A 57,303-nucleotide genomic window follows, 5' to 3' on the forward strand; every position below is an offset into this window, starting at 1 on the left:
TTACAAGTTTTACATATGAGTCAAGACAGCAACGAAAACAAGAAAGAGGAAGAGAAGAAGACAGTCACAATCAGGGGAGTAGATCAAGAACTCTACAACAGGCTGAACGAGTTGGCCAAGAGGACAGGGAAGACCGTCGGAGAGCTCACCAATCAAGCATACAAGATTTTCTTAGGGGTCACAGATACGGCTAAAAAGGTCGCCATAACTGCTGTAGAGAGCGGCAAGAGCCTGGTTGAGGGATTCAAGGAGACTGCAGAAATAGTGACGGTCTCTGACGTGGACGAGATAGAGATAACCAAGGACGAGATAAGGGGCCTTGATAAACCAGTAGCATTCAGGAACGTAAAAAAGCTAGTATTTGTTGGGATAGACGACAGCGACCTAGAAAAAATAAAGGAGATTGTTGGGGTAGACGAAGTCGTAATACCCAAAGGAGTAAACAAAATAAAGCTACTGCAGAAGTGCAGAATGGTAAAGAGGGTTACTCAAGCTAGTTAATTTCAATCTATGAAATGATTTGGGGAAAAAAATTTTAAAAGTGAATTTAGCTTTTTTAATATGAAGTATAGTAAAAGTATCTTTATAATAGTAATGATAATTTTGATAATAATTGCAGGTATTTCGGGATTTTTAGCTGGGAAATATGCTTCTCCTAGTAAGAACTCTGCGACAACTACAGTAGAAAATGTTACCTACGTGAAGCAAGTCTCCTCTAGCGACTTCTTTCCTCCAGCTGGAGTGGGTAACACAGAGGACTACTTAATCAACCCTGTGTTTCCAGCCCACACAATAGCGGGGCAATACGCCTATGTCACTCAAGGTAACGGTAGGGTATTCATAGGCGGGCTCTACTACACAGGAAACGGCTACTTGGCTGGGGCTAAAGGGGCAGCCGTTGTGGCGTCAATGCTAGCCTATCAACCGTTAACCCAGTACGACTACTACTTGTACATAACCGCGCCTTCTACCATAAACGTAGGGGGAGCCGTGAAAACCGACTCTGCCACGGTGATGTACTTGGCATCAATGTTGGGACAAGTAGCTAACCTCAACAAGTCCATGTACTTCCTAGGAGACGTCGGACTAGAGGGTTATATGTACTCGACCGGGGTGGTGTACCAGAGGATAGTCCAGCTCTACCAAGGGGGTATATACTACCTAGTTGTCCCCCAGATGATGGCGTTAGCGGAGGGGCAGAACTTCCAGATGGCGGAGCATTTCGCTAAGGAGCACAACATAACCCTTCTCACAGCCGAGTCGATACCGCAGATGTACCAGCTGGAGACCTCCTATTCCCTGTCCCAACCAGTGGGCTACATGGACCTCCAGTACAACGCCTCTGTGGGATATCAGTACTTGTCCGCGATATACCACACTCTATTGAACGAGAGTGCTAACCAGACTGCCAAGGAAATGGCGAAGAAGTACTGGGCTCAGGCAGAGAGTTTGGCAAACGAGGGCAATTACACCGCCTTTTATTTCCTCCCAAACCCCGCAGTGTCAGCGATACAAGTACTATACAACAACAACTACAACCTGTCGATGGAGGTACAGAGGGCAGTTGGCTCTGCCATTTCCTCAATGGATTTGTGGAAGATAGAGACTGCGGCCGAGGCCGATTACTTGTTTGGCTCTGGCAACTTGTCAGAGGAAATCTTGGCAGAAGCGTGGGCATCCCTTAGCCTGTCGATAAACGTAGGTCCAACCATAACTCCCTATGGTCTTTACCAAGGTCTTTACAACGAGTACGTTACTGACGTGTACGCAGCAGAGTACTACGACGCAGTTACTGGTTCCAACTACGGTAACGTCACTTTGCTTAACGACGTGTTGAAGGACCCCAACGTGGTTTATGACTACGGCTTCTTCTCTAATTACTACTCCCAGCTGGCGCTGAACTTCAGCTACTACTTCCTAAAGCAGCTCAACTCCACGTCTCAAAGCGTGGTTAAGTCCTCCATCTATAGCTACATGGTAAACGAGGACAAGGCCTTACAGGACGCTGCAGCCTACTACGATGCCCCTTCAATAGTAGGAGAGATAGCGATAGAGTACGGGACCTCCGCACATAACTTAGCCTACCTTTACCTTGCGATGCCCTTCGTTAGGTTCACCATGAACACCGAACAGCTAACGTGGTACGCCTCTGTTTAGGAAAAACCTTTTAAATCTTTTTTCTGTATGAATGTAATGAATAAAACGATAATTGCACTGGTTATAGTATTAATAGTAGTGTTAGGAGTGGGGCTTTACCTTATTCAGTCCCGCGCCAACTCCCCTAGGATCAACCAGACCCTTATGGGCAAAACTGAAATCCCCTTCGGGAAGTTCGTCAAGGTGAGCAACCAAGACTATGCTCCTCTAGGGAAGGTGGAGATATTTGAACAGTCGTGGATTGGGTGCCCCGTGGGGGCTGTAGCGTCTTGGGCGATATTCATAATAATCTCCCATTACGGCAACGTCACCTATTACACCCACTACTCCGACCCCTACGACAAGGTTGCGCCAAACGTTCCAGGGATAATATTCGAGGGGTTCAAGCCAAACTCCTCCTTGCTGTTTGACGTGGTGTACACTTACAATGAGTACTTGAACGCGACCCCCAATGGCGTCCCAATTCCTGAGAGCCAACTTGTGCAGGTTGGGGAACAGGAGCTGGTACAACAGTTACCTCCCAACATCTCAAGCCTCATAATAAAGTACGAGACTCAAGTGCCCGTTCAGGGCTACAACAACGCCTCTGTTTACATAGTCTCTCCTCCACACCTAAACTTCGCCCTAGTAGTCACGGGACCTAACGGCACATACATTTTGACGACGCCCCTCATAAGCCCCAAGGCCCTTGAGGGCTACAACGTATCCTACGTCATGAGCCACATGTACAATATAACCGCCCTCGTCCAAGGGGCCCAGTACCTGCAAGAGGTGATAAACGAGGCGTTCGGTAGCTCAACCCCTGTGGTAAATTGCGTGTCCTGAGATCTGCATAGACCACTATATTTAACTGGGATTAAGCAAATAAGGCAATCTTTTTTCTTCCTAAAGTATAAATTGTATTCATGGTTTCGTAAACTAGGAATACCATCAGAGGTACTTGGAGGGGGCAGAAAGGAGGATTTCCAACAGGGAGTATGAGAGGTCATTGGAGAGGGTAAGGGAGCAGCTGGGGAAGTAGTACCTCCTTTTGATTGGCGGGGAGGAGGTTAAAGTAAACGACAGGTTTGAGGTCAAGTCTCCTTTCGACGTGACAGCCTTGGTGGGGAAGTTCAGAGGGCGGGAACAGGGGAAATAAGGAGTATAATAGGGGTAGCCAAGGATAGTTTCAAGCCTTGGGGGAACACGGAGTGGCAGGAGATGGTGGAGCTGGCGTGTAGGGTAGCGGAGCTCATGAGAAGGCAAAAGTTCGAGCTAACCGTTCTCATTACCTGGGAAACGGGAAGAACAGGCTGAATAGCGTGGCGGAGGTGGCCGAGGACATATACTACTTCTACTACTATGCCTACCTGCCGAGGAGAATAGAGGATATGTGAGGTCTATGGAGTCCAAGATGTACAAGTGGGAAATGGCCTACAACGTCATGAGGCCCTACGGTGTATGGACAGCAATCTCGCAGTTAAACTTCCCCTTAGCCATAACCACTTCCATGATCCTGGGCGTAGTCATCACGGGTAACACCGTTGTGCTCAAAGCCCTCTTCTGACGCTGTGTTATCTTCCTTCAAGCTAGTAGAGGTCATGAGGAGGGCAGGGTTCCCCAAGGAGGCGGTAAATTACGTTACTTGCCAGGGGAAGTCTTCGGCAAGGAGACTGCGGAGAACAAGGACGACTTACCACCAGCTCGCTTCCTGCGAGGTTATGACACAAGTTATAAGCTTTTTGGAAGGGGATGAAAGGAAAAGTCCACAGAGGAAGCGACAAGGACTTCGTCAACTTTCGGCGTTTATGAAAGAAATTTTTTATTTTTGAACATCTTCTTTTGTACATAATTTTAGAAAAGAGACAGAAATATTTAAATTTCCATAAAGAGAGACAATATTAGTGACAATTCTTGTACAGGAGGATATTGGTGGGATACGATGGATCTAAGCAGGCCCACAAGGCCCTCGAGACTGCGTTGGCGTTGGCCAAGTATTTTGGAGCGAAGGTGACCGTAGTGGAGGCTGTCCCACATCCTTTGGACTCCCCAGAGACGTACGTGAAAGAAGACGTTAAGACCAAGGAGAAGATAATAAGGCATAAGGAGGAAGTGGAGTTGCTTGGCAGGACTCGCGGAGTTAAAGTAGAGTACAAGGTAATCAGGGGTAGCCCTACGCTCGCCTTGTCCAAGGTAGCCGAGGAAGAGAACGCCGACTTAATAGTAGTAGGGAACAGGGGGATCAAGGGAATAAAGAAGCTCTTCGTGGAGAGCGTGTCATCAAAAGTAATGGAGAGCTCGAGGAGGTCAGTGCTAGTAGTGAAGGACTAGGCTCTCCTGTACACCAAGTGGATCTCGTTCTTGCACTCGCAAAGCTTAAAGTCGACTAGTTTTAGCCTTGGGGCTTCTTCCCCGTTGAACCCCTCCCCTTGTGCAAGGCTTACGCCGTTTCCAAAGACCCTTGGGGAGACCGTCACCCTAATCTCGTGGTAAAGCCCCTCCTTAACGAGGCTCCATATGAGTTTACCTCCCCCCTCCACCATGACCTTCCTTGCTCCAAGTGCATAGAGGTCCTCAAACACGTCCTTGAGCTGGGAGAACCGCCTAACCTCAACTCCCCTCTTCACGAACTCCTCTTGGGACTTGTCGGACTTAGTGTATACGACTGTCCTAGGTGGAGTGGAGAAGACCTTGTATGATGGGTCTAGGTTCAATGACTCGCTCACCACTACTCTTATTGGGTCTTTTTCCTTCTTGGCGTACTTTACAGTCAAGGAGGGATTGTCGACCCTCACCGTGTTCCCCCCAACCACGATGGCGTCTGCTTCTGCCCTCAACTGGTGTTGCCTCTGCTTGTCGAAGGGACAACTCAACTCGCTGTACCCAGTCCTTGTGGCGAGCCTGCCGTCGATGCTCACTGTGGAAAATATTATAATATACGGTAGCACTTGAGAGAGGTGGAAGGGAGGGAAAAAAGTTCATCTGTAGCAGTTTCTGAAGAAGCTGTACAAGTAGCCGACTAGTACAGAGGAGAGGCCGAAGCTCACCTCAAAGGAGGAGAGCATTAGGTACGTCAAAAACTGAACCCTAAAGAACAGGAAGAGGAGTCCAGAGGCCCCAGCTAAGGCCACCGCAGATAGGTTCGCTGTGGCCAATGCTTCAGGGAATATGAGGCCTGTCTTCTTGCTTAAGTGGAATAAGTAGAGGGAAAGTAGCCCCGTCACTAGGGCTAACGCTATATGCATGACGAGGAGTGGAGTGCTCATTTGAGCGTCTATCTTCCCGTCGTCTGCCAACGCCCTCAAGAGGCCCAGCACGAAAGTCCCGGCTAATGCTACTAGCCCAAAGAAGGAGAGCCTATAGGCCTTGCTTAGCCCATTCAAGCTCCATCACCTTGCTCTCCGCGGTTAGGTCTATTCTCGCCCTCATGAACGTTATCCTCGACACAACAAGCCTCCTGACCTCTTCCAAGACGCTGTTCCACGCCCTGTCTAAACACTCGTTCCTCAACTTAATCCCCGCCTCCCTAGCAAGGGACTTAATACTCTTTAAACACGTCTCAACCACTGGGCAACTACTACAATTATACACGTCGAACTTGGGGTTGTAGTACACGAGCCTCCTGTCCTCAGTCAAGTAGAGCAGGCCCTCGCTTACGTGAAACCCTCCCTCGTCTACAGTGAAGGGCAATACGGCCTTAAACGATATGGCGTTGTCCAAGAGGAGCCCGAGCTCCCTCAGCTTTCCCACAATGTAGTAGAAGTAGCTCTTGCTTATTTCCTCCCACTTCTTGTCCGTAGCTAAGACCCTAAAGTAGTTCTCGTCGCTTAACTTCTCGAAGTCTTTCTCGTTAACTAGCAGGACATCTCGGAAGAGCACTGGTCTACTTACTTCAGCAGTCCTTATTATGCACATGGATATATTCTCTTTATTCCCAGTTTTTTACTGTTATCAATAATTGGGTTTCTAGCTTGACATTAACTTGGTTTAATTTTTATTATCTTATTTTTTTATTTAGTTTTTATAACTAGATTAACTTAAGTATTTTGCTGAAATGCCTAGCTTTATTGTCCTCCAAGTGAAGTTGTCCTTCACTAGGTAGACGAAGTAGAGGACTGCAAACGCCGTAAACGCCGAGGAGAGCTCTAGGTTCAAGAACCTGGTAAAGTAGGACGTGGCCAAGAGGAGGGGGATCGGGAACGCCTTTTGGTAGTTATACCTTGAAGTGGAGTAAGTTATACAATTGAAGAAGTAGGGCATCATGACGCCCAGGACGAAGGCGTGCAACCCTTGGCCTAGGAAAAGGGAGGCGGAAGTGGTGGAGATTGAGGCTGAAAGCGTAGCCATTGCTGTGGCGTTCGCCCTTGGCCTACTGTCGTACAAGAGCCACGCAACGTAGCCCAATACCGGCACAACGGGGTACTTCACCACTAGGACTGAGAGTAGGAGGAGGGAGACCTGCTTTGCCCCAAACTTTGGTTTAAAGCCCATAGTTGCTGAGAAGACCCCCACGTTGACCCCGAGGAGGTACAAGGTCAGGGGAAAGAGCAGTACCTCGTAGTTAGTGGGGAACAGCAACCACGCCACAAAGGACGCAAACGGGGAAGAGAGCACCAGTACGTTGACGGGAAACTTGGTGCCGTACGACTTCGTGTCCTTAAACCCCCAAAGCTCTGTGACCCCCAAGGAGGCAGAGGCGAGGGCTTGGAAAGGATAGAGGGGGACTGACAGCAACGCCAGGGTGATGACGTGGCCCAAGATGTACTTCCTCGCGGGAAAGAAGAGCCTGGAGATCATGCCGAAGAATACCGCGTAGCTCCCAACCATCATGAAGTACGGATGCAGGCCCAAAGATATGGTGGCGCCACCTAGTGCCCAGTACGCTAGCCCGAGCGCCAAGTAAGGGACGTTAACACCCCAGGGTTCTATTGCTTTTTTCACGGTTGAAAGTACCAGAGAGACTTTAAAAGCTAGATACCTAAACTTTTTGCCTCCTTAGCCGCGGTGGGTTGCTCGCTGGTGGCTACCACACTCTGCCCCATGGTCACTCCAGTAGGGCAGAGAGCTTCTTGAACTTTGAGGGGTCTCCTAGGACGAACAACGTCTCCCCAGTATCTACCTCGGTGTCCCTGTCGAAGTAGGGGTCCAGCTTCTCGTTCCTCAGTATAGCTATTGGTATAACGCCGTCTGGGAGGTCCCTCAGCTTGAACTTGCTCTTTGCCTTAAACACTGCAATGGCGAACTCCCTGTCCTTGCTGGAGAAGATCATCCCAGCCAACTGCTTTGATACTGAAGCCGAGGCCATCATCCTCCCAACCACCTCCTCAAACGGGATGATGATGTCAGCGCCAGCAGTCTTCATGACGTCGACCATTGAGGAGTCGTTTACCACGGTCACCACGGTGAGGGGCGGGTTGAGCTTCTGCACCTTTAGCGTTACGAGGAGGGTCTCCGCGTCATCGTCCATGGCTATAATTGCGGACTCCGCCCCCATTATCCCCGCGGTGAGGATGTTCTGGTCTTCCTTAGGGTCACCGAGGATGACCTTGTCGTTCTTTATTTGGTTGTAGATGTCCTTATTTCCCGTCACTACGATGTAATCCTTTCCCAGTTCTTCGAGCTTCTTAACAGCAGAGAGCACGCTCTTGGAGTTTCCCAAGACGACTACGTGTCCCTTCATCAGCTTTCCTCTCCACCTGGCCCTAGCGTCTATCCAATTGTTTCTATTTAGCAATGTCGAGATTAAAGTTTGCGCCATGCTGGCGAAGAGCCCTACGCTGAAGATAATGGTTATGGTGAGGAGGAGCTTCTCCTGTGAGGGCATTTCGTTTATGTTTGGTGCGTAAAGGCCAACAGTGGTTATGACGTTAATTGCGGCGTAGATTGCTGATACCCAGTCGAGGCCTTGGTAGTAGACGAAAATTAAGGCAATGGAGTAGACGACTACGGAGAGTATGATTAGCTGAGGGTAGATCTTCCTTATCACGGAGTAGGGAGCGGCAAAGGTCTCGACAACGGGTATAAACAGCTTATTCCAGAGCTTTTCCTTCATTAAGTAAAGCTCTCCCTTAGCTTTTTAAACCTTCTTCGTCTACGCTCATAATTTGTGGAGTTCAAGTAGCGAATCCCCCTCTACATAGAGGTCACGTAAGGGTTGCTCATGGCTTTGTCGGTACTACTTTAGGTATTAAGTGATGGGTGCTATTGAATCAAACCCTAGGTTCCACTAGCATTACAACAGTTAAGGGCTTAGCACTCCCTAGTATCGCATGAGGACTGTGTGTACTACAAAACCCGTGTTAGGTTAACCAGGACAGCCAAGAGGCCCTGACTGTTGTAGTACGTGTTTGCAAGAGAGCTGTGGACTACGTAAATAGTTTTAAAAATCATAGTACATATTACTCACCCATGCTACTATCAATAGAGTTTTTTATACTAATAATACTAATAAGTGCGTTAAGTGGGGTTCTAGGTGCCTTAACGGGTTTGGGGGGCGCCACTTTCCTTGTACCCATCTACTCACTCTACTTGGGGATCCCCATAGTGTACGCCTCGGGCGCGAGCCTGATCTCCACTATAGCCACATCTAGCGGAGCCGCAAGCGCCTACATAAAGGACAGGATAACCAACGTCAGGATAGGCATGGGGCTAGAGATAGCGACTACTACAGGGTCAATTGTTGGCGCGCTTACAGTAGCCTTCATTTACTCACACCACCTTGAGTATATCATCTACATAGTTTTTGGAGCAGTCCTCCTGTCCCAAGTCTACGTGCAGCTCCAAAGGTCCAAGTTCGAGCTACCCAGAGGATTCAAGCCGGATTGGACGACAAGGGTCTTCCAGCTCTACGGCAAGTACTACGACATAGTCCTTGGTCAAGAGGTCGAGTATTTTGGGGTGAGGTGGTGGCTCGGGGAGATAATCATGTTCTTTGCTGGATACATCTCGGGCCTCCTTGGTATAGGGTCTGGGGCATTAAAGGTCTTAGGCATGGACTGGGCGATGAACCTGCCAATGAAGGTAAGCACCACCACCAGTAACTTCATGATAGGTGTTACTGCGGCTACGGGAAGTTCCATATACTGGATCTTCGGGTACATCCAGCCGTTCCTGGCTGCGGGCACTGCAATAGGGGTGTTAATAGGGGCCTTTATTGGCACCAAGATCTTGGTGAGGGTGAGGAACAAAACCATTAGGTACGTGTTCACTCTCATATTGGTCTTCTTGGGAATCCAGATGATTCTCAGGGGGTTAGGCTATGGATTTTAACGACTTAATTGGTAACGCCTTAAGGATAGGAGTGATAATTAGTAGCGCGTTCATTATATTGGGTTCGGTGTTGCTCTTTGTCATGGGCCACTCCAACAGTTACACGCTCTCCCAGATATCGTCTCCTGAGTCCGTAGTCAACACGTCCGAGTTTCCACCAACCCAAGTTATCAAGGGGGTAGAAGACCTCCAGCCCCTGGACGTAATTTTCCTAGGCCTAATGATCTTGATAGCAACCCCAGTAATCAGAGTGGCCTTAGGGATAGCTCAGTTTGCGTCTGAGAGGAACAAGCTCTACACTGTCATTACGGCAATAGTGTTCTTCAACTTGATGTTTGCCATATTCATTTTACCACTCCTTATAGGGAAGTGAAAAGAAAGGCACAATAAAGCCCTCTTTCTTCTAGTCTCTTTCACGGCATAATCTCAAAAAAGTTGAGCTCGCGTGGTTGTGGGCAGTCGCAGTAAATCTTCAAGTTTTCTAAGATATACTTGATGAATATCTATCTCAAAGATTTTAAATGAGTATTTACTCATCACTTTACGCTCATAATATTATATATCATATTAGATTACTTATCTCCACCTTTACATGCTAAAACACATTTTGAAGATTTAAATCTTTTACCTGACAATTTTAACATGGTGCTTAAAAGTGTCGCAGTCCGCCCTTCAAACCATCCTAGACCAAATAGACACTAGGAAGGTAACAAGGTTCTACTGGATAATTACTGTCCTGGCGGCAATAGGTGGGTTCCTGTTCGGCTACGACACCGCGGTAATCGCGGTAGCCTCAGTGTTCGCCCCTTACCATCTGACGGGCTTTGCCTACGGCTACGAGATAGCCAGCACCTCACTAGGAGCGGCAATAGGTGCCATTATAGCTTATTTCTACACAGACAAGTACGGCAGGAAGTCGCTTCTGATAGCTGACGCGGGGATATACACGGCAGCAGCTATCTTGGCTGCCCTATCCATTAACGGCGTTATGCTCTTAGTAATGAGGACCGTAATAGGTATCGCGATCGGAGCAGACTCGGCAGTTGCCACTGCCTACATCACAGAGTACGCACCAAAGAACAGGAGAGGAGCCTTAGCTATAATGCAGCAGTGGATGATCACTATAGGCATCCTCGGCTCGTACATGGTGGGATCTGCAATCCTACTTATTGTCCCATCGTTGGCTTTCACCGTGGACTGGAGGCTCATGCTAGGCCTCGCTGCAGTCCCGTCAATAATAGGCTTGGTCTTCAGGTTCATGATGCCCGAGTCCCCAAGGTGGCTACTAGTCTCTGGTCAGACGGGGAGGCTCAAGAAGGATCTGAGCAGGTTTGGCGTCACGGTGGACGACTCACTCTTACAAAGGGCATTCCAAGAGGCTAGAGCTGAGGTATCTACGAAGTTGGACACTCCCACAAAGAGGGCGTTACTCGTGGTAGGGCTCTGGATAGTCTTCCAGCAGATCACAGGGATAAACGTGCCTTTCTACTACGGTCCAACTATTATCCTAAACCTCCACTTGTTCGGTAGTTCCTCTAGCCCAGTGTATAGCGAGATAGACTCGGTGTTGGCGGCGTCTATCCTTGCCGTGATTAACGTAATAGCGACTTACATAGCCTTTAGCTACATTGATAGGATAGGCAGGAGGAACCTAGGACTCTCTGCATTCGCGGGGATGTTCCTCTTCGACCTGCTAGGAGGAATACTAGTGATGAAGGGAATACTTATAGGCGCGTTAATAGCCTTCGCAGGTTTCATAATATTCTTCGCGTATGGAGTTGGAGGTACTGGTTGGCTGATACAGGCCGAGTTCTTCAAGACTGAAGTAAGGGGTAGGATGGCGGCGATCATAGCGTTAATCGATTGGCTAGCCAACTTCGCAATTATAGAGGTATTCCCAGTCATGTTGTCAAGCATTGGACTAGCTGGTTCAATGTTCGTGTTTACGGCGCTTGACGCCATAGCTCTAGTGATTGTCTACTTACTATTGCCGGAGACCAAGGGCTTGTCCCTAGAACAAGTTGTCAAGATGTTTAACGACACCCCTCTCCTAAGCCTCAGGAAGGGTAGGCAAGTAGTCTTGAAGAGACAAGAGGCGGAGACAAGGTAAAAACCTTTTTCCTTTTTTCCTAGGAAAAAGAGGACACTATCTTAGTTATTAGGTGCAACCATCTTTTTTTATCTCCACGAAAGTGTACTTATACCTCGGTGCCTTCGACTCATCTAACTCATCGCACACTAAATAGTTGACCCTTTTATCGTGCATATACATTACCACCGTGGAGTTCAGCACCTCTGGAGACACCCTGACTTTAGCCCTTATGCTTCCGCACTCAGAGGACAACACCACCTCGTCCCCATCCCTTAGCTCCAGTCCTTTCGCATCTGAGGGGTTGATAAGCAGGGGGCTCTCGTATGTTCCAAACCCGGGGATCCTGCCGGTCACTACGTCTGTGTTGTACCTAGTCACGTTCCTCACCGTGAGCAACACGTATCCCTTCTTAACCTCCCTTTGTTCCCTAAACTCGAACTTCCCCTTTCCCGAGGGGGTGTAAAACTTCTCCTCGTAGAGGTAGAGCTCCCCGTTGGGGTAGCGAGAGTTAGCGGAGTAGTCCATAACAGAGTCAAGGGTTAGGTTGGAGTAGATTGGGGATACCTTCTTCATCTCCTCAAAGAGGAGCTTGGGGTCGGTAACGAAGTTAAATCCCAGCTCCCTGGCCAACATCCCGAGGATTTCGTAGTCTGGCTTTACCTCTCCCGGCGGGTCTACTGCCTTAAACCTCCACTTAACCAGTCTGTCCAGGCTGGTAACTGACCCCTCCTTCTCGGTCCACACTGCTGAGGGCAGAACGTAGTGGGCTAGAGAGGCCGTATCGGTCATAAATGCGTCCATTACTACTAGGAGGTCAAGCTTCCTGAGCCTCTCCTCGACCTTCCTCCTGTTGGGCATGCTGGCGAGGGGGTTAAAGCCCATGAAGACCATTGCCCTTATCCCGTTGTCCCTCAGGAGGGCCTCGGATACGGTGAGCCCCGGCTTCGTTGGGGGCTTAAAGCCCCACACCTTTGCCAGCTTCTCGGCATTCTCCTCGTCCATTGGGCCTATTGGGAAAACGTTAGGCTTCACGAGGTCTCCAGATCCTTGGACGTTTGTCTGTCCCCTGTAAACTATCACTCCACCGTACTTCCCGAAGTTCCCAGTTAAGAGGGCTAGGTCTATTAATGCTCTAACTCCATCAACACCGGATGACTGGGTAAGCCCAAGGCCCCAAGAGAATATGACTCCCTTCACGCTGATGAGTTTGGCGAACTCCTCTATCTTTTCCCTCTCTACGCCGGTTACCTCCTCAGCGTAGTCGAGCGTGTACTTGGACACGCCTTTAGCGTACTCAGTGAAGCCCTCAGTCCTCCTTTCAACGAATTCCTTGTCGTAGAGCGAATTCTCTATCAAGTAGTTGGCCACTGCGTTGAATAGCGTCACGTCAGTCCCCGGCCTCACACGTAGGTGTAGATCTGCAAACTTAGCCGTTCCTGTCGCCCTTGGGTCAACAACGACTATCTTTATCCCCCTCTGCTTGGCTTCGGTCAAGTACTGCGAGAGGACTGGGTGGCTCTCCGTCACGGACTCTCCTACAATCACTAACGTCTTCATGAGGGGAATCATCTCAACCGATATCGAGGAAGCCCCAATGCCCAGCATCTCCTTTAAGGCTATCGCCGAGGGCTCGTGACAAACCCTGGCGCAGGAGTCCACGTTGTTTGTACCTAATGCCCTGGCTACCTTCTGCATTAAGTATGTTTCCTCCAAGGTGTTTTGGCAACCGCCGTAGAACGCTACGGCTTCCGGCCCGTAAGTCTTCGTTATTTCCTTCAGCTTTTCAGCTATTTCCCTAATTGCCTCCTCCCAGCTTGTCCTCACGAATGTGTCCTTTACCCTCTTGAGGGGGTAGGTGAGCCTGTCCCAGGAGTACGTGGCTTCATAGGAGAGAGTTCCCTTACCGCACAAGTGTCCCCTGCTCACTGGGTGTTCCCTAGCAGGGGAAAGTCTCAGCACTCTCGAGTTTACGTAGAGCTCAACTCCGCAGCCCACTCCGCAGAATGGACAAACGCTTTTCACGATCTGCATAAAAAATTATTGTTCCATAGCGTAAAATAGGCGAGGTAGAAAGGCCTTAGGAGAGATAGTTTAACTGGGTTAAAGCCTATTTCACTAGCCTTAACCTCTGCATTATCGCCCTAACGCTAGAGTACCCGACTTCGCCCCAAGTTATCTCCCTGCTCAACGTTGCCTCCCACAAGGGCTTCCCCACTTCCTCTACAAACACTCTTAGCCCCGCTCTCTTGAACATGGCGTAGGAGGGATAGCAAGCAGACCCGTGGGGGGCGACAACAACCTCAGGTTTCATTGAGATGCATTGCCTTGCCACCTTAGGCCTCTCGTGGTACTTGTTCTCCGTTTTCTCTAAGATCTCCTTCCTTTGATCGTAGAAGAGTACTATGAACTTGGCTTTAGGGAACTCTTGTAGCCTCAAGTTCTCGTCCACTGTGGTGCAGACCTTCATGTCTACAAATTTATCACGAGAGTTTATAAGAAAACGTTAATTTTCTCTTGAACCCATGTGTACGTATGGCTGAAGAGGAGAGGAAGATAAGCGTAGCCTACGCCACTGCCGTGAGCCTAGGGGCAATAATAGGCTCGGGGATATTCGTGTTGAGCGGGACAGTGATCTCCCTCGCCGGGGCCCTTTCCTTGGTGGCCTTTGCCTTCGTTGGCTTCATCTCCCTTATCCTAGCCTTCGAGTTAGGGGAGCTCACGAGCGTGTACCCACAACTGAGGGGCTCTTCGTACTCCTTTGCGTATGAGGCCTTTGGGAGCAACTTGGGCTTTGTCACTGGGGTCTTGATGTACGTCAGCTACGCAACCAGCGTACCGGCAATAGCCTTGGGCTTCGGCTCCTACTTGAGTGCGTTGCTCGGCTTCGGCTCCCCCTTGGTCTACGCCATAGCCCTCATAGTCGTCCTCCACGTGGTCAACCTCCTGGGCGTGCAGAAGGCGGCAGAGACGGACTTTTACCTAGTCGCGATAAAGGTGGCGGTACTGGTGTACTTCGTGGTGTTTGCCTTGATAGTGAGCGAGTTCAACCCCTCCCACTTTACGACACCTCCCAACGTAGGTTACGGCTTCTTTGAGTCCATGCAGGGGATAATATTTGCCTACTCAGGCTTCCAGAGCGTCTCGACTATTGCCCCGGACGTCAAGGGAGGGGGAAACGGGGCAGCTAAGGCCATAGTGTACTCCGTGCTAATAAGCTTCGTCCTCTACGTCCTGGTCACGGTCTCCCTAATGTCCCTAGCCCCTGCGTCCTCCTTTAAGATAGCGGCAGATCCCCTTTCCTTTGCCCTAAACTACGTCCACGCGCCGGACTACGTCTACTTGGTGGTAGACGTTGGGGCGCTTATGGCCACAACCTCCGCCACCTTAGCCACCATCTTGACCTCGGCAAACGTCATCTACCAAGTTAGCGCAGACGGGCTACTGCCAAAGTTCTTCTCCAACTACGACAAGAAGAGGGACGTCCCAGTTAACGGGGTTTTGCTCACGTTGGCGATCTCAATAGTGACCTTGTTTGCCGGGAACGTGTACGTCATAGCTTCAATAAGCAACTTCGGCCTCCTCTTTACTTACTTGATGACTACGCTTGCAATCTTCAAGTTTAGGAGACAGGGGGTGGTTGGGAGCTTCAAGACCCCTGGATATCCTTATCTGCCAACGGTTTCATTGGTGGGTCTGCTGGTGGTATTTGTTGGGATGCCAAAGGAGGCCCTGCTGATAGGAGTCATCACTACTTTGGTACTCCTTATGTTTTACGCCATACTAAGGGAAGGGAAGAGGACCTCTCCAGAGAAGGTGAGGCTCTTTGAGGAGGTCGAAAAATTCTTCGAAGGTCATAAAAGTTAATTTAATTTCTAAATTAACAAAATTAAAGATAACATATTAACTTTCTTAAACTAATGTCGTGATGAAGTCCATCAGTCCAACGTCTCACGCTTAATACTCAGTCGACGTAGAAATGTAATGTGAGAATAATGAGCCTGAGTCTGAGCTCAAAGGCAACAATAGGAATAATAGTGGTAGCCTTAATGTCTTTCTCCGTAGTAATGGCGTTTGAAAACGTTACGTTAGCCCAGACCTCTCCACAGATCCCGGTGTACAAGGTAGTTGGGTCAGCTGACCTCTCAAACCCCGGTAGCGCTAGCTACTGGAACAACATACCTTGGATCAACATCTCCCTGACTGCCAACATCCCTAACGCCCCGACCTCTGGGCTGACCCACTACTTATTGGTAAAGGCTGCGTGGAACGGCTCGTGGATATTCGTCTTAGAGGAGTGGCCCTCGTCTAACCCAGCGTACAACGCGTGGTCTGCCGCAGCGAGTGCTCTATATCCAAATGCCTCTGGTCCAGGACTGTTTAGGATAATCGAGCTGACTCCGGGCACGACCTACACAGTAGAGAGCAATTACACCAATTACGTCTCAATAGTGAACGGCAAACAGCTCACAGGGAGGATAGTGCTCAACTACTCTGGGATAACCTTACCCGCTCCAAACGGCACGCAAATATACGTAATGCCAAATGGCACCATCCTGCTTTACCACTCCCTGAGGCCCATGGAGGATCTCTTGTACAGCGACGGGATGTTCTACGGCTATTACACAAACTCGACCTGGTACTACCCAGACAGGGCTGCCATTATGTGGTACCTAGGAAGCGGCACCCCCACTAAGGACGGGATGAACATAGGCGCTAAGTACCCTGGACAGCAGTTTGACGGGGTTACCTTTAAGGTCGCCGGCGGTTCCTTGGCACAACAGGGAGGTTCGGCAAACATATGGATGTGGGTATCTGGAGCCACGTGGAACAACGCTACCTACGACCCCGCATTTAAGGCCAACTTGTGGGAGAGCGAGTCGCTGACTGGTCTCCCTTACGTTGATCCTGGCGACCACGGTTTCGCGGTCCCGCTTTACACCAATAACACTAACATGTACGAGGTGGACACGGCAGGCATCTGGTACACACCCGTAGCTTCAAGTGGGCTAAACGGCTCCTTGTTCTTCATATGGACTGGGGCAAAGTACGTGGACGGAAACTGGGTCGTAGAGTTCGCGAGACCTTTGGCGGTACCACCAGCTTACGAGCCCTACATGCCTAACATAACCGTAGGGAAGACGTACTACGTTGCGTTTGCTGTATGGCAAGGACCCTTAGGCGAGACGCTCTTCGACAAGTCCATCACGCCGAGCTTCCTGACTTTACAGCTGGTAACTACCCCTCCCACTACCATGACCTCCACTTCAACCACCAGCTCCACTACAGCGCCCTCCGTGTCCTCCTCCATACCCTCGACCACCGTTGACGTTACTCTGGTAGGGGTAGTGATAGCCATAGTGGCCTTGATCGCTCTATACGTGGTGTACAGAAGATGAGTTTGTTCAAGGAGATCAAAGGTAATTTCAACGTTTTTTTGGCTATCCTAGGTATCTCGTCTTTTTTCCAGTTTGCCTTTAAGGAGGCGTTCATGTACCCCTCAGTTCTTCCACTTAACGTGCCGTATGAGTCCCAGCTTGAGGAGATAGGAAACGTGTTCTTCTACCTCTACTTTCTCTCAATGACTTTCGTTTCGTTCATCCTTGGTAACAAGTACAGGGTAATGTACCTTGTAGGCTTCTCCCTGGTGGCCTCGTTCTTGGCCTCCGTCGTGCCTGGGTACAACTTGTCCCCGCTTTGGTATTACTTCGAGGTATTCATAGGGGTAATAGGGATAGCGCTAGTCTTAGAGAGCCTCCTCAAGTCGTCTATCCGTTCCCTCCTCTTAGTCCCCTCTGCTCTGCTGGTTGTCGCGGGGGTTGTTGCGTCCATCTCGTTGAACGTCTACCACCAGGCACTCTTCGCCAACTACCTTGCCCTCTACCTCGCGTCCCTAGCGGGGTTTCTCCTGTACGTCGTAATTTGGAGGAAGATAAAGTCTGTCAGGACTTACGCGGGATTAGGCGTCTTCCTCCTGATCCTAGTCCCTTTTCTTTTCCTGGAGAAACAAGTCGCAGAAAACAGATACATGGAGATGCTAATGAACATGATCCTCCCCTCAGTCCTCGGTATAGACCTCTACAACCCCTTCCAAATAGTCTACCTTGTGTTTGCCATGGGCATGTCGTTTGCCCTTGTGTTTATGGCGTTGATCAAGGGTAACTACTCTGCAGGCATAGGCTACCTAATGCTCTTCAGCACCGTCTTCTTGGGCATTGAAGGCTACTTACTCCTTGTGTACATGTTATCCCCTGTTGTGGGCTTTAGCCTTATGACCTACGCCGACGATGGCGAGCCTTTATGGTACTTAGCCAGGGGAAAATTAGTCCAACGGGTAAAGGATAAATCAAGCCAATGAGATTTTTCTGTTTAGTGGTGCGAGTTGATAAAGTTCAAGATAGGAAAAGACGAAAGGGAAGTACTAGACTACTCCAACTTGACGTTCTTTAGGAAGCTGGCCAGCAAGATAAGGGATCCAAGGACCAAGTTCGACGTTAAGGAGTTCGCAAAGAGGGGAGACGACTACTTGTTCAACTACGTTAACAAGAACGTGGGCAGCGTGGACGAGAAGAGGAGGAAGTTCCTCAAGTCGCTGGTATTTGGGATCGCAGCCGCTGCTGTGGTAGGGATAATCCCAGGGGTCAGGGTCCTAGTACCGCCAACAATTACCGCCACTTCCGGGTTCCCGAAGTCGCTCTTGGTGGACTCCTCTGGGAACCCCATAAAGGCATCTTCCTTACCGGTCAACAGCCCCGTGATCGTCCTGTTTGAGTACCCAATGACAGGCGAGCCCAACTTCCTGCTTAATCTGGGGGACTCTAAAGGGAACCCCGTGGAGATACCCCCGACGACAGTTACCATACCTCAGACGGGCAAGACGTACCAGTTCCCTGGGGGAGTAGGGCCCAACAAGTCCATAGTGGCCTACTCTGCCATCTGTCAGCACTTGGGGTGTACTCCGCCGTATATCCACTTCTACCCTCCACAGTACGTCAGCCCAGCCCAACTTACAGCCTCTGAGCCCGACCAGCTGAGTGCTGAAGCGTTGCTGGCGGCAAAGCAGAACCACGTCGCCGCCCTAATTCACTGCGACTGTCACGGCTCGACTTACGACCCATACAAGGGGGCAGCAGTATTAACGGGACCTACGGTTAGACCCCTTCCCTCCGTGCTGTTAGAGTGGGACTCCACAAGTGACTACTTATACGCAATAGGCGCAATAGGCGTCGCCACCTACCCCAATGGAGCAAACGGCGTCCCCTCTAAGGATCCAACGGACGACTTGAGCAATAGCTACGGGAGGCCAGTAGGGGACAAGAGTACAGTCTCGGAGACTGAGAACCCGTTCTCCTCATGAGTCTAACGTTTTACCCTTTTATCTGTCCTTGAAGAGGTGATCTTATGGGAGTATCAGAATGGTTTAAGGAGAGGTTAGGTCTAGATGACCTACCGTTCTTCAGAACGCCGGACTACATGTACAAAGTAGAGTACTGGCTAGGGGCTTTAGTGGCAGCCTCGTTCATCTACACTGTGATATCCGGGTTGATCCTCCTCCTATATTATAACCCCGAGGCTGGATACAGTTCTACTGAGACCCTCATACAGAAGGTCCCTTACGGCTCCGTGGTATTGTACAGCCACCTGTACGGCGCCTACGCCATGATAATCCTCGCGTACGTCCACATGTTCAGGAACTACTTCGACGGAGCGTACAAGAAGCCCAGGGAACTGCTCTGGATCCTTGGAGTCCTCATGTTGGTGTTGACGCTTGGGACTGCGTTCCTCGGGTACAGCTTGATAGGTGACGCTCTGGCGACTAGCGCAGTGGACGTGGGAGAGGGGATAATAACCAGCATACCAAGTTTGTCCTTCCTCATACCGATACTCTTCGGCAACTACGACGCTGGAGACTACGGTAGGGTGCTCGCATGGCACATAATCCTAGCAGCGCTGATAGGGGTGCTCTTCATGCTCCACTTCTTCATGGCAGAGCACTACGGTATGATGCCCTCAAAGAAGGAAAAGAACAAGGCTCCAGCGGTCTACACTAAGGAGGAGTGGCAGAAGTTCAACCCTTGGTGGCCGAGGAACTTCGTGTACATGACGTCCCTTGTTTTCATGACCTGGGGCTTCATACTGCTCATACCAAACGCCTTGGCATACTTGAACGGACTACCACAAGAGCTTAACCCCTTCCTCAACCCGAAGCCAGCTCCACCGCCCAACAGCCCAGCTGCGGCCCACATAACCACTTACCCGCCGTGGTTCTTCCTATTCCTCTACAAGATTGCCGACTTCACCAGCGACGTGGTCATATTCCTGCTAATAGGCGTCATAATACCCCTAGTTTACCTATTGTTAGTGCCATTCATAGACAAGTCGCCTTACTTGGACCTCAAGAAGAGGAGGCTGTTCACTGCCTTTGGGATCTTAATGATAACCTACTTGATACAGACAACGGTCTGGGGAGATCTCACCCCTGGCATCGAGATACCAGTATATCAGCAGGTAATAGTGTACTTACCGCCCGCAGCAATAACGTTGGCCGGAGTGTTCCTCATACCGACCTCTAGGAAGGCTGTGGCATCGCCTTACGGTACGCTGGGTTTCCTAGTAGCTTCCTTGCTGTTCTCCGGATCCTTAGTGACGCTCGTCGTAAGCCCCTCTGCGTTGACGGCAACGGTCTTCGCGTTGTTCACGGTGTTGTTCCTGCTAGCTGCAAGGAGCTTAACCCCTGCGGTGATAAGAGTGGAGAAACAGAGCCAGCAACCGGAGCCGCAGCCCGTCGTCTCGGAGAGTCCGAGGAACTTGGAGGTAAAGAAGAGGCTCGCTGAAATCCTCATCAGTTTGTTGTTTATAGTGTCAGTGGTGCTGGCGGCTCAGCTATGGACCATCCCTGCCACTGGCTACGCGTCCAACATGTTCGGAATAGACTTAGGCCTAATATTCGTCATGCTGGGCGAGGCAATATCTTTATACCACTACGTTGTATATAGAAAGTGAAAGGAAATGATCAACGTCGGTTTTTACTACAAGGTCAGAAAGGGGCACGAGAAGGAGTTCGAGGAGAAGTTCTCGGAAGTACTTAAGCTACTAAAGGGCAGCGAATCTGGGCTACTGGACGCAAAGCTGTACAAGGCAGTGGACGACCCGTCAGAGTACTTGATATATACCGTGTGGAAAGACCTAGACTCCTTCAGGAAGTTCACTACTAGCAACGCCTATAGGAGCACCGTGGAATACGGTAAGACGATATTAGAGGGCAGACCTTCCCACAAGGTACTGCAGGAGCTCAACTCGTAATTTTTTCCTACCCTTGTTTTTCCCCGCACGCTTTTTCCTTCACACCACTGAAAACATGACTTCGTGCGAGATTTGAACGGTTACTAGTGGTCTACGAGTTAGAAGGTTTTCCTCCTGAGTCGATATTATCCCATGAAGAAAGTCCTGTTCTTAGTCGGAGAGGCGTTCGAAGACATAGAGCTCCTCTACCCGTTTTACAAGGTCATTGACTTTCAATCCCTTTCGGGATGCATCATGCACGCGTAAACAGAATGACCCCAGTCGCATTTAAATCTTTCAATCCCTTTCGGGATGCATCTCAACGGAGCGTTAAACATTATGAAACTTGGCGTGAAGAAGATTGTTAATGCGTTGAAGAAGCCTTTTTCCTTTCTCGTCACATCACGGAGTAACTCCCATAAAGGGGAGTAACGCCTTAGACCTTAGCGGAACCCTCGCAGGGCGGGGAGGGGTCAGTATAAGCCTTTTGCCTAGTATTAATTCAGTTGTGCACAAATACAGATTAAATAGATTTGTAGTACTGAAGTGCTCCTATCATAAAATTTTTTAGTGGGTTCAAGAATGTATTGACGGATAAGAATGGCAGGAAGGTTCAGAGGTGTATTAGTCCTCCTTTTAATGCTAGCTGGATTTGTAGTAAGTCCTATGTTCTTGATAACTGTCAACTCGTCAGCTGGGACTACAGTAACCCCAAGTAACCCTTCCACGCTTGTAGACGTTTCCCAGGTTAGCCCGCCAGACGCACTAGATCCGGCTACTGGCTTTTACGTACAGGATGGACCCCTATTCACTGCGGTTTTCCAGGAACTTGTAGAGTACAACGGCTCGAACTACCTGCAGGTGGTCCCAGTGATAGCCCAAAACTGGACAACTAGCAACTACGAGAACTGGACCTTCTACATAAGGCACGGCGTCTATTTCCCAGACGGCGTTCAAGTCAACGCCACCACAGTGTGGTTCTCCTTCTACAGGACAATACTAATGGGTCAAGGTCCAGGAGTGGCGAACTACATAGAGCTCCTCTTTAGCGCCTCTGAGTACAGCCAGACGGGTTACGCTCTACCTTGGGGAGTTGCTGCCGCGATACAAAACGTCACTGGGCTCCCAACTACTACCAACGCTACGTTAGCAGCGGAAGTCCTAGCTTCCATACTCTCCCACTTCAACGTTAATAACGAGACAATAATGAAGATAATGGAGTACCCATACCAAGCAGTCGTTGTCAAAGGGCCTTACGAGGTAGAGATCAACACGCTCGAGCCCTACTCTGACTTCTTGCTGGACATAGCTAGCTGGTGGGGAGCCATAGTGAACCCGGTTTTCGTTGACGAGCACGGAGGAGTCCAGCCTAACACTCCTAACTCCTACATAGACACCAACGGAATGAACGGTACCGGACCATACGTCATAAAGAGTGTGGGACCAAGCCTATCCGAAGTAGTACTAGAGAAGAACCCCAACTACTGGGCCCAAAACGTCACTGGGATCCCATCTGTGGCTGAGCCAGCCCACATACAGTACATAGAGATTGAGTACGGCCTCTCCCACACAGCCAGAGTAGAGGACTTCGACACGAACAAGGCTCAGATCTCCTACGTCTCCATACCTTACTTAGACCAAATATACAACGGCTACCAGTACAGGTCAGAGGTGAGCTTCAACCAGGTATTCCTCAACTTAGGATATCAGCCAGCAGTATTCTACTTGTCGCTAAACATGCAGGTGTTTCCCACCAACATAACTGCCTTCAGGGAGGCCATCGCTTACGCGATAAACTACAGCCAGCTACTCCAGATCTTCAACTACCACGGACAGACGCTAGCAATTGAGTACCTAGGACCTATATCTCCGGTCTTCCCAATTTACAACCAGACCATGAAGATGGACCACTTAACGCCGTTTACCTACAACTACACGATGGCTCTGCATTACCTGCAGGAGGCTGGAGAGGAGGGGCACTTCTACGTGGTTTTGCCTAACGGCACCGCCATAGGCGACACCAGCGGTACCCAGCTGCCAACCTTAACTATATATGCACTGGCACCCGTAAACGAGCTTGAGGAGGAGGAGTTGAGCGTCGTTCAGCACTCCCTACAGCAGGTAGGGATAGCCACTTCCATCCAGTTGGTGTTGCCCTCCGTGACGGACAACTGGATTACCCCAAGCGCTACCCCAGCCATAGTAGACCTAGGGTGGTTCCCAGACTGGCCAGACCCAGTGTTCCAGGAGTTAATACCTCAGACTGACGTGTTGTATGGAGGCATTTCCGGAGACTTAGCGTGGGTGAATATATCTACTCTCCAGCAGATATACAAGACCTTGCCCTTCTTGACTAACGAGACGCAGAAGGTTGACGAGGTAGCTCAAGTATACAACATACTGCATCAAGAGGTTCCATACGTGTATCTGCCCAACCCAATAGCCTACTTATTCGTACAGCCTTACGTCAAAGGCTTTGTCTACAACCCGTTTGTAGGCTACTTCTACAACATGATGTACTACCAGCAGTACAGTCCCTCTGTTACTACCACTACCAGCACCACCCCTACCACAACAATGTCCACCCCCACGCCCAGCACCACCCCTACCACTTCGTCCCTTACTATTGACGCCATAATCGGCGTAGTAGTCGTAGTAATCATTATCGTTGTGGCAGTAGTGGCGTTAAGGAGGCGTTAAAAGTTTTTTTATTTCTTAGTATAATTTTTGAATAAAGTTTTATCATGAGCTATTCTTCTGCGAGAAAAAGATTTATTAGCAGTATAAATCTTATTGAACAGGAAAGGGAATGTCGATAAACATTATTTTCTTTATAATTAGAAGAGTTGCAAACGCTTTAATTACTCTCCTCTTGCTGATTGTACTTGTATTTGTAATTATCCATCTCATAGCTCCAAGCCCTTTAGCGTTAGCCAGGCTCTATACTGGACCCCACGCCACCACGTCGGAGCTTGAGACAGTAGCAAAGGAATACGGGCTAGACCAACCTCTGTACGTACAGATAGTTAACTACATCTTGAACGTCCTTCACGGGAATTTGGGACTCGACCCGTTTTACAAGGTACCAGTGACAACCCTAATAGGGAAGTACTTACCTAGGACTCTTGAGCTGGTAATACCCGCAACAATACTCTCCGTGGTGATAGGCCTAGTCACCGGAGCCATAGCTGCATCAAATAGGAACAAGCCTACAGACTACTTTGTCAGGGGGGTTTACCTAGTGACATGGGCGTCTCCACCTTTCTTCGTTGCGACAGTTCTGCAGTTGGTCGTCGCCTACTACTTGGGACTCTTGCCTCCCACTGGCACCGTTAACCCGCTCTTGCCTGTGCCCAAGGACATCACTCCTTTCCCTATCCTCAACGCCATGTTCACGGGCGACTGGTCGTACTTCTGGAGCCTCGTCCACCACATGGTCCTACCAACAATTTCGATAGCCCTAGTATCCTTTGGCATAGTGACTAGGATAGCCAGGGCATCGATGCTGGACTACATGGACTCTGACTTCGCAAGGCTCTCCCTAATGAAGGGGCTGAGCAGGAGGAAGGTTGTATATGGGGTAGTGTTGAGGAACGCATCAATCCCAATAGTCACTCTAGTGGCCTTACTCTTCGGCTATTCCGTAGCTGGGGCTGTAGTAATAGAGGACGTATACGATTACCACGGCATGGGCTACTTCATAACCCAGGCCATCGAGAACCTGGACTACACCTCCGTATTGGGGACTACGATAGTTGTGGGAATATCGATAATAATAGCAAACCTTGTGGCCGACATTTTGTACGGTATCCTTGACCCCAGGGTGAGGGTAGTTGAGTGAGAGCCAAGGCCTCAGGTTCATGTTAAAGGCGATAAGGAGAGACAAGGGAGGGTTAGTTGGCCTCGTTATTGTGATCGCTTTCCTCCTTTGGTCCTTGATCCAAGGCACTCTTGAGGTGCTAGCAGGATACTTGAAGAGGCCCTCCCTTGGATACATGCTACTCCCGCATAACCCCTTCGCCCTGAACTTCCAGTACTCCCTTTTACCTCCCTCTCCCCAGTTCCCCTTTGGCACAAACGCCAACGGTGAGGACATACTTTCGCGTATACTCTACGCCATGCCCAGGGACGCTTTCGTGGCGATAGTGGTGGTGCTCTCTGCAATCGCAATAGGCGCAGTCCTAGGTATAATCTCGGGTTACTTCGGCGGGATAGTGGACGAGGCTATAATGAGGATTACCGACGCCTTCCTTTCCCTCCCAGCGCTTATCCTGGTCATAGCAATTACCCTACCCCTTAAGGCCACCTACCTAGGTGCAATACTGGGCCTAATGGTGGTGTGGTGGCCCACCTACGCTAGGTTCTTTAGGGCCCAGACGCTGAAGGTTAAGAACATGGACTTTATCTCTGCAGCAATGCTGGGTAACGTCTCGCACGTAAAGCTCTTCTACAGCTACATTTTCTTGAACTCAATAGACCCCATAATAGCCTACGCAACATTGGACTTCGGAAACGTTATCTTGACCTACTCGACGCTCGCCTTTCTCGGAATTGGCATAAGCCCTCCAATCCCCGAACTTGGGGAAATGGCAGCAAACGGTCTCTCTGGTCTGCCCCAAGCATGGTGGTGGTCGGTCTTCCCCGGGATGGCGATACTCATGATAGTGGTGGGCTTCGTCCTCCTTGGGGACAGACTCCAGGACATAGTGGCGGGGAGGATAACGTACTAAGGTGAACAAATTGCTCCTTGAGCTAAAGGACCTCACAATCTTCTACAAGACGCTGATAGGCTGGGTAAAAGTGGTAGATGGTGTGAACTTAAGCGTAGATAAGGGAGAAATAGTGAGCGTTGTTGGTGAGAGCGGCTCTGGAAAGACCACGTTAGGTAACGCAATAGCCAGGCTACTTCCACCAAACTCGAAGATACAAGGCGACATCATGTTGGATAACGTGAACTTAGTGAAGCTAAAGGAGAGCCAATTGCAGAAGTACAGGGGAACGTCCGTCTTCATGATATTTCAAAATCCTCTCAACAGCCTCAACCCAGTCAAGAAGGTTGGCCCACAGCTCCTAGAAGCAGCTAAGATAAGGTACAACAGGGAGGGAAAGGAGGTAGAGGAAAAGGAGCTATTCGAGGAGACGCTGAAAGTCCTCAAGGAACTGAGGCTACCAGACCCCCAGTCCATAATGGAGAGATACCCCCACCAGCTCTCAGGGGGACAAGTACAGAGGGTAGTAATTGGGATGGCCCTCCTCTTGAGGCCAAAGCTCTTGATCGCTGACGAACCAACTTCAGCCCTAGACGTTACAATACAAGCTCAAGTGGTGAACTTGTTTAGGCAGTTGAACAAGGAGCTTGGCACTAGCATAATATTCATAACCCACGACATATCGCTCGCATACGTTTTATCCAACAGGATAGTGGTCATGTACGCCGGGAGGATAATGGAGGGCGGTGACGTGGACGAGGTGCTGAAGAAACCTCTCCATCCCTACACGCAGGGCTTAGTGTCGAGCATACCGAAGGGTAACAAGAGCCAAAACAGACTGAACGCGATCCCGGGAAACCCGCCGTCCTTCTTCGTGTTGCCCAGAGGGTGCAAGTTCCACCCTAGGTGTAATAAGGCAATGGAGATGTGCAAGCAAAAGGAGCCCTCACTCGTGGAGAAGGAGGGCAGGAGGGTAAGGTGTTGGCTATATGAGTGACGGAGTGGTGTACAAGGTTATAGGGCTAAAGAGGTACTTCCTAGCCAATAAGAGGGGGATAATGGAGACGATAACAAGGAGGCCGGCAATATACGTAAAGGCCCTCGACGGTGTCACCATGGACATCTCAAGGGGGCAGACAATGGGAGTAGTGGGCGAGAGCGGGTCTGGAAAGACAACCTTGGGCAGGATACTCGCAACGTTAGACTTCCCCACGAAAGGTAAGCTTATCTTCAACGGCATCGAGGTCAACGGGAAGAACGTCGGAGAAGTGAGGAGGAGGGTGCACATGGTGTTCCAGAACCCAGCCACTTCCGTCAATCCTAGGATGAGGGTAAAGGACATAGTGATGGAGGGCATGAGGGAAAGGGACCATAACAGGGTTAAAGAGCTACTTGAGGCAGTTGGGTTAGACTACGGTAACGTAAAGGACAAGTACCCAAGGGAGCTCTCGGGAGGGCAGTTGCAGAGGGTGGCAATAGCGAGGGCCTTGGCAAAGGAGCCAGAGTTCTTAGTATTAGACGAGGCCACCTCAGCCCTCGATGCCTCCGTCCAAGCGCAGATCTTGAACTTGTTGGCTGACCTCCAGAAAGAGAGGGGGATATCTTACTTGTTCATTACCCACAACATATCGGTTGCAGGCTTCATATCTGACAAGCTGGCAGTGATGTACGCCGGGAAAGTAGTAGAAGAGGGCAAGGTCGACGATGTGATCTCCGAGCCAATGCATCCCTACACTAAGGCGTTGCTTAGCTCGGTGCCAGACCTCGGAAAGAAGGAACTTTCGCCACCCTCTGGCGAGACCCCGAGCTTGATCAACCCCCCAAGTGGGTGTAGGTTCCACCCTAGATGTCCCTTGGCCTTGGAGGTGTGTAGAACTAAAGAACCTCCGGTGGTAGATGTAAATGGGAGGAAAGTCGCCTGCTGGCTGTACGAGACCGACAGGGGTAAGGCTACTAGTTGAGGGGACCATAGCCCTGGTTGTTTTTTCTCTCTTCTTGGAGATAAAGGCACTGCTGAATTACGTTATTTTTGTGTTAGTCTGGTACGCCCTTCTAGGGTTGATAATATTGTGGCAGACCAGCCGCTTGTACTGCTTTGACGGAGGAGAGCTGGAAATAAGGTCGTTTATCTCCACGAAGAGGGTGAGGTTGGAAAACTTAAGAGAGGCTTTCATTTCCCAAGGTCCCATTGCGAAGAGATTGGGAGTGGGGTCTGTTTACATAATCATAGAGACTGGGAAGGTAATAGCAATTATGGACGTAAAGGATCCGGAGAAGGTATTGGAGAAGGTGAATTCAGGAACAGGTTAGAGGTAAAACGCCCCAACGTGGGGAAAGATCTCCCGTATGCTAGGAACGCGTCTTGTTTTAAAGAAGAATCCTGTAGCTGAAGACGTTAAGGGGGGACTTCAATCTAAAAACCTTGGCAAAAGCTTTAATCTTAAAGTAAATTGAGCACTGGAAGTCTAATAAAAAACGCATTGTCTTTATTAGCGCATGATATTTGTTGCTTTATCTTCTTCTTAACAACACAACCGCTGCTGCAACAATTATTATCACAATTACTACTCCGGCAACAATTGTCAGGGTTGGAATCGTAGGTGGAGTGGTCGTTGTCGGTGGAGTGGTCGTTGTCGGTGGAGTGGTCGTTGTCACTGGCTTAGTGACGTTAATTGATCCGTAGTAGTAGAGCTCCCTCGCACCGTTGTCCCACGTAACCTTGCTCACTACCTCATACACTCCAGGGGCTAAGTTTGCAGTATTAACGGTACCTTGGTACACACCAGGTGCTATCATCTTCATGGGCACAGGAGCAGTAGCGTTGCCGTAACTGTGGCCAGGTACGTCAAGATACTTGAGCCACATAACAGCAGTTCCATTTGTCACTTGGTGGGGCACCAAGGAGGAGGTTGCGTTGTCCCAAGTGTAGTAGGTGAAGTTAGCAGTGAACGTATAGGTCTGTCCCTGGGTCACGTTATTCAGGAAGATCAACGGGTTTATCCTGAAGTAGTATGGGTTGTATGTAACGGTTACAGTCTTCGCCTCAGTGTTAAAGGAGACAAACCTGTATGGTCCTGACGAAATCTCTGGAGCTAGCGTAGAGTGGTACAAGGTTACTACGTTGACTGGCCCTATGGCGTGAAGTGGCATTATTGGGTACTCAGATAGGGTCTCGAAGACGTTAACGTAAGAGGAGGAGTTCAAGTAGAACACTATTTGGTAAGGCCCTGTCACATTAGTCCACACCAGAGCTGGAATGGTGCCGAACAAGTCGGTATTTATAAATCCCTCCTGTGCTAAGTACGTGTAGTTCAAGTGGACTCCGTCAAACGTGTTGGTGCCCATTATTCCAGGGATGTCGTAGTACCAAACTGTGAAGTTAACGTCGTAGGCAGTAAGCGGGTAGCCGTCTATCCAAGTGTCGTTGTGGACTAAGTTCACCGTGAGAATAGTTCCGTTAACTATTTTCTCACCGTTAGGCAAGGTCATGGTCACTGGAGACTTTATAGTCCAGGAGGAAGCTACCCACGGAAGTAGTTGGGTCTCGTTAGCGAAGTTGGTTATTGCCAGAGAGTCATACATCTCGTCTAACGTGTTGAAGGCGTACACTGATTCGCTGGCGTATATGTTAATATGCCTTGGCTCGTCACTAGATATGGAGGAGAATACGAAAGTTCCGTTGAGCGCCTGGTTGGTGGGGTGTACGTCCATTATGTTTATTGCATATGTGGGAGTACCGGAGCTTAGGTAGATGTAGTTGGCCCAGCCCGGTAAGTATACAGCGTTTATTGCGTTGGACCATACGTATATTACGTACGGGAGTTGCTGTTGTAGTAGCAGCTCTGCCTCCTTGGTATAGTTTATCTCTTGTGCGAGTGTAGGTGCGTTGAGGGCATTCTGTAATACTGCATCAATGGTAGAGTTGGAGAAGCCACCCGTGTTACCTGGACTAGTGTATATACCGTTCATCCAAGAGTTTGGGAAAGGCCCTAAGTCTATCCAGCCGAAAGTAGTCAAGTTAAAGTCGTTGTAAGGTGGAGTGGTCGCTTGAGTTATCAGCGTGCCAAAAGTCTCTGATACGGGCACGATGGTTAAGTTAATCGCTGCCGCGGCTGCTTTCAGGAGGTTGGCGAACTTCAGCGAGGTCTCTGGTGGGTAAGTGTAGTAGAAGGTTAGCTTTAGTGGTTTCCCGTCGTAGTACCACTGGCCTTTGACGTGAGTTATCCCTGGAACTTTCTCTAAGTACATAACTGCCCTCGTCAAGTTGTAGGACTGGTACTGCTCGTAGTAGGACTCTACCTGTGGGTTGAACCACTGCTTGTATACCGCTAGGTTCGGGTTAACGAAGAACGGCTCATCAACTCCTAATACGCCGTTATCTAGGACGTAAGAGGTCACGTTCTGCGGGTTTATGAGGGACGCTATTGCGTACCTAAAGTACAAGTTGGCGGTCAAGTTATTTCCAAACGCGAAGACTATTTGCCCAAAGCTCTCTGCAGGGGCTATTGCAAGGAACGCTGTGGTGTTATAAGGTGCCTTCTCGAGTTCTTGGATCTCCGAGACATGTGTGAGGGTAATGAAGTCCACCTTACCGTCCAAGAGGGCGTTGAACTCGTCTGTGTGCGTGCTGTAGGCGTAAGTGAAGACGATTGTGCCGACCCAAGGCTCGTTGTATATCACTTGTGATGGGGTAAGAATCGGGGCGTTAAAGTTGGCTATAGCAAAACCTGATGTTTGAATTGGTATGGCTACTAGAAATCCCAGGACTAGTGAAATACCTAATATTAAGGTTAGTTTTCTCATTACCTATCACTTATGTATAACAACTTTTCGTAATCTATTTAAACTTTTTTATAAGTCAAATGTCATGCGATGAAGTTCTTTTAATTGAATTAAAACAAACTATTCCAATTAGACCATTAATTGACACATAATAATATTTAGTTGACTCTAACTTCCTCCCCGCCCTAAAGGGAGAGGTTTGTCGTTCTTTTGTAAGGCGCCTTGCGGTCCTTCAAGTCGCCCTGAGGACTATTATGATCCCCTCTCTCACTTGGTTGCTAACCTTATATCCTACTCCTATGATGTGGTCTCCGGCAAAGGCCAACGAGTTTACGCTGACGTTAATCCCAGAGTAGACCTCAGAAAGAGAGGTAGGAGTCTTCCCCATAAGCACTATTCCCTCCTCTGAAACGGTTCCAGACTCCTCATTTATTAAGGGTATCCTAAGGGAGACCACGTACTCGCCGTCGCCGTAGCCTACAGCTACCACAACTCCCACGGCGTATTTCAAGTCAATGAAGTGTACGCCGCTTCCGTTTACTAAGCCTAGCAACGTTAACGTCACATCAGGTTTAGAGCTGTAGTTGAAACCCCCTACTAGCCAGCCCTCAGGGGAGTTGGCAACTGTCAGAATTGAGCCAGCTCCATCCAGGAAGTCCACAAAAGACGTGCCGTTAAAGACAGCGAAAGTGTAGTTGAAAAGATGGCTTCCGCCCACTGCAAACTGATCTCCATGGGAGGACAGGGCGTATACTCCTGTACCTACGCTGAGCGGAGTGTAAAAGAAGGCAGGCAACCTCGAGGTGAGATCAACGGAGGTCAAGTTGGGGAATACTTTTACTAGGAAAGGCACATTATATTCAGCTGTGCCCTCTATAACGAGCGCGCTACCTCCTACTAGCCAGTACTTCCCAGTCCACGCTGCCACGTACGCCTGACCGGGGGTATAGAAGCTAGGTATCAATTGTGAGACGTTGATGGCCTTTTCATCTGCGTAGAGCACTACTTCAGGCTGAAGGACGCTTACGTTTCCTTCCCTTATGTACTGGGCCCCGGCAAGGAGTAAAGCTGAACCGTTGTACGCAATCGAGTATATCGTCCCATTCTGGAAGTAGGCCCCTAAGTTAAAGAAGGAGTAAGAGGAATTCTGGATGAAGAACTCTCCCGCTACCCCGTAGGAGATGTTGTTGGACTGGGAGGATCCAGCGAAGGCCACAACGTTCCCGTTTACCTCTATTACATCGTTCAGCGTGTACGTGCCGGGGATCGCCTTAATAACAGGGACGTTAAAGAGAGACGTTGAACTGTAGTATAAATAAAAGGCAATGGCCACTGCTATTAGGGCTGCTACGACAAAGTACTCCTTATGTTTACGCGATTTCCTTTGTCTTTTTTCCGGTTTAGGCATTATAATAAACCTTGCATGAAGAGTAGTTTGTTGGGTATTAATTGTTTGTCCGAAGTGTGTTGTTGCCTTACAGTCGCTTTGAGGCTCGGCGTTCTAATTACGGGGTTCTACTGCTTAGCTAACCCACTCTCCTCCCTGCGAGGGTTCTGCTAAGTCGTAGTCGTTATTCCTCTTCTTTATAGAGAGACACACAGTTTGACGTGACAAAAAGGAAAAGAGGTTTTTCAAGGTGCCAACAATTTTCTTCACGCTTAATTTCATGATGTAATCATATGTAATGTTTACATGAAGATCTCCTTTGGTATTGAAATATATTACACAGACACAATACCAAAATGACAAAGTTTTTTAAGAACGACGAGAGCTACTTTATTAGGAATAGGAATGAGCTCAACGGCTACCTCTGAGAAAAGCGTAATCAGGGGCAGGTTCCACATAACCGGTCTAAAGAGGTACCTATTGAAGAGAATAGCCGAAAGGTCAGTCTTGTTGTTTGGGATCCTCGTGTTCAACTTCTTTGTCTTTCAAGTCTTACCCACCCTTTACCATATAAACGTAGCCGAGCTTTACGTCCCACTTTCCTATAAGGGACTGCCCAGGAGCGAGCTCGTGCAGGCCATTGACAGACAGTTCGGGCTAAACCTACCTCTACAGGAGAGGTTCTTCGTTTACATTGAGTCCCTTTTGACCTTTCACTTAGGTATATCGATGCACTACGACGAACCAGTGCTAACCTTAATAGAGCAGAGGTTTCCTGTTACCGCCCTTCTTGTCATCCCCAGTCTGTTCTTGAGCACCGTTCTGGCGGTGGTACTGGGCCTATATTCCATATCAAGACAAGGCAAGATAGGCGACAACATCGTGAGTTTTACGGCGATAATGACTTACTTTATTCCATCTTTCTGGCTAGGGGAGATCGTGCTTTACGTGTTCGGTTTCTACCTAAACGTATTTCCGACGAACATAGCCGAGGCGATAACCAGGAACGGAGTGACGTTACAGGGTTTCGCTTACTGGGCTAGTCTGTTAAAGTTCCTCACTCTCCCTATCCTATTCCTCACGGTAGTAAGCTATGGGGTCAGGAATATCCTCTTCAGGAACAACGGGATAGAGCTCATGGGTAGCAACTTCGTCAACTACTTGAGAGCAAGGGGGATTAGCGACAGAAAGATATTTTACAAACACGTGACGAGGAACGCTATAATACCCGTCTTTACGAGGGTGGGAATAGATCTAGCCTTCCTATTTGCAGGAGTAGTGTTCATTGAAGACGTGTTCAACATCCCAGGGTTGGGAAGGCTTTTGGTGTCAGCCGCAGAGAACTTAGACATTCCCCTCCTAGAGGGCGACTTCTACGTTATAAGCTTGTTTGCAGTAGTTATCCTACTGGCGTTAGACCTTATATACCCTCTAATAGATCCTAGGGTGAAGTACGAATGAACAAAGTCATTAAGGACCTGCTATCAAGGAAGTCCTTCGTGTTCTCAATCATAATAATTGGATTATTCTCAATTTTGGCAGTAGCCGCTCCAGCGCTGACCCCTTATAGCAACCCGTATTTGCCCTCCCAACAGTATGTGGCGGCCCCATATGCCGTCCCTTCATGGGCAACGATCTTCCCGCAGTATAGGGAACTCCCTCCAGATGTGTCCTTCACCTTTACGAGGTACGTCTCCTCTGAAAGCTCTTATGTAACGGCAATAAACGCGTCCTACATTAAGGTTGTAGTCCCACCAGGGCAAACAGTTAACGTATCGTTTCCTTTTAAGTGGAACTGGAGCGATCCGTACAATGTGGTTGTATCGTTTAAGCTCTTAACGCCTAGCACAACCAGCTTTGTCGTAAACTTGTACTTCAACGGCTTGTACGCAATGGAACTTTCCCCCGAACCCTTCCCCGTGGAGCCAGCAGTTTCGATATCCCCCGGCAAGGTAAACAGCGTGGTATTCAACTCAAAGTATATATCCTCAGTGAACTCCCCCTTTGCCTCTGAGCTACCGCTATCCAAACAAGCTCTAGCTGCCTACGAGTTTCCATCTTACGCACTTCCGAAGCCTGGAACCTACAACGTCACGGTTTCCTTTGAGAACACTGGAAGCTCTAAGGAAGTATTCGTCATGTCATTGCCTTCCTATAGTTCCTTGGGATACGTATACGGTAAGCTAGGCACGGACGACAACGGAGCTAGCGTATTCGCGGAGTTCGTCTATGGAGCTAGGTTTGACCTATACCTCTCTATCCTGGCATCAGTATTAATAATAGGAATAGGTCTATTCATAGGATTGCTGGCAGGCTACATTGGAGGGTTTACTGACCTTTCCCTAAACGCTCTGACCGACTTCTTCCTCTTGATTCCTGGGCTACCATTACTTGTGGTGCTAATAAGCATATTTGACGTAACTGGAACCATAGTTAACGTGAATAAGCCTACACTTATACTACTAATAATATCCTTGCTATCGTGGCCTGGCACAGCCAAGATTATAAGGGGACAGACGCTCTCTTTAAAGAGCAGGACTTTTGTGGAGGCCGCGAAGGCCCTAGGAGAGGGAAACTCGAGAATATTGTTCAGGCATATCCTTCCTAACTTGATGGGCATACTCTTCGCCCAGTTAGCCTACGACGTTCCCGGAGTAATTTTAGCGGAGTCTGGTCTAGACTTCCTGGGCTTGGGAATAACGGAATTTCCCACGTGGGGAAACATGTTGGGCTTTGCCACGTATAACGTGTCCTTTATTAACGGTTTCGCGTGGTGGTGGGTACTTCCGCCTGGGCTAGGAATAGTCCTGTTGAGCACGGCGTTTTACTTCTTCGGCTCTGCCATGCTCGATGTACTAAGTCCCTATAAGTTGAGGGGCGAGTGAAGTGATCTTTGAGGAATCCACGGACGCAATCCTAAAGGTGGACTCCCTAAGGACGTACTACAAGACCAAGAAAGACAGCGTCAAAGCAGTGGACGACGTATCTCTCTTCGTGGACAGGGCAAAGGTTCTTGGGGTAGCAGGGGAGTCCGGATGCGGTAAGTCAACGCTTGTCTCCACAATATTCAGGGTGCTTCCGAGGAACGCACAAGTAGTATCTGGGGAAGTAAAATTCAAGGGACAGGACATACTTTCCATGGATCTTAAGACCTTTAGGAAGACCATTGTATGGAGGGACATAGCCTACATACCCCAAGCCTCCATGGACGTACTTGACCCCGTGTACAAGGTAAAGGACCAGATGATGGAAACTATAATGGAGCACGAGGATGTCTCAAAGGCGGAGGCCATGGAGAGAATATATAAGGCGCTGGAGAGCGTCGGCGTGCCTCCGGAAAAGGCAGAGATGTTCCCCCACGAACTCTCCGGGGGACAGAGGCAGAGGGTAGTAATTGCGATGGCTCTGCTGTTGAACCCGTCTATGGTGATCTCTGACGAGGCCACCACTGCCCTCGACGTCATAACCCAAGCTAGAATACTGAAGATGATGAAAGACCTCCAGGAGAGTAGGAAGTTTAGCATGATGTTTGTGACCCACGACCTAGCGCTCCTAGCTAACATAAGCGACAGCGTCCTCGTTATGTACGCAGGAAAGGTAGTGGAGTTCGGGGACGTGGAAAGGATTTTCAGGAACCCCCTCCACCCCTATACAAAAGCCTTGATTGAGGCAATTCCGGACTTGAGGTTGAGGAAAAAGAAGAAGCTCGTCTCGATTCCGGGCTACCCTCCGGACCTAGAGAACCCGCCGAAAGGCTGTAGGTTTGCCCCTAGGTGCCCAATAGCCATGCCCATCTGCAGGGAGAAGGAACCTGAGCTGACAAAGGTAGAGAGGTTCCATTACGTAGCTTGTCACGCGGTGAGCAAGAAATGATAGAGACGCAGAACCTCAAGGTTTACTTCAAGTCAAGGAACGTGGTAGTTAAGGCAGTAGATGGGGTTAACATCAGCATCAAAGAGAAGGAGATAGTTGGGTTGGTGGGAGAATCTGGAAGCGGGAAGACTACGCTGGGGAGGACGATTTTGAACTTGCAGAGGCCCACTGCAGGAAAGGTGCTGTGGAACGGGAAAGACGTTTCAAAGCTAAGGGGGAAAGAGGAGAAGGAGTTCAGAAGGCAGAATCAAATAATATTCCAGAACCCCTACGAGGCCGTGGATATAAGGATGAAGGTATACGACATAGTCGCTGAAGGGATAAGGGTGCATAAGCTGGCAAAGAACGAACAGGAAGAGAGGGAAATGGTAATGAACGCCTTAAGGGAAGTGGGACTCACGCCAGAGGAAGAGTACGCTAACTCCCTACCAAACCAGCTCTCCGGTGGGCAACTACAGAGGGTAGCCATTGCCAGGGCGCTTGTGCTCGACCCAAGTTTTATAGTAGCTGACGAACCGGTCTCCATGTTGGACATGTCAATTAGGGCTGGGATTCTGGATATTTTCCAGAAGTTGAAAGAGGAGAAGGGAAAAAGCGTCTTGATGATTACCCACGACATTTCCACAATAGGCTATATTGCAAACAGGATATACGTAATGTACCAAGGGAAAGTAATAGAGAGCGGACCCACAGACGAAGTCCTTGACCACCCATTACATCCTTACACCAAGGTCCTCATATCTGCAGTGCCCTTGCCAGACCCGTCTGCGAGGAGTACACTGTCCTTTATTGAGATAAAGGAAGAGACGGAACCCTATAACGGCAAGGGTTGTAGGTACTATCCTAGGTGTCCCTTCGCCATGGAAGTCTGCAAGGAAAAGGAGCCAGAGCTAACCGGTGGATCCAATGACCACTACGTCGCGTGTTTCCTATATTGAAGAAAGACCGCTGGCATCTCTCAAAGAGGTTATCCTCTCGGCGATATTTGTGTTCTCGGGCTTCTTGCTCTCATTATACACTTACGTGCCTGCGTTTCTGCTAATAATCCCTTTGTCCTTCTTTATGCTCTTCTTTCGAGAGTGGAAGATGATTAAAAACCTCAAGGAACTTAAGAATAAGGGAGTGCTAAGCTACGAGCCAAAGTACAGAAAAAACAAGGCAGAGGCCAACAGAGTTCTGACAGTTGTCCTCCTTGTCATAGTGGGACCTATGGTGCTCTCCGCGTTCCTTCCGCCACTTCCGTGGATCAGCTCCACAATGGCGTTCGTTATGGCGTGGCCTCTCTCAAACGTCTTGGAGTTTGCACTTCAGAAGTGGACAGAGAGGAAGGCTGGCGGGAGGGTAGTAAAGTACTACAAATGGGTTGAGTACGGCGAAGAAGTTTTGCTTAAGGAATATGGGTGGAAGATAAAGAAGGAAAAGTAAAGAGTACATTCTCGCGTGGATCACGTCCTCTTAAAAGCTTTTATACGTATACACGTGTATGAAAGCCAAAGTGACCTCGTCAACAGACTACGACGCTGTCTCAGCCATTCTGGATACAATGAAGAAACTAGGCCTGTCGCCTAAGCCAACGTCCTTCGAGGAGATAACAAGAGAAAAGGTTGAGGTAAAGGCAAGCTACCTTGTCAGGGAAATGAGGGATGAACGTCTATCTAAACACTAGCGCGATAATCAAGAGGTACTTTAAGGAGGAGAACAGTGACAAGGTTGACGAGGTATACAGTGAGGTGTGGCAGGGCAAAAGCGAAAAAATCTCCTTTTCCGCTTTCAACGTGAGTGAAGTTGTAGGAGTTCTTTACCGGTTTAGGGGAATTTTTTAACGAAACGCTACAGCTACTAAGGCCCAAGACGTTGACGATAGTACCTGTCGACACTGAGGTCGTTTTCAAGTCAATACCAATAACTGTGGTCCACCACGTCTACGTGGTAGATGCCCTCCAAGTTGTTAGTTGCATTGACGTGAATTGTAAAAAGATCTATATACTGCTGACAAAAAATTGGGAGAGTCAGCTAAGAAGATGGGCGTAGACGTAAAAATAGTATAACCGTCTACGTCCTCTAAAAAGAAACCTCCCTTTACTCTGGAGGTATCTCCTTGAACGTATAGGCTATGTCTATTCCCTCCTTCCTCAGCCTATACCACCTTATTACATAATAGATTGCTATTCCAGCTATGAACGGCGAGGCTACAATTGTCCAGGTCAGCGGGTTCATCTGTATGCCTAAGTACACCGTGGAGTTACCGAACCAGTAGTAGGCGTACAGGCTAAGTACGGCTAAGTCCACTACGGACATACCGAGTATGAAAATCCTGTTCCCCAGCAGTTCCTTCCCCTCAGCCTTCACCGACGCTACGATGGAGGCTATTACAACTATTATGAAGCCGAAGAGCAACGCCATGGCATCCGCTGTGTCCATGCCGTAGAAGAACGCAGAACTCAAGGGGGTCACAGTTATGGCTACAAGACTACCTATGGTTATGATCTCGTCTACCAAGTGGGCCACCACTGGCGAGTGGAACCTCTCGCTCACGTAGGATACTACTGTGGGCAACGCCTTGTCGAACGCTATAGCCATGAAGTATCTCGAGACGAATAGTGCAACGGCGAACATTATTGCCAAGTACCAGAAGTAGGAGCCTATCACCAGGAAGAGGTCTAGGGGTAAGCTCTTGAAGCTCACTACCACGTCGTAGACGGGGTTAAGGAGGTTGGCATCTCCTTGGGCTCCTGCCCCTATGAAGAAGGAGGCAGGAAGGGAGCTCACGGAGGACGCTATGAAGAAGGTGATCAACACTCCTGCCACCACCAACGCTGCGAGCACGCCCAGCCTAAAGGCCTTGCTACCGCCCCTCACCTCACCGGCAACGGAGGTGGCGCCATTGACGAAGGGTAAGAAGCTAGCGGTGAAGACCATGAGCCCTATGGTTGCAAGCGCAGCGTTGGGGAACAGCGGGGTGGCGGAGGAGCTGGCGGAGATGACAGAGGAGTAGTTAACTCCGGAGGCCTCCAAGGAAGAGGGGGTCACGAAGTGCATGAGGGACCCTGTCGTCACGAAAGTTATCAGCGCTACGACGGTTATCGCGCCCATTATCTGGTTGGTGTACTTGGGGAGGAATATGTTGATCAGTATGACGCCCGTGAAGGTTATGGCCCCCACCGCCAGTACCATGAACGGGTTTGAGAGGGCGGAAGCGAGGGAAAAATAAGTACCTCCAAAGTCGTTGGCCATTGCTGCAAACCCCGTCTGGAGCTGACCAACGCCGTCGTACACGATGGCGGCGTCGAATATCATCTGGGAGATGCCGAAGACCAGCCCGACCCCTACGCCTATTGCCGGGTTGAGGACCCTGCTCGCGAACACGTAGTCTGCTGCTGTCCTCTGGTACTTCTCGCTTATCTTAGTCCAAAGGTAAGCGTGGGGCATGAGCACTATCCAGCTCAGCAGTGCACCGAGGACCACTAGCCCGTTTGGGGACACGTACAGCCCGGAGAGGTAGGATATGGGGAGGACGTAGAACGCTATGAACCCCATGCTTATGAACATAGCCGTCAACCAGTTTATCTCCCTTACGAGACCCGAGGACTCCCTCGCAAAAAGGGATTTTGTGGTTACCTTTTGGGTTTTACCTTTTTCACTAGCCATAGAATGGTCTCTCTATAAATTCCTTAAAAGTTTTAATCACATTTTACATTAACACTATTTAAAAATTAAATTCAAACTCTAAAATTTCTTTAACATTGTGGAATTCTCGCATACGAAGAACGTGAACAGTTTCTGTAATTTACGTATTATTACACGTTGTTTTTATCGCAAAAAATTAAGTGTATGATCTATATATTAATTCTATAAAAGTTGTCAATTATACCATTAAGAAAATGAACAGGGTTCATAATAAACGAGAGTTATCCTGTGATGAAAATAGATTATTTCTAACTCGCGTGAAGAAACTTATATTAATCTACTAAAGAAGGGAGACTGCATGGAAAACGTTAAAGCAGAGTACAACCCCCTCAGGAGGGTGGCTGTCTCGACCCCAGGAAGGGAGAAGTACCGCCTAACTCCAAAGACCTTGTACGAACTGCAGTATGCGGAGATCCCAGACCCCGTGGAGTTAAGGGAGGAACACAAGGAGTTCGCCAAGAAGCTTAAGGAGGCCGGGGCGGAAGTGGTGGACGTAAGGGAAGAGATATTGAAGCTCAAAAGGGAGGAGCTGGAGGAACTGCTGGAAGGAACGAGTGAGTGCTCCATTGACGTAGCTTCCCTCACTAAGGAAGAGCTGGCTGACATCTTGATCTCTGGCCTAACTGCAAGGGAAGCGAAGAGGTTCGGCAAGGTCCTTTTACCGGAGGACGAAGAGTTCTGCGTGAAGCCCCTAGTAAACATAATGTTCACTAGGGATCCCGGCATGGTCATAGGGAAGACTTACGTAAAGGGGAAGATGAGGTGGGAGTCCAGGAGGAGGGAGCCAGACCTCCTAGTAAAGGTCTTGAAGCCCGAGAACGTGTTGGAGGTTAAGAAGGGCTACTTCGAGGGAGGGGACTTCTTCCCTCTGGAGGGGAGGCTCCTCATGGGCTATGGTACCAGAAGCAGTGCGTTGGGAGTCTCGTACGTTCTCCCAAGGCTGAGGGAGCTAGGGGAGATCGACGAGGCCATCTTGGTGAAGCTGGAGACCCCCGAGCTCCACCCAAACAAGGGGATAGGCCACTTGGACACAGTCATGGGCATCCCAGCTAAGGACGTCATTATCTACTACAAGTCCCTGCTAGACAAGGCTAAGGTCTACTTGTACAAGGGCAACGACGTGGTGAGGGATGAGAGGCCCTTGAGGGAAGTGCTTAAGGACTACTTGGCGAGGGACTTGAGGGTAGTGAACATAGGCAACGCAGATTACTACGACGAGGAGAGGGAACACTGGCTCCTGGCAAGCAACGTGATAGTAGTAGACAAGAACAAGATAATCGCCTACGAGCACAACAGGGTTACCAACAAGTTGGTAGAGGAAGCTGGGGTCCAAGTTGTCACTTTCAAGGGTAACGAGATCATAAAGGAGGGAGGGGAGAGGAGCGGGCCTAGGTGCATGACCCTCCCGCTAGTGAAGGCCTAAAGAGGACTCCAGTTTTTTGAATTCCTTGTCCAGTTCCTCACCCGGTACTATTATCCTCTCAACTTCAACGTCCCCGTCCACTCTGTACACGGTGAGGAGGCTCTCCTTTCCCATGGTTCTCTTGTACTCCTCGTCTACGTTCCTGAAGACGTCGTATACCTTGAGCTCGCCCTCAACGTAGACCTTGGTGGCCACCTTTACCTTCCCTTCCTTGAACACCTCTCCGTGTCCCTTCCTGCCCAGCGTAAACGCCTCCACTATTACCCCTCCCCTTTCCAAGCGGAAGGTCCCCTCGAAGAGGGCGTTAGCCCTGTCGTAAAAGATGATGGGGTGGGGAAGGAAGAGTATCTCCTTCCCCTCGAAGAAGTTGGCCACCTTTACGCTCGACCTCGACAAGACCTTTGAGTACGCTTGGTCCGTTACCACTACCCTGGAGTCGGCGTAGACCCTCGTCTCTATCTCGTCGTCGTTTGTGATGACCTCAGAGGGGTTGGCCAACATTACCTTGCCGTCTACGAGGTAGGCGTTGAGCACCCCTTGCCTATAGACGTAGAACTTCCCCTTCTCGTACCTAACCTCTAAGTAGCCCCTCAAGCCCCAGCTCCTCTCCCAAGACTTTCAGTAGCTCTTGAGTACCTTCCAAGGTCTTTAAGCTAACGAATACCGTGGGCCTCCCCTTCCTCACCCTCCTAGCGTCCTCCTTCATTTTGTTGAGGTCCGCGTTGACGTATGGCGCAAGGTCTACCTTGTTGACGACTAGGAGGTCGCTCCTCTCTATGCCGAGCCCTCCCTTGCCAGGGTACTTGTCCCCCGCAGAGGTGTCCATCACGAAAATCATGTAGTCCGCGAGGATGGGGCTGAAGGTGCTCATCACGTTGTCTCCCCCGCTCTCAATGAAGACCACGTGAGGGTTCACCTTCCTCTCCATCTCCTCTAGGAACCTCAAGTTCAGCGACGGGTCCTCCCTTATCGCGGTGTGAGGGCAACCGCCAGTGACCACTCCCACCACGTTCTCCTTTGGCAAAAGCTTCTCCTTGAGCACTAGGTTGGAGTATATCCTCATGGCGTCGAAGTTGGACACTACGTCGTTAGTTATTATCCCTACCTTTATCCCCCTCTTTACGAACTCCCTTGCCAGGAATTCTATTAGGCTGGTCTTCCCTGCTCCTACCGTTCCAAGTACTCCTACCTTGATCAAGACATGAACACCTTGGGTTCCCTTCTTTCGTGGAGCCTCGAGAGTAAATCTAGGAGCGGGAAGGAGGGCTCAAACTCCTCTCCCACCTCTGCCTCTTCCAGGAGTCTGCCTATCAGTTTTTGTGCCTCGTAGAAGGTCATTGCCCCCAGCCTCACAGCCGAAAACGCCATGGTAGCCAGTTCGCTGTAGGCCACTCCGAGGGCGCACTCCTCCTTACCTATCCCTAGGCATAGGCACACCCTGCCAACAACTGCAGGGTAGGTACCGCGAGTCCTCCCTTCCTTCACTGCCCTGAGGAAGTAGTCTTCGCAGAGGTCGAGCCTTGCTAGAGATCTGCCCATGTTTACGCTCATTTCCTTTAGCTCCCTGGTTAGCTTTGAGGCGTAGGCTACCCTGTCAGCAGTGTAGGGATCCTCGTAGGAGAGCTTGGCGATCACGGCGTCGCCCCTGAGGACCACCGTCTTGAAGGCTACCTCTATGAACTCCCTCACGTCGTAACCTTGGTAGAAAGCCTCCTCCACCCCCGAGGAGTAGTTAAAGGAGCCTATGGGCAGGGCGCTGTCAAAGAGCTGGAAGGCCCTTGGGTTCAACCTTGACCACCACCTGGAACGCCTCCAAGTTTGGTCTGAACCTCACCTTCTCCAGCCTGGGTTGGAACTCCTTTAGCCTCTCCAGGAGGAAGGACGCGTCGTACTCCGAGGTGGGTACGTACACTACCCCTTCTCCCTGCATAACCCTCAAGTGAAGGTTGCCTATGACGAATCCCGCCTTGAAGGCAGAGGTGGGGTCCCCGAGCTTGATTGCCACCGCTAGCTCCTCCTTTTGTCTCACCAGGAGCAAGTAGTCCTCCACCCGCACCACGTCTCCGTCCTCGAGGCGTTGGCCCAGCAGGTTCACCTTCACCTCCCTGTCCTTCAACTTTACCGCAAACCTCCTCCTCTCTATCTCCTCCCTCTCCAGCTCTACCTCTAAGAACTTCCCCGTGGCCTTTGCCTCCTCTACTGCATTTCCCACTTCCTCCAGCTTTCCCAGCCTCTTCGCCATCCTCACCACCTAGAACATGAAGTAGAGCTGGGTCAATGGTAGCCTCTCCGATGGGGGCACCTTTGGAACGACCCCGTTTACCTTCACCTCGTAGGTGTCCGGGTCTACCTCTATCTTGGGCAGAGCGTCGTTGTACTTCATGTCCTTCTTCCCCAGCTTCCTAGTCCCCTTCACCGGGAGGACCCTCCTCCTCAGGGACTTGGATACCCTCTCAACGCTCACTTGGCTCACGAAGAAGAAGGAGGTCAAGTGGGGGGCGTAGTAGCCGAACATCGGCTTGTAGCGCAAGGGTTGCGAGTAGGCAACGGACGCGTTGGTGTCGCCCATTATTGCCCAAGCTATTGCCCCTCCCTTTATCACTATGTAGGGCTTCACCGGGAAGAATCTGGGGTCCCAGAGCACCACGTCGGCAATCCTCCCAGGCTGTAGGCTCCCCACGTACTCTGAGATTCCGTGGGCTATCGCAGGGTTTATGGTCAACTTGGCCAGGTACCTCATTACTCTGAAGTTGTTGTCCATGGGGTTCAAGTTGAGCTCCTTCATCTTGTGCGCCAGCTGGAACGTCCTTATTGCCGTTTCCCCTACCCTGCCCATAGCCTGGGAGTCGGAGGACATCATGCTTATGGCCCCTATGTCGTGGAGGTAGTCCTCCGCCGCCATAGTCTCAGCCCTTATCCTGGACTCGGCGTAGGCTACGTCTTCTGGCACCTTAGGGTTCAAGTGGTGTACGGCTATGAGCATCTCCAAGTGCTCCTCGTAGGTGTGGACCGTGAAGGGCTTCGTGGGGTTTGTAGAGGACGGGAGGACGTTGGGCTCACTGCATATCTTGATTATGTCCGGGGCGTGCCCCCCTCCTGCCCCCTCAACGTGGTAGGCGTGGATCGTCCTGCCACCTATGGCGTTGAGCGTGTCCTCCAAGTAACCGCTCTCGTTTGAGGTGTCCGTGTGTATTGTCACTTGGACGTCGTACTCGTCCGCTACCGTGAGCGTCTCGTCTATTACCCTCGGCATTGCCCCCCAGTCCTCGTGGATCTTGAAGCCAGATGCACCTCCCTCCAAGGCCTGCTCCATTGGGATCCTGCTGGAAGAGGCCTTAGCTGTCAACGCAAAGTTGAGGGGGAACTCCTCCAAGGCACTCATTATCAGCTTTAGGTTCCAGCTACCCGGGGTGGCAGTCACTGCCTTCGTCCCTTCAGCTGGCCCCGTCCCTCCGCCTATCAACGTAGTGAAGCCGGCGGAGAGGGCGTCGAAGACCTGCTGTGGCGCAACCCAGTGTATGTGGGTGTCTATGAACCCTGGGGTGGCGATTAGCCCCTCCCCGGATATTATCTCGGTGCTTGGGCCTACAACGAAGTCCACCCCGTCCATGGTAAAGGGGTTCCCAGCGTGGCCTATTCCAACTATAACCCCTCCCTTTATGCCTATGTCTGCCTTGACCACTCCAATAGTTGGGTCCAGTATTACAGCGTTTGTTATCACTAGGTCCATCGCGTCCTCTTCCCTTGCAGTTGGGAGTAGTCCGAGCCCGTCCCTCGCCGTCTTCCCCGCCCCGAAGACGAGCTCCTCTCCCTTGGTTATCAAGTCCCTCTCCACTGTTACGTACAAGTTGGTGTCTGCTAGCCTTATCCTGTCGCCCTCAGTTGGCCCGTAGAGCTCAGCGTACCTCCTCCTGGAGATCTTCAAGCGAACCCCCTCTCCTTTGCCCTCTTCAATGCGTCCTCCTTGTTGTGATCTAGCGAACCCTCAGTGAGGCCGTTGAGCCCAGTGATCCTCCTGTTCCCTCCCATTCTCCTTACCTTGACCACGTGCGTCTGCCCCGGCTCGAACCTGACCGCTGTTCCAGAGGGTATGGCAAGGCGGTAACCAAAGGCCTTCTCCCTGTCGAACTTCAGCCTCTTGTTGACCTCGAAGAGGTGGAAGTGGGAACCAACCTGGATTGGCCTGTCCCCAGTGTTGGTCACCTCCAGCTCCCCTTCTTCTCTTATCTCAACCTCGCCTTCCTTGATGTCGTAGGTGTTCAGCGCGGACTTGGAGGACTTTATGGGGCTCCTTATGGTCACCAGCTTCGTGCCGTCCGGGAACGTGGCCTCGACCTGCACAACGTCGAGGAGCTCCGGCACCCCGTCCATTACGTCGTCCTCGGTCAACAAGGTCTGCACTTCCTTTAGTATTTGGGATATCTTCTTTCCTTCCCTGGCCCCCTCGAGGACGTAGTCGACTATTATTGCCAAAGCCTCCTCGTAGTTTAGCTTAAGGCCCTTGGCCTTTCTCCTCCTGGCCAGCTCCGCAGCCCACGACACCAGGAGCTTTTCCTCTTCTCTGGGCGTGAAGATCATGACTGAAGATTTGCGCAAATAAGTTAAAAACTTTCCATGTTTCCATTTAAAAAATAGACAAAGGAGTATAAGAATACGTAAAAGATTTAAAGATTTTACCGGTGATTTGCCGTGTGGAGGCAGAATAGTTTATTCTGTGGGGTATTCCAGTTAAGAGTAGTTGTTCAAGGTAAGCCTCTCCGCAAACCCCTTCCAGGCCCTCCTCGACGCTGGGGAGTACAAGAGGGCTACGAAGACGACTACGTACGCCAGCAACGTGGTTCCTGACGCTCCCCTTGTGTTGAACACGATTGAGAGTAGGGCGGGCGTCCACACTGCTAACGCAGTAGCCAGGAAGACCAAGACCCCTGTCAAGGAGAACTTGAAGGGTCTGACCCCTCCCCGCCATGCGAGGGTTCTGCATAGGTCTAAGGCGTTACTCCCCTTTATGGGAGTTACTCCGTGATGTGAAGAGAAAAGAAAAGGTTCTTCAACGCGTTAACAATCTTCTTAACTCCTAGTTTCACAATGTTTAACGCTCCGTTAACCTCGCTGTGAAGCTTATGGCCAAAAGGACAGTTTACGACTCCCCTAGGCCTTCTCGTTACATTTGCGTTATGGTAAGCGCAGAAACGCGAGGTATTGTACTCAATCACTAGGTACGTCTTTACGCCGTACTCGTGGAGTTTGTTCGCTAATGCGCCAACTTGCGATAAGACCAAATTTGAAGTGAACTTATTTCCGTTATTCCGAGAGATGAAGTTAGGATAGCCCAAGTAAACGGCGGAGACGCCAAGAGACCACAAGGACTTAGCAAAGTTAAAGGCTAAAGTTCTGTAAATGAAGAAGCCTACGGTAAAGCTTAGTGAATTCTTTCCCTTTCCCTCAGCACTTCTTCCCTATTACTTCTTGAACCTTTTCTGTCTCACTCTTCAACTTGTCGAGTTCGGCGATCCTCTCCTGAAAATAGAAGTTCGCTCTTCACTGCTGAACCCCTATAAAATAGAACAGCACGTCCTCAACAACGACAGTAGCCAACGCGTTTACGCCAAGGTCAATTGACGCAACTCACCTTTAGGTCTCTCGATCTGAATCTCATCCCTCTCACCGTGAATGATAAGAGACTCTTCTATTGGCTTACCGCTTTTCTTTGCTACAGTCCTACCAACGTCAACGAAATGTGGGCGTAAAAATTGTTGCCCATCACGCGAATCTCCAGTCTACCTTGTACTCCAAACCACCTTAACCTACCTTCAAAGGGCATCTCCATTTCCCAATCCTTCAGAGAGATGACGCGTTTTTCCTCGTCGACCTCATAACGATCTTGTCTAATGAAAACGATCTTGCCTAACTACTAGGATCAACTTCCTCTTACCGCCTTCCAATAGCTTGGTGGTGAGAAGTGATTCGCGAATGACGGTTTTTGTTTTAATGACGAGAAGGACGACCAAGTTGTTCTTCTGAAAACAGCTTGAGCGTTAACTCCTAGAACCTTCTTGTACTTCTCGTAATACTTCCTCCACGTTTCCTTAAAGTTGACATTCTTTTCTTGAAAGAATTGCTGTCTATCGTAGTTTGTCTCCTTCCACACCTTTGCTGTTGCGTCCGCCAACTTCCTCAATTTCCTCTTTTGATGACCACTAGGGAAGAGCCTCACAACTGCGGTTTTGACGCTTCCGGAATTGCGGGAGTAATCTGGCTCCTCATCTTTAGTTCACCAAAGGAAGCGCCATAAAAGGAAATCGTTTTCATGTTAAAACCTTACCCCGCCAAGCGAGGTTTGTCTTCTTATTTATCAGGAAATGGAGGGAGATAGTGGAGAGGAGGAGCTAGGTGGAGACTATGGTGGCCATGCACAGCCTTGAGCTCGTGGCTGACAGAACGCTCACGGAGTTCGGAGCGAGAATACACTACTTCGACCCGACCATCCTGGAGTCAGACGAGTACCCAAAGGAGGCGAATGACTTCCTGAGAGTGGGCTACGAGGCTGACGAGGACCACGCGGGGGGCGTTGAGGATTGTGGAGGAGTACGGCAGGGGGACAGAGTGGACCATCTAAGTGACGGTATTGGAGTCCTTCGACGCCTTCTCCAAGTGCTTGACAGCGAGACCTGAGAGAGTCCATGGAGTTCAACCCCAGGCTGGTGATACCCAAAAAGAGGGACTAGGACCTAGAGGCCCCAAACAAATTTTCCACTAAATTTTAAGTAATGTAAAAATAATTCACTTGTTAGTATGGAAAGCTTATATACCACGGCAAATATAGTTAGACGCCGACCCCATAAGGCGGGGGATGGCGTCCCCCTGGGGTTCTACCCCGAACCGCCCGATCGTCAATGAGGGCTGATGACGCCTATCTCCAGAACGCTTACCGGCGTAGGCAGGTGAGATAGGTGAAGCCCGAAGAACTTGAAGTGCTGTGCTTGGTTGTGCTTCCGCTCTTAGCCAACGCCCTCTTCCTCAAGGGGATAAAGTACTCCAGCGTGGCTTCAGGAGTAGCTGAGCTAGTGCTCTCCTCTCTCCTCTACTTTCACTTACCCGTAGTCAACCCTTTCTTTTACGTCACTGGGTTCACTTGGTACTTCGTGGTCATTGTAGCTTCGATCTACCTCTTGTCCTCCCTCTACTCCCTTAAATACCTCAAGGGCGAGAGGACTAGGCTTAGCGAGAGGGACTACTTCGCACTCCTCAACTTCTTTGCGTCGTCTATGTTCTTCGCTTTAGTTGTCAACAACCTCGGCCTCATGTGGGTAGGTTTGGAGGCCACTACTGTGTCCACGGTGCTCCTAGTCACTGTAGAGGGGTCTGAGACTGCAGTGGAGGCGGGGTGGAGGTACTTGTTGGTTATTTCTTCGGGGATCTCCCTAGCGTTCATCTCAGTAATCCTAGTGTACTACAGCCTCCACACCCTCGAGGTCTCCTCAATCCTGGCTCCCCACAGCTCCTTAACCCTCAAGCTGGCCTCAGCCCTGGCCCTCGTAGGCTTCGGCACAAAGGTGGGCATCTTCCCTGTGAACACTTGGCTACCCGACGCTCACAGCGAGTCCCCGGCTCCCGTCAGCGCCTTGTTCTCAGGGACTCTGTTGCCGGTCGCCTTATACGTCATGTACATGGTGTATCAGGTGTCCCCCTTGCCCTCGCTCTACTCCGCGTTTGCAATAGCCTCCATTGCCATAGCGTCCATAAGCATGTCCAGCCAGACCAGCTTCAAGAGGCTCTTCGCCTACTCCAGTATAGAGAACATGAATTTGGCCCTCTTGGGGCTAGTAAGCGGTTCCGTCCTAGGTGCAATAGTCCTCCTAGTCGCCCACGCCTTCGGCAAGGCCGGGGCCTTCTACTCTTCAGGAGTGGTGTACAAGTCCACGGGTAGCAAGAGGATAGACGGCTACGGCCTGTGGAGGCTCAAGTTAGTCCCCTACTCCCTCATCCTCTCTTCCCTAGCGGTCACCGGTACTCCTCCCTTCGGCACCTTCGTGGGGGAGTTCCTGATCCTCTCTTCCTTGGCCAAGTACTCACCCCTTGAGTTCTCTCTCCTTGTGCCCTTAATTGCAGTGGCCTTCATCTCTGTTAACTTTCACGTTAGCAGAATGGTCTTCAAGGGAGAGGGGGGACTAAGGGAGGACGTGTTTATGGGGGCCATCTCCTTGGCCTCCTCAGTGGTGTCCCTTGCAATAGGGGTCTTTGCGGTGTGGTGGTTGGGATGGGGAGGGTAATTGGCCAGCTGGGCAGATTCTGTCTCTACTCCGACTCCTACGTGGAGGGCGAGTGTCCGCCGTTGGCTGGGGAAGGAGGAGCCCCCGCTCTCCCTGGTTCCTTCACCTTCACCTATGGCCCCTCGGCCGGTGGCCTCCTGGAGTCAGTACGCGTCGACATGGACACTTTAGGGGAGTACATACGCAGGGTCGCGGTCTATCCTCTGTATAAGGAGAGGGAGATAAGGGTTCTAGGAAAGGGCGTAGACGACGTTCTCCTCCTAGTGGAGAGGGTAAACGGAGCCTTCTCAGCCTCCCACTCCATAGCCTTCCTCACTGCGGTGGAGAGGGCAATGGGCGTCGAGGTAGACCCAGACGTCTTGTACTTGAGGATTCTTCAAGTAGAGCTAGAGAGGGTGAGGAACAACTTGTTCGTGATAGAGAGGCTAGTCGAGTCAGCTGGCTTCCTAGTACCCATGTACCAGTTGCTCTATCTAGTGGAGAAGGTAAACAGGCGGATAGGGAAGGTGTTTGGGCATAGGTACTTCTTCGGCGTAAACTCCCTTGGCAGGGTGAGGTTAGAGGGCGAGAAAGTAGACTTGAGCGACGTGGAGAAGGAGTTCAGAGAGGTCTACGAGGGCATCTTGGAAAACAGGATATTCATAGACAGGCTACAGGGGAACGGCGTTGTGAGGGACGAGAGGAGCATAGGCCCGGCTGCTAGGGCGGCAGGGTTAATCTACGACGCGAGGCTGGAGGAAGAGACGTTGCCCTATAGGGACTTTGACTTCAAGGTAGTCAAGTACGACTCCGCGGACGCCTTCGGCAGGCTGGTAGTGAGGGGGGAGGAAGTGTTCGAGTCCCTAAGGATAATTTCAGAGGTAAATGTAAGGCAAAAGGAATACGAGGCGAGGCCCAGGGAGGGGGAGGGAATAGGGAGGGTCGAGAGCCCCTCCGGCGACCTAGCCTACTATGTCAAGGTCGACAGGGAGAGCAGGGTCACGGACGTCTCCCTGTTGTCCCCCTCCTCGGTGAACTTGAGGCTCTTTTCCAAGTCCATGGTAAGGAACATCTTCACAGATTTCCCGTTCAACTGGGAGAGCTTTGGGATATGGGTATCAGAGGTAGGGGTGAGGTTCACGTGAGCTGGTTCCTGCGCGGTCTGAGGAAGGGAATAAAGACCGAGAAGTTCCCCAAGGAGAAGCCCTTAGAGATCGCCCCGTGGTCAACTAGGCTCAAGGGGGATGGAGAGGTGGACTGCCCCACTAACGCCATAAAGGGAGGTAAGTGGGAACCAGGAAGGTGCGTCTTCTGCAGGAGGTGCTACCCAGCCTACCGCCCCACAGGGGACGTGGACATCTACGCGGTGGGCAGGACAGTAGGCCTGTTCAAGAAGTCTTTCTACCTCTACCCAATAGATGTGGGGACGTGCGGTGGGTGTAATCTGGAGCTAAAGGCAATCTCTTCTCCCCAGTACGACATGACTAGGTTCGGGATATTCTTCACTAACACCCCAAGGCAGGCTGACGCTCTTGTGGTGATGGGCGTAATGACGGAGAGGATGAGGGAAGTCTTGTTTAACGCATACGAGGCGATGCCGAAGCCCAAGCTGGTCATAGCGTTGGGCGCTTGCGCAATATCCGGGGGGATAATTGGGGCCGGCTCCGAGATAAAGCCTGACGTAGTGATCCCGGGGTGTCCGCCGAACCCCTACACGATACTCAAGGCCTTGATAGAGGCCAGGACGCGGAAAGGTGAGGAGAAGTGAATCCCTCCTACCTCTACCTAGGATTCTCCTTGTCCATAGCCCTCTCTCTGGTCAACAGGAAGGCGGGCTACTATGCGTCCGCCACCGTCTCCCTACTCTCGGTGTACTACGGGGCCCTAGTAGGTGGAGTAGACGGCGACTTCCTGGCAATAGTCGGGGTAGTGTGGTTCCTCGCCTCGGTCTACTCCACAGTATACGACAACTACGGGAGATGGCTCTCCCCACTCCTCATAACGTCGATGCTAGGCATGGCCATATCCTTGACTGCAAGGACTTACTTGGAGTTCCTGGCCGGGTGGGAGATAATGACGATCCCTATGTACGCTATCGTGGGAGTTAACAGGAGGCAGGACTTCCCTGCTTTTTCCTTCATGGCATTTGGGGAGCTGAGCACCGCCCTTCTCCTAGCGGGGTTCGTTTACGCCTACTCCTTTACTGATTCTCCCTACTTCACAGCGTTGCAAACTACGGTTCCCCTCGTCTTGGTGGCACTTGGCTCAACCTTCAAGATGGCCACTTTCCCATTCATGGCCTCTGAGTGGGTGCCCATAGCCCAAGCTAACGCTCCGGCCAACGCCTCCGCCCTAATTAGCGCTGGGACGACACTGGTGGCGACGTACATCCTCGCCAGGGTGGCACTTCTTTCCCCGATTACTCCTGCCCTAGGCTTCGTCCTCATGGTGGTCGGCAGTACCTCCGTCTTCTTTGGGGCGCTCTACGCCTACGTCTCCGAGCACTTAAAGGGGCTACTGGCCTTCAGCACTGCCGAGAACGACGGGGCCCTGCTCTCCTTGGTAGGGTTGTACTTGACCTACCAAACGAAGACCCTAGCTAATTTCGCCCTAGATGTATTGGTAGTGTACTCCCTAGCCCACTCCATTGCCAAGACTGGGCTCTTCATGGTCGCGGGTAGCGTAGAGGGGGAGTCCTTGAGCAGACTAAAGGTGGTTAGGAGCAGGCTAGGGAAGGTAGGGGCAGTGCTGTTGACCTCCTCGATGTCTGGCCTCCTACCCAACGTCGGCGGGGTGGCCGTGTGGGGGCTCCTGGAGGGACTCTTCATGGAGGCCTTCCTCCTGCACTCGGCCTTGTCTGCTGTACCCATCATCTCAGGAGCTGTGATAGCCATGGGGGAGGGGTTCGCTTCCGGTGCCATGGTGAAGTTCTTGTCCTACACCCAGCTCTTCAGGGGAGAACGTGGGAGGTCGGCGAGGCTCCTAGTTTCCTCCGTTGTTGGAGTAGCAGTGCTCTTGTTAGGCCCGGCAAGTTACGTGTTCTTCAAGGGGTTTCTCACCGGTGCTCCACAGCTGGGAATTGCAGAAGGCCTCGTCGTCTCTTCTGAGTACCTCCCTGGAAAGGTGTTCGGGGGAATCTCCCCGCTCTACGTGTTCTTACTCGTAGTAGCCTTCAGTGTAGTCACCCTAGGGGTCTTCGGCAGGCCTAAGGTGAGGAGGTCTAGTCCATGGAACAACGGCGTCAAGCCGAGGGAGGAGTACACGGCACTTGCCTTTGCCAACAACGTTAGGTTGATGCTCGCCAAGTTGCTGAGGACCAAGATTGACGAGATAGTGGTGACAAGCGACGTCTTCTGGAGGGCCTTTTATCTTGTCGCTAGGAAGTACCTGGTCTTCTCGAGGGCATTGGCCAGGGCTTACATGAACAGCTCCATCAGTTGGTACATCGCTTACATGGTAGTGGCATTCATACTAGTGACCTTGGTGGTGGTGTTGCGTTGATAGGCGTGGCGTTTGAGACGGTGGTGCAAGCCCTAGGGGTAGTGGTGCTTTCACCACTCTACACCGGCATCCTTGAAAAGCTGAAGGCAAACGTCGCATCTAGGAGGGGACCTAGCGTCTTCCAGCCCTACTTTGACTTGTTGAAGCTGTTGAGAAAGGAGACCGTCCTGCCCTACAACGCTTCCCAGCTGTTCCTCTACGTCCCCTACGTGGTCTTCTCCATTTACGTGACGATTTCCCTTGTCATCCCAGTAGTTTACCCGGAGCCAGTTCTCTTCACGCCAGCGGTCGACTTCTTAGGGGGAGCACTGCTTTTCTCCCTCGCCTCTTTCCTTAAGGTAGCGGGGGCGATGGAATCCGGGAGCAACTTCGTGGCGTTGGGCTCAGCGAGGACGCTCTCCTTCTCCTTTCTGGGGGAGTCCACTTTGATTACCGTGTTTTTCGCGGTGGCCTTGACTACGGGGACCAACAACCCCTACGTGGAGCACCAGTTCGCCTTAAACTTGACAAACTACCTTGCCCTAGACCACGTGCTAGCGACTGTGGCTTTCTTCATGCTCTGGATATTTGAGACCGGAAAGCTCCCAGTGGAGAGCTCTGGGCTCTCGGAGATGGGCATGATAGAGGAGGGCCTCCTCTACGAGTACAGCGGGAAGCCCCTGGCGCTGCTGAAGTGGGGAGGGTACATGAAGCAGTACTTGCTGGGCTCCGTGCTGTTGAACGTGTTCCTCCTCCCCTGGGGTCTCCAGCTAGGGGTCGTGGGGGCTTTGGAGGACCTGGGCGTAATGTTCCTTAAGTGGATGACCTTGATCCTAGTGACCTTGGTAGTAGACACCAGCTTGGCGAAGCTCAGGCTGTTCAAGGTCCAGGACTTCCTCGCAGTCGCCCTTGTGCTCTCGGTAACAGCCCTGTTGCTGTCGGTGGTGCAAGGTGAGTGAGCTGAGCCAGGAAATAGTCGACCTCCTGTCGGTCTCCGTGATAGCTTCGGCGTTCTACATACAGGGGCAAGCCTACTACAAGCCCCTTGTGAGGGCGATTGGGGTTCAGTCCTTTGCCCTGGCCGTGCTATCCGCTTACCTAGGGTTAACCATGAGGGTCTACGACTACTTCATCCTAGCCATTGTCCTCATATTGCTGAGGGGAGTGGTGACGCCATACGTTTTGCTCAAGGCGTTGGGAAATAGGTACGGTGAGAGGGAAAGGATAAGGGGAGTGGCGTCCCTGCTGATGGTAGACCTCGGCCTATTCTTCATCGCAGTCCTCGTGCTGTACGAACTCGTAGTGCCGATGGTGTTCTCAGGGGACGTCTACGAGCTCGTCTTTCCGCTCTCCCTGCTCTTCCAGGGGCTCTTCCTCATGGCGTCGAGGAACTCCACGCCAGCGCAGATCGTGGGCTACGTAGAGGAGGAGAACGCCATCGTGATGCTGGGGGCGTTCCTTGTACCTATACCCCTCTTGATAGAGGTTAGCGTCTTCTTGGACGTCCTGGGGATTGTAGCAATATCGTCGCTCGTCGTTCTGGAGAAGAGGGAGCACAAGCCCATGGAGGAGCTGAAGGGCTGACGTCTTGTCCTCCTTCTCAAAGGCCTTAAGCAAGGGGAATTAAAGGCAGGGACTAACAGCCATTAATCGGCTCGCGCCCTCAACCCACCATGAAGTCCTTTACCTCTACCCTCCTCGAGAGGTATACAAATACAAGGGAGAAGACCATCAACCCCGCGAAGACGTAAGGGAATTCCCAGCCAATGTTTGAGGGGCTGTAGTAGAGCCCTAGGGCTATTATGGCGCCAAGGGAGAGCGAGGCGACCACGGAAATAACCCTGTACGCCCAGTGGACGTGAGGGCCCACCCCCTCTAGCTCCATCGGCCTGTGCCTTACCCAGAAGAAAAGGACGCCGCTAACGCTGTCAAGGAGGAACTCCATGGCTAAGAAGATCCCTGCAGAGCTTAACACCAGGGTGAAGAAAGCTTGAACCGAGGGGAAGGCAAGCATCAGCGCGTTTATTAGAACGTTGAGCCCAGACATCACGAGCACGTTGGCCCAGGGGCTCTTGAACCTAGCGTTGACCCAACCAAAGAGGGAGGGAAGTAGGTTGTCCCTGGCCATCGCGTACCACGCCCTGCTCAGTATGAACTCCGTGAGCCACAGGGAGCTCGCAGTAGAGGCAAGTACTGCTAAGTTTATTAGCCAAGCGAAGGGGGGCACCACGTACTGGGCCCAAGTGTAGAGAGGGTCGACGCTCTGGGCGAGGGCGTTCAAGGGAGTCTCCATCGTCATTAGGGGCATGGCAACGCCGTATATTACAAGGACTGAGAGGAGGCCGATCACCCCGCTCAGCCCCGGCCACTTGTTGGGCCTCTTCGACTCCTCAGCAGCGTAACTGTCTATCTCCCAGCCGTCAACGATAGTGGCAGCTACTACCGACGCCTGGACTACCCCAGTCCAATCCACCCTAGTTGAAAAGAACCAGTTCCAGCTGAACGGGTTTACAACCTTGAAGTGGGAAAAGCCGAGGCCAAGGAAGAGGGCAAGCACTACGAGCTCGATCATTAGAAAGGCCTCGGTGAACCTCGCAGTTGGCTTCGCACCCAGCAACAGTGGTACAGTGGCTATTAGTATCCAAGCTATCCCGACCACTGACACCCAGAACTGGGAAGAGTACGCGGAGTAGGGGATCCATCCGAGGGAGTAGAGGAGGGCTAGTGTGTACTCCCCAGCGGGGACGACTATGGGCGGGATGGAGAGGAAGTAGGCCAAGGTCACAATCCACGCTTGGAAAGCCCCGAACCTTTTCCCGACTACCTTAGCCCCCCAGTGGTAAGACGCCCCGGCGTGTGGGAAGTGCAGGTTGAACTGCCTGAAAATTAAGGCGATCAGAAGGAACGGGATGGCGGTGATGAAGGTGGACATTATTGCTTGTGGGCCAGCGAGGGACACCATAACGCCGTAAGCTGCCGCGATGCTGAAAGCGGGAGCAACGGAGGAGGTAGACAGGGGGACTAGGTCTAGGATGTGTAAAACTTCCCTCTTCAGTTCCGTTATTTTGGTATGAAAAGTCACCGATCTCTTTCCTACCATGACAGGAATTTGTTTTTAGATTTTAAAAAAAGTTTCTTTCTAAACTTTCTACATTTTGCTCTATTGGCTCTAGGGGTTCCGTTGCACCTTCAGTGGGGGTCGTTTGGCTCAAGTTCTTCGCTGGTAGGCGCTGTGCGGTTGTCCTCGTAGCTGGACAATGCGTGCAACAGTGAAGGAGAGCGTGCATCCTCCTCATCTTCTTGCCCCTTTCGCCTCCCTCGTTCTCTAAGCTAAGGGGCAAATCTAGGGGGTTTGGGTCTCATAGGACATCATAATATTTGATATCAGTCCTCAACCCTTGGACTTCACGGGGGTCAAGCTCCATCACCCTCACCCTCCTCCGCCCCATTAGCGAGATAAACCCCTACCCACCTAGACAGAATGCTGTCTAGGCGGGGGAACTCGCACATCTTGAGGTAGATGTTCAAGGACGCGTTTAGTTGTCTATCTAACGTGAACCCACACCTCTCGCACACGAAGGTCTTGCCTACCTTTCGGGATAGGTGCACGTCTTTCTGGGTCATCGAGGAAAACCTAGCGTATAACACCATCTTCCTCTTCCTGACTATTCCCATCAACCTCTCAACGCCCTTCTCCCTGAACCTCCCGGCACCGCCTTCCAACACTACTGGTGCTATCCTCCCCTGCTTTACGTAGTCCCTCAAAGTTAGGAAATTCCTAACCTCTGGCACAACCTCCTTGGGCCTAAGCATTGCGGTTTGTCCTGACATCAGATTATAAAAACTGTATGACTTGAGCGAAACTGCTAACAACGGCTGACCTCCTCTTGCCAAAGGGCGAGGCCTGTTCTTGGCATGAGTCTTAGTGTTTTCGAGACCAGTCCGTTAAGAGCTCTTGAGGGAGCCGTCAAGATTTGCACCGTTTAAGCGTCTTTTTATTAATCCCTACATAGCATAACTAGATCTATGAGAAAAGGATTAGCTCTGGCTATAATCGCAACAGCACTATTAGTAACCTCAGCGGTGACCTTGATCCAAGACCTCGCAAATACCCACCCAGTCCCCAGCTCGTCGTTAACCTCGTCAGTGAATACTTCCACCACCCTGTCAGCCCAAACCCAGGCATCCACCAGTACCTCGGCCACGCAAAGCCAGACCTCTTCCTCCAGCACCGTGAGCACTACTCAGAGCCAGACGTACCCTAGCTCCACAACTACCTCCAGTACAGCTCCACCCCCCTCTGCAAATGAGCTACTGCTCTTCAACGAACTCGGCACTTTCACGGTGCTGGGGAAGTACCAGAGCGACAACGCCTATGCCATGGCAGAAGTGTACACGCCAAACGCCTCCCTCTTCATTTCTCCTTTCCTTTGGAACATGAAGTACGCAAAGGGCGAGGCCAACTTAACCTACGTGGGGCACGTCCTGCACGTTTACGTTAACTTCACAGACTTCGAGAAGGTCACCCCCTCGATCCCCGTGGACGGGTACCCAGGGGTCATGTACGGGGAGGAGATGTGGTTCCCCTTTGCTGGGTCAACCGAGCTGTCGCCTATGTTGTCACTCCCCGTGGAGGTGTCCCGGCTACCTGCTTTCAACTCCACTCTCTCCTACTCTCTGTTCGTGGAGAAGGGGGTGATAGACGACTTCTCCTACGACATATGGCTCACAGAGAACCCCTACACGACTTACTTGGAGTTCCCGGACGTGGAGGTGATGGTCTGGCTACACCACAACGAGACACTCTCCAGCTACCTCGTGTACGAAGGGGAGGTGCAAGTGCCGGTGGTGGTCAACGGTACTTTGGTGGAGGACAACTTCTCGGTGTACGTGTTGCCCCACACAGGCTCGGCCAACGGATGGATAGGAGTATACTA

The 57,303-nt window shown here is 50.8% G+C and carries 57 protein-coding genes, 2 pseudogenes and 1 riboswitch (1 of these 60 only partly in view); of the genes and pseudogenes, 37 read left to right on the top strand and 22 right to left on the bottom strand.

All coding sequences use genetic code 11. The features are described 5' to 3' along the window. Nucleotides 1-15: 15 nt before the first annotated feature. The 3 genes from MPF33_02510 to MPF33_02520 are packed head-to-tail and all read left to right on the top strand — an operon-like array spanning nt 16 to nt 2,982. Nucleotides 16-501 (top strand): hypothetical protein, encoded by a 486-nt coding sequence (locus MPF33_02510; protein MCI2414118.1) that lies wholly within the window; start codon nt 16-18, stop codon nt 499-501. A gap of 60 nt (nt 502-561) precedes the next feature. Beyond that, nucleotides 562-2,157: a serine protease gene (locus tag MPF33_02515; GenBank protein MCI2414119.1), complete on the top strand. Its 1,596-nt coding sequence runs from the start codon at nt 562-564 to the stop codon at nt 2,155-2,157. 36 nt (nt 2,158-2,193) lie between these two features. Further along, entirely contained in the window at nt 2,194-2,982 is a 789-nt protein-coding gene (locus MPF33_02520) for a DUF929 domain-containing protein (GenBank protein ID MCI2414120.1), read from the top strand. A 105-nt stretch (nt 2,983-3,087) separates the two neighbouring features. Here the strand turns inward: MPF33_02520 and MPF33_02525 are convergent, their stop codons facing one another. Then, complete coding sequence (locus MPF33_02525) at nt 3,088-3,234, bottom strand: hypothetical protein (GenBank protein MCI2414121.1); 147 nt, start codon at nt 3,232-3,234, stop codon at nt 3,088-3,090. A gap of 304 nt (nt 3,235-3,538) precedes the next feature. On the opposite strand from MPF33_02525, the gene MPF33_02530 reads away from it, so the two are divergent. Beyond that, nucleotides 3,539-3,703: an aldehyde dehydrogenase family protein gene (locus MPF33_02530; protein MCI2414122.1), complete on the top strand. Its 165-nt coding sequence runs from the start codon at nt 3,539-3,541 to the stop codon at nt 3,701-3,703. 347 nt (nt 3,704-4,050) lie between these two features. Continuing rightward, nucleotides 4,051-4,467, top strand: coding sequence for a universal stress protein (locus MPF33_02535; GenBank protein ID MCI2414123.1), 417 nt, complete (start codon nt 4,051-4,053; stop codon nt 4,465-4,467). Here MPF33_02535 and MPF33_02540 read toward each other — a convergent pair. From MPF33_02540 to MPF33_02560, 5 genes are all read right to left on the bottom strand, one after another. Continuing rightward, nucleotides 4,464-5,084 carry a 2,5-diamino-6-(ribosylamino)-4(3H)-pyrimidinone 5'-phosphate reductase gene (locus MPF33_02540; GenBank protein MCI2414124.1) on the bottom strand — a complete coding sequence of 207 codons (621 nt, stop codon included), beginning with the start codon at nt 5,082-5,084 and terminating at the stop codon, nt 4,464-4,466. The two genes, MPF33_02535 and MPF33_02540, sit on opposite strands and share 4 nt — an antisense overlap. 30 nt (nt 5,085-5,114) lie before the next feature. Beyond that, complete coding sequence (locus tag MPF33_02545; GenBank protein ID MCI2414125.1) at nt 5,115-5,519, bottom strand: hypothetical protein; 405 nt, start codon at nt 5,517-5,519, stop codon at nt 5,115-5,117. Then, nucleotides 5,494-6,051, bottom strand: coding sequence for a hypothetical protein (locus MPF33_02550; protein ID MCI2414126.1), 558 nt, complete (start codon nt 6,049-6,051; stop codon nt 5,494-5,496). Before MPF33_02550 ends, MPF33_02545 begins: the two co-directional genes overlap by 26 nt. Before the next feature lie 117 nt (nt 6,052-6,168). Continuing rightward, nucleotides 6,169-7,077: a hypothetical protein gene (locus tag MPF33_02555; GenBank protein ID MCI2414127.1), complete on the bottom strand. Its 909-nt coding sequence runs from the start codon at nt 7,075-7,077 to the stop codon at nt 6,169-6,171. A gap of 103 nt (nt 7,078-7,180) precedes the next feature. Then, nucleotides 7,181-8,188, bottom strand: coding sequence for a potassium channel family protein (locus tag MPF33_02560; GenBank protein MCI2414128.1), 1,008 nt, complete (start codon nt 8,186-8,188; stop codon nt 7,181-7,183). A gap of 356 nt (nt 8,189-8,544) precedes the next feature. On the opposite strand from MPF33_02560, the gene MPF33_02565 reads away from it, so the two are divergent. From MPF33_02565 to MPF33_02575, 3 genes are all read left to right on the top strand, one after another. Further along, nucleotides 8,545-9,405, top strand: a complete 861-nt coding sequence (locus MPF33_02565) for a sulfite exporter TauE/SafE family protein (GenBank protein MCI2414129.1) — start codon at nt 8,545-8,547, stop codon at nt 9,403-9,405. After that, the gene (locus MPF33_02570; protein MCI2414130.1) at nt 9,395-9,778 is read left to right on the top strand and encodes a DUF1634 domain-containing protein; all 384 of its coding nucleotides are present in this window, start codon (nt 9,395-9,397) and stop codon (nt 9,776-9,778) included. The genes MPF33_02565 and MPF33_02570 overlap by 11 nt, the downstream gene beginning before the upstream one ends. A gap of 282 nt (nt 9,779-10,060) precedes the next feature. Continuing rightward, the gene (locus MPF33_02575; GenBank protein ID MCI2414131.1) at nt 10,061-11,515 is read left to right on the top strand and encodes a sugar porter family MFS transporter; all 1,455 of its coding nucleotides are present in this window, start codon (nt 10,061-10,063) and stop codon (nt 11,513-11,515) included. Nucleotides 11,516-11,563: 48 nt separating this feature from the next. On the opposite strand, the gene fdhF is transcribed toward MPF33_02575, so the two are convergent. Both fdhF and MPF33_02585 read right to left on the bottom strand, forming a co-directional pair. Beyond that, nucleotides 11,564-13,528, bottom strand: coding sequence for a formate dehydrogenase subunit alpha (fdhF, locus tag MPF33_02580; GenBank protein ID MCI2414132.1), 1,965 nt, complete (start codon nt 13,526-13,528; stop codon nt 11,564-11,566). A 76-nt stretch (nt 13,529-13,604) separates the two neighbouring features. Further along, nucleotides 13,605-13,964, bottom strand: a complete 360-nt coding sequence (locus MPF33_02585; protein ID MCI2414133.1) for a hypothetical protein — start codon at nt 13,962-13,964, stop codon at nt 13,605-13,607. A 65-nt stretch (nt 13,965-14,029) separates the two neighbouring features. Here MPF33_02585 and MPF33_02590 point away from each other — a divergent pair, with 65 nt between their 5' ends. From MPF33_02590 to MPF33_02645, 12 genes are all read left to right on the top strand, one after another. Next, nucleotides 14,030-15,361, top strand: coding sequence for an amino acid permease (locus MPF33_02590; protein MCI2414134.1), 1,332 nt, complete (start codon nt 14,030-14,032; stop codon nt 15,359-15,361). Between the two features lie 128 nt (nt 15,362-15,489). Beyond that, nucleotides 15,490-16,893 carry a cytochrome b558/566 subunit A gene (gene cbsA / locus MPF33_02595; protein MCI2414135.1) on the top strand — a complete coding sequence of 468 codons (1,404 nt, stop codon included), beginning with the start codon at nt 15,490-15,492 and terminating at the stop codon, nt 16,891-16,893. Continuing rightward, nucleotides 16,890-17,852 (top strand): cytochrome b558/566 subunit B, encoded by a 963-nt coding sequence (gene cbsB / locus MPF33_02600; protein ID MCI2414136.1) that lies wholly within the window; start codon nt 16,890-16,892, stop codon nt 17,850-17,852. Before cbsA ends, cbsB begins: the two co-directional genes overlap by 4 nt. A 24-nt stretch (nt 17,853-17,876) precedes the next feature. Next, nucleotides 17,877-18,851: a Rieske iron-sulfur protein SoxL2 gene (soxL2, locus tag MPF33_02605; GenBank protein ID MCI2414137.1), complete on the top strand. Its 975-nt coding sequence runs from the start codon at nt 17,877-17,879 to the stop codon at nt 18,849-18,851. A 44-nt stretch (nt 18,852-18,895) separates the two neighbouring features. Next, nucleotides 18,896-20,497, top strand: coding sequence for a cytochrome bc complex cytochrome b subunit (locus MPF33_02610; protein MCI2414138.1), 1,602 nt, complete (start codon nt 18,896-18,898; stop codon nt 20,495-20,497). Nucleotides 20,498-20,503: 6 nt separating this feature from the next. Then, complete coding sequence (locus MPF33_02615; GenBank protein ID MCI2414139.1) at nt 20,504-20,797, top strand: antibiotic biosynthesis monooxygenase; 294 nt, start codon at nt 20,504-20,506, stop codon at nt 20,795-20,797. Nucleotides 20,798-21,376: 579 nt separating this feature from the next. Then, nucleotides 21,377-23,476 carry an ABC transporter substrate-binding protein gene (locus tag MPF33_02620; protein MCI2414140.1) on the top strand — a complete coding sequence of 700 codons (2,100 nt, stop codon included), beginning with the start codon at nt 21,377-21,379 and terminating at the stop codon, nt 23,474-23,476. Between the two features lie 109 nt (nt 23,477-23,585). Continuing rightward, nucleotides 23,586-24,617 (top strand): ABC transporter permease, encoded by a 1,032-nt coding sequence (locus tag MPF33_02625; GenBank protein MCI2414141.1) that lies wholly within the window; start codon nt 23,586-23,588, stop codon nt 24,615-24,617. Beyond that, on the top strand, nt 24,610-25,506 hold the full coding sequence (locus tag MPF33_02630) for an ABC transporter permease (protein ID MCI2414142.1): 897 nt from the start codon (nt 24,610-24,612) through the stop codon (nt 25,504-25,506). The genes MPF33_02625 and MPF33_02630 overlap by 8 nt, the downstream gene beginning before the upstream one ends. Before the next feature lies 1 nt (nt 25,507). Then, nucleotides 25,508-26,482 (top strand): ABC transporter ATP-binding protein, encoded by a 975-nt coding sequence (locus MPF33_02635; GenBank protein MCI2414143.1) that lies wholly within the window; start codon nt 25,508-25,510, stop codon nt 26,480-26,482. After that, a complete protein-coding gene (locus tag MPF33_02640) occupies nt 26,475-27,446 on the top strand; it encodes an ABC transporter ATP-binding protein (protein ID MCI2414144.1) in 972 nt (323 codons plus the stop codon). The genes MPF33_02635 and MPF33_02640 overlap by 8 nt, the downstream gene beginning before the upstream one ends. After that, nucleotides 27,388-27,795, top strand: a complete 408-nt coding sequence (locus tag MPF33_02645; GenBank protein MCI2414145.1) for a PH domain-containing protein — start codon at nt 27,388-27,390, stop codon at nt 27,793-27,795. Before MPF33_02640 ends, MPF33_02645 begins: the two co-directional genes overlap by 59 nt. Nucleotides 27,796-27,996: 201 nt before the next feature. Here the strand turns inward: MPF33_02645 and MPF33_02650 are convergent, their stop codons facing one another. Both MPF33_02650 and MPF33_02655 read right to left on the bottom strand, forming a co-directional pair. Next, nucleotides 27,997-30,288 carry an ABC transporter substrate-binding protein gene (locus tag MPF33_02650; GenBank protein ID MCI2414146.1) on the bottom strand — a complete coding sequence of 764 codons (2,292 nt, stop codon included), beginning with the start codon at nt 30,286-30,288 and terminating at the stop codon, nt 27,997-27,999. Nucleotides 30,289-30,499: 211 nt separating this feature from the next. After that, the gene (locus tag MPF33_02655) at nt 30,500-31,675 is read right to left on the bottom strand and encodes a hypothetical protein (protein ID MCI2414147.1); all 1,176 of its coding nucleotides are present in this window, start codon (nt 31,673-31,675) and stop codon (nt 30,500-30,502) included. A 384-nt stretch (nt 31,676-32,059) separates the two neighbouring features. Here MPF33_02655 and MPF33_02660 point away from each other — a divergent pair, with 384 nt between their 5' ends. The 7 genes from MPF33_02660 to MPF33_02690 all read left to right on the top strand — a co-directional run bounded on the left by MPF33_02660 (nt 32,060) and on the right by MPF33_02690 (nt 37,350). Beyond that, a complete protein-coding gene (locus MPF33_02660; GenBank protein ID MCI2414148.1) occupies nt 32,060-33,115 on the top strand; it encodes an ABC transporter permease in 1,056 nt (351 codons plus the stop codon). Continuing rightward, on the top strand, nt 33,112-34,539 hold the full coding sequence (locus MPF33_02665) for an ABC transporter permease (GenBank protein MCI2414149.1): 1,428 nt from the start codon (nt 33,112-33,114) through the stop codon (nt 34,537-34,539). The genes MPF33_02660 and MPF33_02665 overlap by 4 nt, the downstream gene beginning before the upstream one ends. A gap of 1 nt (nt 34,540) precedes the next feature. Then, nucleotides 34,541-35,527: an ABC transporter ATP-binding protein gene (locus tag MPF33_02670; GenBank protein ID MCI2414150.1), complete on the top strand. Its 987-nt coding sequence runs from the start codon at nt 34,541-34,543 to the stop codon at nt 35,525-35,527. Further along, on the top strand, nt 35,524-36,465 hold the full coding sequence (locus MPF33_02675) for an ABC transporter ATP-binding protein (GenBank protein ID MCI2414151.1): 942 nt from the start codon (nt 35,524-35,526) through the stop codon (nt 36,463-36,465). The genes MPF33_02670 and MPF33_02675 overlap by 4 nt, the downstream gene beginning before the upstream one ends. Before the next feature lie 148 nt (nt 36,466-36,613). Beyond that, the gene (locus MPF33_02680; protein ID MCI2414152.1) at nt 36,614-36,952 is read left to right on the top strand and encodes a hypothetical protein; all 339 of its coding nucleotides are present in this window, start codon (nt 36,614-36,616) and stop codon (nt 36,950-36,952) included. 58 nt (nt 36,953-37,010) lie between these two features. Beyond that, on the top strand, nt 37,011-37,193 hold the full coding sequence (locus MPF33_02685) for a hypothetical protein (protein ID MCI2414153.1): 183 nt from the start codon (nt 37,011-37,013) through the stop codon (nt 37,191-37,193). Beyond that, nucleotides 37,171-37,350, top strand: a complete 180-nt coding sequence (locus tag MPF33_02690) for a hypothetical protein (GenBank protein ID MCI2414154.1) — start codon at nt 37,171-37,173, stop codon at nt 37,348-37,350. The genes MPF33_02685 and MPF33_02690 overlap by 23 nt, the downstream gene beginning before the upstream one ends. A 256-nt stretch (nt 37,351-37,606) precedes the next feature. Here MPF33_02690 and MPF33_02695 read toward each other — a convergent pair whose 3' ends face one another. Continuing rightward, a complete protein-coding gene (locus MPF33_02695) occupies nt 37,607-39,175 on the bottom strand; it encodes an APC family permease (protein MCI2414155.1) in 1,569 nt (522 codons plus the stop codon). A gap of 337 nt (nt 39,176-39,512) precedes the next feature. Between MPF33_02695 and MPF33_02700 the strand changes: the two genes are divergently transcribed. Next, the gene (locus MPF33_02700) at nt 39,513-40,637 is read left to right on the top strand and encodes an arginine deiminase family protein (protein ID MCI2414156.1); all 1,125 of its coding nucleotides are present in this window, start codon (nt 39,513-39,515) and stop codon (nt 40,635-40,637) included. On the opposite strand, the gene MPF33_02705 is transcribed toward MPF33_02700, so the two are convergent. The 6 genes from MPF33_02705 to MPF33_02730 are packed head-to-tail and all read right to left on the bottom strand — an operon-like array spanning nt 40,623 to nt 45,215. Then, complete coding sequence (locus MPF33_02705; GenBank protein MCI2414157.1) at nt 40,623-41,231, bottom strand: urease accessory protein UreD; 609 nt, start codon at nt 41,229-41,231, stop codon at nt 40,623-40,625. The genes MPF33_02700 and MPF33_02705 overlap by 15 nt on opposite strands. Continuing rightward, nucleotides 41,209-41,835, bottom strand: a complete 627-nt coding sequence (gene ureG, locus MPF33_02710; GenBank protein ID MCI2414158.1) for an urease accessory protein UreG — start codon at nt 41,833-41,835, stop codon at nt 41,209-41,211. Before ureG ends, MPF33_02705 begins: the two co-directional genes overlap by 23 nt. After that, nucleotides 41,832-42,425: an urease accessory protein UreF gene (locus tag MPF33_02715; GenBank protein MCI2414159.1), complete on the bottom strand. Its 594-nt coding sequence runs from the start codon at nt 42,423-42,425 to the stop codon at nt 41,832-41,834. The genes ureG and MPF33_02715 overlap by 4 nt, the downstream gene beginning before the upstream one ends. Continuing rightward, nucleotides 42,397-42,879, bottom strand: coding sequence for a hypothetical protein (locus tag MPF33_02720; protein ID MCI2414160.1), 483 nt, complete (start codon nt 42,877-42,879; stop codon nt 42,397-42,399). Before MPF33_02720 ends, MPF33_02715 begins: the two co-directional genes overlap by 29 nt. 9 nt (nt 42,880-42,888) lie before the next feature. After that, entirely contained in the window at nt 42,889-44,562 is a 1,674-nt protein-coding gene (gene ureC / locus MPF33_02725) for an urease subunit alpha (protein MCI2414161.1), read from the bottom strand. Then, entirely contained in the window at nt 44,559-45,215 is a 657-nt protein-coding gene (locus tag MPF33_02730; GenBank protein ID MCI2414162.1) for an urease subunit gamma, read from the bottom strand. Before MPF33_02730 ends, ureC begins: the two co-directional genes overlap by 4 nt. A 160-nt stretch (nt 45,216-45,375) precedes the next feature. Between MPF33_02730 and MPF33_02735 the strand changes: the two genes are divergently transcribed. Further along, complete coding sequence (locus MPF33_02735; GenBank protein MCI2414163.1) at nt 45,376-45,660, top strand: hypothetical protein; 285 nt, start codon at nt 45,376-45,378, stop codon at nt 45,658-45,660. Here the strand turns inward: MPF33_02735 and MPF33_02740 are convergent. Continuing rightward, nucleotides 45,650-46,000: a zinc ribbon domain-containing protein gene (locus MPF33_02740; GenBank protein ID MCI2414164.1), complete on the bottom strand. Its 351-nt coding sequence runs from the start codon at nt 45,998-46,000 to the stop codon at nt 45,650-45,652. The genes MPF33_02735 and MPF33_02740 overlap by 11 nt on opposite strands. Before the next feature lie 554 nt (nt 46,001-46,554). Beyond that, a complete protein-coding gene (locus tag MPF33_02745; protein ID MCI2414165.1) occupies nt 46,555-46,851 on the bottom strand; it encodes a hypothetical protein in 297 nt (98 codons plus the stop codon). Nucleotides 46,852-47,027: 176 nt separating this feature from the next. On the opposite strand from MPF33_02745, the gene MPF33_02750 reads away from it, so the two are divergent. From MPF33_02750 to MPF33_02780, 7 genes are all read left to right on the top strand, one after another. Then, on the top strand, nt 47,028-47,309 hold the full coding sequence (locus MPF33_02750) for a hypothetical protein (GenBank protein MCI2414166.1): 282 nt from the start codon (nt 47,028-47,030) through the stop codon (nt 47,307-47,309). A gap of 165 nt (nt 47,310-47,474) precedes the next feature. Next, nucleotides 47,475-47,557: riboswitch (Fluoride riboswitch) on the top strand. A 30-nt stretch (nt 47,558-47,587) separates the two neighbouring features. Next, a complete protein-coding gene (locus MPF33_02755; GenBank protein ID MCI2414167.1) occupies nt 47,588-48,907 on the top strand; it encodes a hydrogenase 4 subunit F in 1,320 nt (439 codons plus the stop codon). After that, a complete protein-coding gene (locus tag MPF33_02760) occupies nt 48,883-50,031 on the top strand; it encodes a formate hydrogenlyase (protein ID MCI2414168.1) in 1,149 nt (382 codons plus the stop codon). Before MPF33_02755 ends, MPF33_02760 begins: the two co-directional genes overlap by 25 nt. Next, the gene (locus tag MPF33_02765; GenBank protein ID MCI2414169.1) at nt 49,998-50,654 is read left to right on the top strand and encodes an NADH:ubiquinone oxidoreductase; all 657 of its coding nucleotides are present in this window, start codon (nt 49,998-50,000) and stop codon (nt 50,652-50,654) included. Before MPF33_02760 ends, MPF33_02765 begins: the two co-directional genes overlap by 34 nt. Further along, entirely contained in the window at nt 50,651-52,387 is a 1,737-nt protein-coding gene (locus MPF33_02770) for a hypothetical protein (protein MCI2414170.1), read from the top strand. The genes MPF33_02765 and MPF33_02770 overlap by 4 nt, the downstream gene beginning before the upstream one ends. Beyond that, the gene (locus tag MPF33_02775; protein MCI2414171.1) at nt 52,384-53,325 is read left to right on the top strand and encodes a respiratory chain complex I subunit 1 family protein; all 942 of its coding nucleotides are present in this window, start codon (nt 52,384-52,386) and stop codon (nt 53,323-53,325) included. Before MPF33_02770 ends, MPF33_02775 begins: the two co-directional genes overlap by 4 nt. Then, nucleotides 53,318-53,950, top strand: coding sequence for a hydrogenase (locus tag MPF33_02780; GenBank protein MCI2414172.1), 633 nt, complete (start codon nt 53,318-53,320; stop codon nt 53,948-53,950). Before MPF33_02775 ends, MPF33_02780 begins: the two co-directional genes overlap by 8 nt. Before the next feature lie 79 nt (nt 53,951-54,029). Here MPF33_02780 and MPF33_02785 read toward each other — a convergent pair whose 3' ends face one another. From MPF33_02785 to MPF33_02795, 3 genes and pseudogenes are all read right to left on the bottom strand, one after another. Beyond that, on the bottom strand, nt 54,030-55,466 hold the full coding sequence (locus MPF33_02785) for an APC family permease (protein MCI2414173.1): 1,437 nt from the start codon (nt 55,464-55,466) through the stop codon (nt 54,030-54,032). A 259-nt stretch (nt 55,467-55,725) separates the two neighbouring features. Continuing rightward, nucleotides 55,726-55,969, bottom strand: a pseudogene (locus MPF33_02790) (transposase). Between the two features lie 6 nt (nt 55,970-55,975). After that, nucleotides 55,976-56,179: pseudogene (locus tag MPF33_02795) on the bottom strand (IS607 family transposase). 213 nt (nt 56,180-56,392) lie between these two features. On the opposite strand from MPF33_02795, the gene MPF33_02800 reads away from it, so the two are divergent. Next, nucleotides 56,393-57,303, top strand: the 5' portion of a protein-coding gene (locus MPF33_02800) for a hypothetical protein (GenBank protein ID MCI2414174.1). Its footprint extends 211 nt past the window's final position; the window shows 911 of its 1,122 coding nt (coding positions 1-911); the start codon lies at nt 56,393-56,395; its stop codon lies beyond the right edge, outside the window.

The sequence above is a fragment of the Candidatus Aramenus sp. CH1 genome, from assembly GCA_022678445.1.
Classification (GTDB): Archaea; Thermoproteota; Thermoprotei_A; order Sulfolobales; family Sulfolobaceae; genus Aramenus.

Excerpts from the sequence above, each read along its gene's own strand:
- MPF33_02655 (MCI2414147.1), bottom strand. The coding sequence starts at position 31,675 with ATGCCTAAACCGGAAAAAAGACAAAGGAAATCGCGTAAACATAAGGAG.
- MPF33_02680 (MCI2414152.1), top strand. The coding sequence starts at position 36,614 with ATGATTAAAAACCTCAAGGAACTTAAGAATAAGGGAGTGCTAAGCTAC.
- MPF33_02625 (MCI2414141.1), top strand. The coding sequence starts at position 23,586 with ATGTCGATAAACATTATTTTCTTTATAATTAGAAGAGTTGCAAACGCT.
- MPF33_02690 (MCI2414154.1), top strand. The coding sequence starts at position 37,171 with ATGAACGTCTATCTAAACACTAGCGCGATAATCAAGAGGTACTTTAAG.
- MPF33_02660 (MCI2414148.1), top strand. The coding sequence starts at position 32,060 with ATGAGCTCAACGGCTACCTCTGAGAAAAGCGTAATCAGGGGCAGGTTC.
- MPF33_02515 (MCI2414119.1), top strand. The coding sequence starts at position 562 with ATGAAGTATAGTAAAAGTATCTTTATAATAGTAATGATAATTTTGATA.
- cbsA (MCI2414135.1), top strand. The coding sequence starts at position 15,490 with ATGAGCCTGAGTCTGAGCTCAAAGGCAACAATAGGAATAATAGTGGTA.
- MPF33_02785 (MCI2414173.1), bottom strand. The coding sequence starts at position 55,466 with ATGGTAGGAAAGAGATCGGTGACTTTTCATACCAAAATAACGGAACTG.
- MPF33_02610 (MCI2414138.1), top strand. The coding sequence starts at position 18,896 with ATGGGAGTATCAGAATGGTTTAAGGAGAGGTTAGGTCTAGATGACCTA.
- MPF33_02765 (MCI2414169.1), top strand. The coding sequence starts at position 49,998 with ATGGGTATCAGAGGTAGGGGTGAGGTTCACGTGAGCTGGTTCCTGCGC.
- MPF33_02565 (MCI2414129.1), top strand. The coding sequence starts at position 8,545 with ATGCTACTATCAATAGAGTTTTTTATACTAATAATACTAATAAGTGCG.
- MPF33_02520 (MCI2414120.1), top strand. The coding sequence starts at position 2,194 with ATGAATAAAACGATAATTGCACTGGTTATAGTATTAATAGTAGTGTTA.
- MPF33_02650 (MCI2414146.1), bottom strand. The coding sequence starts at position 30,288 with ATGAGAAAACTAACCTTAATATTAGGTATTTCACTAGTCCTGGGATTT.
- MPF33_02730 (MCI2414162.1), bottom strand. The coding sequence starts at position 45,215 with ATGATCTTCACGCCCAGAGAAGAGGAAAAGCTCCTGGTGTCGTGGGCT.
- MPF33_02665 (MCI2414149.1), top strand. The coding sequence starts at position 33,112 with ATGAACAAAGTCATTAAGGACCTGCTATCAAGGAAGTCCTTCGTGTTC.
- MPF33_02685 (MCI2414153.1), top strand. The coding sequence starts at position 37,011 with ATGAAAGCCAAAGTGACCTCGTCAACAGACTACGACGCTGTCTCAGCC.
- MPF33_02675 (MCI2414151.1), top strand. The coding sequence starts at position 35,524 with ATGATAGAGACGCAGAACCTCAAGGTTTACTTCAAGTCAAGGAACGTG.
- MPF33_02560 (MCI2414128.1), bottom strand. The coding sequence starts at position 8,188 with ATGAAGGAAAAGCTCTGGAATAAGCTGTTTATACCCGTTGTCGAGACC.
- MPF33_02700 (MCI2414156.1), top strand. The coding sequence starts at position 39,513 with ATGGAAAACGTTAAAGCAGAGTACAACCCCCTCAGGAGGGTGGCTGTC.
- MPF33_02620 (MCI2414140.1), top strand. The coding sequence starts at position 21,377 with ATGGCAGGAAGGTTCAGAGGTGTATTAGTCCTCCTTTTAATGCTAGCT.
- cbsB (MCI2414136.1), top strand. The coding sequence starts at position 16,890 with ATGAGTTTGTTCAAGGAGATCAAAGGTAATTTCAACGTTTTTTTGGCT.
- MPF33_02615 (MCI2414139.1), top strand. The coding sequence starts at position 20,504 with ATGATCAACGTCGGTTTTTACTACAAGGTCAGAAAGGGGCACGAGAAG.
- MPF33_02720 (MCI2414160.1), bottom strand. The coding sequence starts at position 42,879 with ATGGCGAAGAGGCTGGGAAAGCTGGAGGAAGTGGGAAATGCAGTAGAG.
- MPF33_02585 (MCI2414133.1), bottom strand. The coding sequence starts at position 13,964 with ATGAAGGTCTGCACCACAGTGGACGAGAACTTGAGGCTACAAGAGTTC.
- MPF33_02530 (MCI2414122.1), top strand. The coding sequence starts at position 3,539 with ATGGAGTCCAAGATGTACAAGTGGGAAATGGCCTACAACGTCATGAGG.
- MPF33_02570 (MCI2414130.1), top strand. The coding sequence starts at position 9,395 with ATGGATTTTAACGACTTAATTGGTAACGCCTTAAGGATAGGAGTGATA.
- MPF33_02550 (MCI2414126.1), bottom strand. The coding sequence starts at position 6,051 with ATGTGCATAATAAGGACTGCTGAAGTAAGTAGACCAGTGCTCTTCCGA.
- MPF33_02510 (MCI2414118.1), top strand. The coding sequence starts at position 16 with ATGAGTCAAGACAGCAACGAAAACAAGAAAGAGGAAGAGAAGAAGACA.
- MPF33_02640 (MCI2414144.1), top strand. The coding sequence starts at position 26,475 with ATGAGTGACGGAGTGGTGTACAAGGTTATAGGGCTAAAGAGGTACTTC.
- MPF33_02590 (MCI2414134.1), top strand. The coding sequence starts at position 14,030 with ATGGCTGAAGAGGAGAGGAAGATAAGCGTAGCCTACGCCACTGCCGTG.
- fdhF (MCI2414132.1), bottom strand. The coding sequence starts at position 13,528 with ATGCAGATCGTGAAAAGCGTTTGTCCATTCTGCGGAGTGGGCTGCGGA.
- MPF33_02695 (MCI2414155.1), bottom strand. The coding sequence starts at position 39,175 with ATGGCTAGTGAAAAAGGTAAAACCCAAAAGGTAACCACAAAATCCCTT.
- MPF33_02645 (MCI2414145.1), top strand. The coding sequence starts at position 27,388 with ATGGGAGGAAAGTCGCCTGCTGGCTGTACGAGACCGACAGGGGTAAGG.